This window comes from Cohnella caldifontis (genome assembly GCF_029360585.1).
Classification (GTDB): Bacteria; Bacillota; Bacilli; order Paenibacillales; family Paenibacillaceae; genus Cohnella; species Cohnella caldifontis.
The window spans coordinates 1-57,671 of record NZ_JAQZSJ010000010.1 but is presented as its reverse complement, the minus strand read 5'-3'; the positions used below and the strand labels follow the sequence as shown (position 1 = coordinate 57,671).

The following is a 57,671-nucleotide window of genomic DNA, read 5'->3' as shown; positions in this document are numbered from 1 at the left end:
TCATTTTACAGTTGGAAAGAGCTTTTGAGCGATACGATGCGGTTGAACACGAGCCGGTCCGGCGCCGAATCCTTGGGATCGACGTTGAAGTAGCCGTGGCGGAAAAATTGGAACTTGTCCCCGCCGGCTGCAGCTTTCATGCCGGGTTCGACGAACCCGCGCAAGACCGTAAGCGAATTCGGGTTCAGTTTTTCCAGGAAGGAGGCCTCTTCATTCTCTTCGCCGTCCGAAATGAGCGGCTCGTACAGCCGGAATTCGGCGGGCACCGCATGGGCGGCGTCGACCCAGTGGATCGTGCCTTTGACCTTGCGTCCCGTGAAGCCGGTACCGCTTTTCGTTTCGGGGTCGTAGGTGCAGCGGATCTCGGTGACGTTGCCGTCCGCGTCCTTCACGACTTCTTCGCATTTGACGAAGTAAGCGTTCTTAAGCCTTACCTCGTTGCCCGGGAACAGGCGGAAATATTTGGCCGGCGGATTTTCCATGAAATCGTCGCGTTCGATGTAGATTTCGCGGGAGAACGGGATTTGCCGGCTGCCCATCTCGGGATTCTCGGAGTTGTTCTCCGCTTCCAGCCATTCGGTTTGCCCTTCCGGATAGTTCGTGATGACGACCTTCAGCGGGTCGATCACGGCCATCGTGCGGAGCGCCTTCAGCTTCAGGTCCTCGCGGATGAAATGTTCCAGCATCCGTTCGTCCACGACGCCGTAGCCTTTATTCACGCCAAGCTCCCGGCAGAAGGAGCGGATCGCTTCCGGCGTGTAGCCTTTGCGGCGCAGCCCGGAGATGGTCGGCATGCGGGGGTCGTCCCACCCGTCCACGGCGCCTTCCTCCACCAGCTGTTTCAGCTTCCGCTTGCTCATGACCGTGTTCGTCAGGTTCAGCCGGGCGAACTCGTATTGCCGGGGGACCGAGGGCATCTCGCATTCCCGGACGACCCAATCGTAGAACGGCCGCTGATCCTCGAACTCCAGCGTGCAGATCGAATGGGTCACGCCTTCGATGGCGTCCTCGAGCGGATGGGCGAAGGCGTACATCGGGTAGATGCGCCATTTGTCCCCCGTATTGTGGTGATGGGCATGGAGAATGCGGTAAATGACCGGGTCCCGCATGTTGATGTTGGGAGAGGCCATGTCGATCTTGGCGCGCAGCACCTTCTCGCCGTCCTTGAATTCTCCCGCCTTCATTCTCGCGAACAGATCGAGATTCTCCTCCGCGGAGCGGTTCCGCCAGGGGCTCGGAACGCCCGGTTCCGTCAGCGTGCCGCGGGTTTCGCGGATTCGGTCGGCGTTCTGGTCGTCCACGTAGGCGAGGCCTTTGCGGATGAGCAGAACGGCTCTCTCGTACATTTCGTCGAAATAGTCCGACGCGAAGAAAAGCCCTTCCCACTCGAAACCCAGCCACTGGACGTCCCGTTTGATGGACTCCACGAATTCGACGTCTTCCTTGACGGGGTTCGTATCGTCGAACCGAAGGTGGGTCCGGCCTTTGAATTCGTCGGCGAGCTCGAAGTTCAGGCAGATCGATTTGGCGTGGCCGATATGCAGATAGCCGTTCGGCTCCGGCGGAAACCGGGTGACCACTTCCTTGACGCGGCCGGCGGCGAGATCATCGATCACGATATTTCGAATGTAATTGGACGAAGAGGGCGATTTCGTTTCTTCCATGGCGACCAACCAGCCTTCCGTTACGTTTTTCTTATCTCCTCATCATACACAAAAAAGCCCTTGCTTATAAAGAGGCTTTCTCGCCGGAAGGCGAAATCTGTCGGTCTTTCATTAAAAAAATGATAAAGTCCTCATTTCTTTCGTAACTTTTTTCGGCCGGGTCTCGTTATATTGGATGAAGAAGAAAGCTGGGAGAGTTTGGCTCCGCCAAACTCCCGATTAGAGGAGAGAGTTTGACTCCGTCAAACTCCCGATTAAAGGAGAGAGTTTGACTCCGTCAAACTCCCGATTAGAGGAGGAAAAGCCATGCCCGTTTGGTTGCGGCGCAAGCCGGCGACCGCTTCGGACAACGCCGGTACGGCGCGGGAAACGCCGAATGGCGCCCCGGCCGCGGAGACGGACGGACCGCTGCTGTCGGTTCGCGGCGTGGAACGTTCCTTCGACGTAGGGGGCGCCCGGCTCCGGGTGCTGAAGGGCATCAACCTGGAGTTGTTTCCGAAGCAGCTGGTCATGCTGAAAGGCCGTTCGGGTTCCGGCAAAACGACGCTGATGAACCTGATGGGCGGGCTCGACGTCCCGACGGAGGGAACGATCCATTTTCGCGGCCGCCCGTTTCACGAATGGAATGACGATCGCCGCACCGAGGTGCGCAGAAGGGATATCGGCTTCATTTTCCAGGCTTTCGCGCTTATGCCCTTGCTGTCCGCTTACGAGAACGTCGAATTGTCTCTCCGCATGGCGGGCGTTCCCCGGTCGGAGTGGAAGCCGAGGGTGACGTACTGCCTGGAGATGGTCGGTCTGGGCAAGCGGATGTCGCACCGCCCGTTCGAATTGTCCGGGGGTGAACAGCAGCGGGTGGCCATCGCCAAGGCGATCGCCCATCGGCCCAGCCTGCTGCTCGCGGACGAGCCGACGGCGGAATTGGACAGCCAGATGGCGGCGCAGATCATGAACGTGTTCCGGGAAATCGTGAGAACGGAGAACGTCTCGATCTGCATGACCACACACGATCCAACGATTATGGAGGTAGCGGACCATGTCTATGAAATGGTGGACGGCGTATTCGTCGACAACGGGTGAACCGGAAAGGACCAGGCGGTTCGGACGCCGCGCGGCGGGGGCGCTGGCGCTCGTCCTGCTGTCGGCCGCGGTGGCGGGATGCGGACTATTGCCCAGCGAGCCGGAGGAGGAAGATCTGTCGGCGATCCAACTTCCCCAAATTTCCAAGAAGCCGGAATACGAGGTGACGACGAAGACGCTCGAAACCAAGGTGTCCGGGTCCGGCCGCGTCTTGTCCACCAAGGAAAAGACGATGTATTTCACGCTGGAAGACAAACGGCTGAAGAAGCTGTACATACAATCCGGCGACCAGGTCAAGGCGGGACAGGTTCTCGCCGAGCTGGACGTCGACCAGATGCGTCAGGATTTGCGTTCGAAGCAACTGGCGATCAAGCAGCAGGAACTGACGATCAAGGAACTTTTGCGCAAAAAGGACGAAACGGATCCGATCCAGTTCGAGCAGCAAATGCTCGCGTTCGAGCAGGATCGTCAGAGTCTGGCCGACCTGGAGGAGGACATCGCCAAAGCGACGCTGACGGCGGAATTCGACGGGACGGTCGCTTCGGTTTCCGTCCAGGAAGGGGATCAGATCAAAGCGTACGATCCGGTCTGCATCATCGCCGACCCCAGCAAGAAGATCGTCGGCGCCACGCTCTCGAAGGACGATCTGGAGAAGGTGGCCGTCGGCATGGAGGTGCAGGTCGACATCGGCAACGTCGGGCAATTGACCGGTACCGTCAAGCAGCTGCCCGTGCCGGACGACGGCAATAACGGCAATGGCAACGGCAACGGAAACGGCGGCGGGCAGGCTCCGATGGGGCTGGACGACTATTTGCTGATCGACGTTCCCAAGCTTCCGGCGACCGTTCAGCGCGGCACTCCGCTGTCGGTATCCGTCATTCTCGACCGCAAGAAAGACGCCGTCGTGATTCCGCTGGCCGCGCTGCGCAGCGTCGGCGGACGGACGTACGTCCAAGTCGTCGAGGCGGACGGGACGAAGCGGGAGGTCGACGTGGAAGTCGGGCAGGAAACGTCGACCGAAGCCGAAATCGTGCAAGGCCTGACGCCGGGGCAGAAAGTCGTGGGTCGATAACCCATGAACGCGCTGATCCGATTTCTATTCCGCAAGATGTGGAACACCCGCTGGCTGACGATGAGCACGCTGGCGGGATTGCTGGTGGCCGTCGCCTTCACGACGAGCATCCCGATCTACGCCGACGGCGCGCTGAAGCGGGTGGTCGCGCAGTCGCTCAAGGAGAACAGCCAAGGCTTGCCGGCAGGCGCGATGCTGATCTCGTACCAGGCGGTCGGCGGCAAGACCGATTGGAAAGCTTTCCGCAGCGTCGATCAGTACGTCAAGGAAGACGTGCCGCGCAAAATCGGGTTTCCGGCCGAGGCCGCTCAGATTAGTTCCTCGCTCCGGGGGACCGAAGTGGTGCCCGAGGATCCGACGAAAGTGGATCCGAGCCGGACCCGCAAAATGTCGCTGGTCTCGTTCACGGGACTTCAAGAGGCAGTCGAACAAGTCGCGGGAACGTGGTACCCCGACCATCCGGACGCCGACGGCACGATCAAGGCCGTCATGATGGAGGAGGCGTTGTTCCGCAACGACCTGCACGTCGGGGACGTCCTGCTGTATCCGATGTACGGCGGTTCGAACGATACGCTGCGCGTGCAAATCGTCGGTTCGTTCAAGCCGAAAAATCCGGCGGATCCTTACTGGTATCAGGGATTGGACGCGCTGATGAGCAACCTGTTCATCGCGGAGCCGGCGCTGCTGACGGACCTGGCCGAGAAGCGGGGCTTGCCGCTGCAGTCGGTCAAATGGTATACGGCTTACGATCTCCGCGACATCAAGACGAGCCAATTGTCACCGCTCGCCGCGGAGCTGAACCGCATCGACATCGAAGTCTACAAACGCTCGAACGACACCCGGCTGGAAATCTCGTTCGCCGAGATGCTGTCGGAATTCCGCCGCAGCAGCATCCAGCTCCAGACGCTCTTGTTCACGTTAGCCGCGCCGATGATCGCCATGGTGTTCTACTTCATCACGATGAATTCGCGGCAGGCGCTGGAGAAGCAGCGTTCGGACATCGCGGTGCTGCGCAGCCGCGGGGCCAGCACCCGGCAAATTTTCGTGCTGTTCCTGCTGGAGGGGGCGATCCTGGGGTTGGCCGCCTTGATCGCCGGGCCGTTCCTCGGCTGGTTCATGGCCAAGAGCATCGGTTCGGCGAACGGCTTTCTCGAATTCGTCAACCGGAAAGCCATTCCGGTCGGATTCACGACGGACGGGGTGCTGGCCGGGCTGGCGGCGGTCGTCGTCGCCATTCTCGCCGCCGTCATCCCGGCGCTCGTCTTTACCCGGACGTCCATCGTGGACCACAAACGCAAGATGGCACGGACGGAGAAAGCGCCGTTCTGGCAAAAGTGGTTTCTGGACGTCGTCCTGGTCGGCGTGGCCGCCTACGGCTGGTATTTGTTCAACGAACGGCAGATGGTGAGCTTCAAGACCGGCATGACGACCGACCAGCTGAACGTGCAGCCGTTCTTGTTCTTCGTGCCGGCGCTCAGCATCTTCTCGGCGGGACTGGTGTTCCTCCGCTTGTTCCCGCTCTTGCTGAAGCTGGTCAACGCGCTGGGGCGCAAGCTGCTCCCGGTGCCGCTCTACTTGACCGTCACGCAATTGTCCCGGTCGGCGAACGGCTATTACCCGCTCATGATCCTGCTGATCCTGACGATCGGCCTCGGCGTCTACAACGCGTCCGCCGCCCGGACGATCGGGCTCAACTCGGAAGAGCGGATTCTGTACAAATACGGCTCGGACGTCGTCGTCAAAGCGGTCTGGGAAGGGCAGGCGGAGTTTGCCCCGGTGGATCCCCAGCAGGGCGGGGGCAGCGGAGGCGGCTCGGGCTCCGGCGGCAATAACGGAGGCGGCAACGGCGGCAGCGGCGGCGGCAACGGGGGAGGCAGCGGCGGCCAACAGGACCGGCCCACCCCGACCCGCATCATTTACAACGAACCGCCGTTCGAAGTGTTCCGCACGCTGCCCGGCGTGCAACATGCCGCCCGGGTGCTGCAGGCGAAGGCGAGCATCAGCGTATCGGGCAAAACCGCGGGCCAAGGCGTGGTCATGGGCATCGATAACGTCGACTTCGCGCGGGTCGCTTGGCTGCGGAAAGACATGTACCCGATCAATCCTTATACGTACTTAGCCTGGCTCGGCAAAGTGCCGGAAGGGGCGATCATTTCCTCGAACGTCGCCAAGAGGTTCGATTTGAAGCAGGGCGATACCGTGCAGGCGGTGCTGCAGGATCAGGTGGTCGAATTCGCCATCATCGGCATCGTGCCGTACTGGCCGAGCGAATTCCCGGATCAGGCTCCGTTCCTCGTGGCGAACCTGGATTACATTTACGACCAAGCGCCGCTGATCCCGTACGACGTATGGCTCAAGATGGAGCCGGACGCGAAGACGGCCCCGATCATCCCCGCGCTGCAGAGCAAGGGGGTCGAGCTGGCGCAGGTCGACGACATGCGCAGCGAGCTCGCGACGCAGAGCAAACACCCCGCCCGCGGCGGCGTGTTCGGCATCCTCAGCCTCGGATTCATCGTTACGGTCATCGTTTCGTTGTCCGGTTACGTGCTGTATTGGTTTTTCAATTTGTCTTCCCGGATCGTGCAGATCGGGATCCTGCGGGCGATGGGCTTGTCGCGCAGGCAATTGACCGGAATGCTGCTGCTGGAGCAAATTTTCACGGCGGGTCTGTCGATCGCGCTCGGTGTCGGGATCGGCAAAGCGACCAGCATCCTGTTCCTGCCGTTCCTGCAGACGACCGACAACTCGGCCCGGCAAATTCCGCCGTTCCACGTCGTGTTCTCCCCGGTCGACACGATGCGGCTGTCCGTCGTGATCGGCGCGATGATGCTCATCGGGGCGGGCCTGCTCGTCGGGCATATCCGCAGGCTTCGCGTCCATCAAGCCGTTAAGCTGGGAGAGGAGCGGTAACCGTGATCCATTGCGAAGGGCTCGTCAAAATTTACAAAACCGACGATCTCGAGGTCGTCGCCCTGCAAGGCCTGAACTTGACGGTGCAGGCCGGGGAGATGATGGCGATCATCGGCAACAGCGGCAGCGGCAAGTCGACGCTCCTGAACATTCTCGGCGGGCTGGACCGGCCGTCGGCGGGGCAAGTGACCGTCGGCCCCTGGAACCTGCTGAAAGCCAGCGACGACGATCTCGTCAAATACAAGCGCGAGACCGTCGGGTTCATCTGGCAGAACAACGCCCGCAACCTGCTGCCGTTCCTGACCGCGCTGGAGAACGTGGAGACGCCGATGATGTTTTCCGGCAAGCTGGACCGAGCTTACGCCAAGCAGCTGCTGGAGTGGGTCGGGCTGAAGGACCGGATGCACAACAAGCTGCAGCAGCTGTCCGGGGGCGAGCAGCAGCGGGTCGCCATCGCGATCTCGCTGGCCAACCGGCCGCAGCTGCTGCTGGCCGACGAACCGACCGGCTCCGTCGACACGCGCACGTCCGACATGATCATGGACATTTTCCGGAAATTCAACCGCGAGCTGGGCGTTACGGTCGTGATCGTCACGCACGATCTGGCGCTGGCCGGCAAGGTGGACCGCGTGGTCGCCATCCGCGACGGCTTGACCAGCACCGAGTTCATCAAGCGAAATCCGAATCTTGACTTGTCGGTTCCGGCGGAGGGGGGCCGGTCGCTGGAGGAAGTGCACGAAGCGTTCGTCGTCGTGGACCGGGTCGGCCGCCTGCAGGTGCCGAAGGAATATTTGCAAGCCCTGTCCATCGGCGACAAAGCCAGCATGGAGATCGACGGAGACAAAATCGTCATCCGCGCACCCAAATCCTTGGAGGGAGAAGAAACCGCATGAAAAAGAACGCAAGCCGCGTCCGCAGATGGGCGCTGTCCGGCCTCGCCGTGTCCCTGTTCATCCCGATACTGGCGGCGTGCAGCCAATCGAAGGATCTCGACGATCCCGCCAACCGGCGCACGCTCCGCATCGGCACGATGTACGGAAGCAAGCAGGACGAATCGTATTTCCGCCAGCAGTACACGGACTTGTTCGAGTTTTCCCACAAAGGCATCGACATCGAGATCGTTCCGGCCATCGACTGGAGCCAGCAGCAATTCGAGAACATGGACGAAAACGGCCGCTACATCCAGCCCGATACGCTCGGTAAAGTCAAAGAGATCATGACGGGCTCGAACCCGGTGGACGTGATGATTTTCGACATGTCCATGCTTAGCCCTCTCGTGGAAGAAAACTTGCTGAAACAGCTGGATCCGATGATGAAGGAAGACAAACTCGACACCGCCGCGTTCGTGCCGTCGGTCATCGATGCCATCAAGCAAGCCGGGAACAACAACATTTACGCGCTGACGCCGACCTTCATGCCTTCCGCGCTGTACTACAACAAAAAGCTGTTCCAGGATGCGGGCGTCACGCCCCCCCATGACGGGATGAACTGGGACGAAGTGTTCGCGCTCGCGAAGCAGATGACCAAAGGAACCGGCAAAGACGCCGTATTCGGCTTCACCTTCAGCCAATGGGGCGGATCCGGCGAGAACTGGTACGATATCATGAACTTCGCGGCTCCTCTCGGGCTCAAAATGTACGACAAGAACGCCGAGAAGATGACGATCAACACGCCGCAATGGAAAAGCCTGCTCGATACCGTGTACGGGTTGTATAAAGCCCACGTCGTCCCCCATCAGGAAGACATGAACGTCGACATGCCGACGGACGGCAAGCCGATGAGATACAATCCGTACCAAGGCCGCTTGTTCATGAACGGCCGCGTGGCCATGACGATCGGCGAATACGGCATGATCAACGACATCCAGCAGATGAACGACAATTCCGACAAACTGAAAATTTCCAAGCTGGACTGGGACGTCGTCAGCATCCCGTTCCACGCCGCCGTGCCGGGAGTCGGCGTCAGTACTAACCTCAGCTCGCTGGCAGGCATTAACGCGAAAGCCCAGAACGAGAAGGACGCCTGGGAATTCGTCAAGTTCATGAACAGCGACGAATGGGCGAAGCTCCGTTCCCGCAGCACCTACGAAATGCCGACGCGCGTCGACTACATCAAAACCCGCGAAGGCATGTCCTACAACGTGGAGGCATTCACGAAGATGCAGCCGGCTCCGTATCCGAACAGTTCTCCGGAAGAGCAGAAGCTGCTTCGGGAACGGCCGAACCTGAACCTGATCCAGGACGTGTTCGGCCAAGTGTGGAATTCCGTCTTCCAGGGGCAACGGACCGTGGATGAAGCGCTCAAGTACATGGATACGAAGGGCAACGATTTGCTGCAGAAAATCAAGGCGAATCCGACCGGACAAATCGACGGCGTATTCGACGACGTGTACGGAGGCGGCGGCGGTCCGATGGGCAAAGCCATGGCGGTGCCGGCCGGCTGACCGCGGTCTCATGAAGGCGAGGAAGCGCGTAAGGACTTTCGGGTCCCCGCGCTTTCTTTTTTTATCGGAGCCGACCGTGCGCCCCCGTTTCAAATCGTTGCTGCCGGCGTATTCTACAGAATAGAATGGATGAATCCGGAGGTTGCTAGCGATGAAGTGGGTGTATTGGCTGCGGTTATACGACAGCAAATTCCAGGCGGGCTGCCTCGTCCGGCGGATGGAGAACGACGGGTGGCTGTACGGGATCGACATGCCCAGGGAAATCGAGGTTTACCGCTCGAGGAGCGGAAAGTACGGGGTCCGGTATATCCCCTGAGGATTTGAGGGTCAGGGGAAGCGTTCAGCGCTTCTAACGCCTGTTAGTCGGTCTTGGCGGACGGGGAGGGTTGTGATAAGCTGATTACGGCGCACCCGCCGCCGAAAGGAGCGATGAACATGCCCAGACTGCCGATCTCCGCGGAAACCGCCGTCAAGCTGGCGGCGTTCATGAATGTCCCGCTGGAGCATCTCATGCATATGCCCCAGCACGTCATGCTGCAGAAGCTGGCCGAAATGGCGATGGCCGAAGGCGCCAAGCCCGAAGCGAAGACGGCCGATCCCGCCAAGGAAGCGCCGAAAGAGCAGGAAAGTTCGAAGGACGGGAGCGGGAACGCCTAAGAGGAATCCGAAATCTTCCCAAATCGCTTGACGGATCGCTTGTTCATGGGGTATACTCCTTTTTGTCGCTGCGATTGGAGCGCCATGACGGACGACGCGGGGTGGAGCAGTCCGGTAGCTCGTCGGGCTCATAACCCGAAGGCCGCAGGTTCAAATCCTGCCCCCGCAACCAATACCTTTTCTCGAGACCGAGACGAGGGCCCTTAGCTCAGTTGGTTAGAGCTGTCGGCTCATAACCGATTGGTCGGGGGTTCGAGTCCCTCAGGGCCCACCAACCCGCATAGTCGCGAAACTGCAAATTTCGCTTGCAACGGAAACCGCGGATGGCGGTTTTTTTGTTTTGTCGGAATTCCTTGCGCGAAGCGGTTGCCAAGCCGGGTCTTCGCGTGCTATATTAGTTTTTGTCGTGCCGGGGTGGCGGAATTGGCAGACGCACAGGACTTAAAATCCTGGGGTGGGTGACCACCGTACGGGTTCGACCCCCGTCCTCGGCACCACGCATACATAAGAAACCTTTTTTGCTCCATCCGGACTCGGCGAAGGGTGGAAGCGGAAAAGGTTTTTTGTTATTCGCGGCAAGCGAACTCCGAGGCAGGAGATTGACCCGGTTGACGCGAAACCAAAATAGAAGCCGATAAAAACGCAAAGCAAGGAGCAAAATGCCATGCCCGCCGTATTCCGCAACGATTGGGAGCCTATTATGCAAGAAGAGATGAGCCGTCCCTATTATTTGGAGCTTCGCAGACAGCTGGCCGAGGAATACCGGAGCCAGACGGTGTACCCGCATATGAACCACATTTTCCAGGCGTTGCACCTGACTTCGTACTCCGACACCAAAGTCGTGATTCTGGGTCAGGACCCGTACCACGGCCCCGGGCAGGCGCATGGCCTGAGCTTCTCCGTGATGCCAGGAGTCAGGCAGCCGCCCTCGCTCCAGAATATATTCAAGGAGCTGCGCAGCGACCTTGGCTGCCCGATTCCGAACCACGGCTGCCTGGAGCATTGGGCGAAGCAGGGCGTGCTGCTGTTGAACGCCGTCCTGACGGTCCGGGATGGCCAGCCCAACTCCCACAAGGGCCTTGGGTGGGAGACGCTCACGGACCGCATTATCGCGGCGATAGGCGCCCGGGAGAAGCCGGCGGCGTTCATCCTGTGGGGGCGCCATGCCCAGCAGAAGGCCGGGTTCATCGACCGCTCCCGGCACTGGGTGCTGGCGACCGCCCATCCGAGCCCGTTGTCGGCGCATAACGGATTTTTCGGCAGCCGGCCGTTCTCCAAGTGCAACGAATTCCTGCGTGCGACCGGCCAGCAGGAAATCGACTGGCGCGTTCCGGATCTGTAAGCGCAAAAACGAGCGGGAAGGGGAATGGCGAATGGGCCAATCGAGGTGGCTGACTCCGGCCTCGGGATACGTATCGGGCTACACCCATACGCTTAATCCGTATACGGGTTGTTCCTTCGGCTGCACCTACTGTTACGTGCGCAGATTGCCCGTCGCGATGTTCCGCGGGGAGCCCTGGGGCTCCTGGGCGGAGGCAAAGAAAGGTGATCCCGCCGCCCTCGCGGGGGAGATCGCGAAGGCGAAACGCAAAGGGTCCGTCACCGTGTTTTTCTCCACGGCAACGGACCCTTATCAGCCTCTTGAAGCCAGCGCCAAGCTGACGCGATCTTTATTGGAAGCGATGGCGGAAGAGCCGCCCGATTTCGTATTGCTGCAAACCCGCAGTCCCCTCGTGACGAGGGATATCGACGTGCTGCGGCGCCTGGGAGGACGGGTCCGGGTCAGCATGACGATCGAGAGCGACCGGGACGAGGTCCGCCGCCTCCTGACGCCGTCGGCGCCGCCTTACGCCGCCCGTCTGCGTGCCGTCCGCGAGCTGAGGGAGGCGGGAATCGCGTCGCAAATCGCGGTTTCTCCCTTGCTGCCGCATTCTCCGGCCTTCGCGCAGCTGCTTGCCGAAACGGCGCCCCGGGTCATCGTGGACGACTTTTTCCGCGGGGACGGGAGCGCCGGGCGGCGAAGCCGTTCCCTTCGCATGCCGGAAGCCTACGAAGCAGCGGGATGGAGCGAGTGGTACTCGCCAAGCGCCGCGGACGATTTGTTCCGGCAGCTCCGGAAGCGGATACCGGAGCCGGGAGCCGTCGGCTTCAGCGTGGACGGGTTCGCTCCGTCTCCTCAGCAGCCATAACCTAACTCATTGAACGGTCGACCCTCTGCTAACGCTGCCGGAGGAGCCGTCTTCCATCGGAACGACCTTCGTTCCGTCGCCGGTTTCCCGTTTGCGCGATTCCGCCGGCTGCTGGGCGCCGAGCACCGGCACGTAGGCGGAAGAGACGTACGCCGTCGCTTTGGCTTGCGTGACCATTTGACCGTACATGGCCGCCGGGTCCGGCATGACGAGGCGGTAGTCGACGACCGCCTGATTGCCGTGGAACGAAATGCCGGCCACTTCCAAACCGTATCCCAAATGCGGAACCGTTCCGGTTACCGTCACTTTGAGCACGTCGTCGTTCACTTTCTCCGTGCTGAGTTTGACGTCGGAAAGAATGGACGTTTCCGGATCCACGGGCGGGATCGGCGGCGTGTTTTTCACGAACTCGATCGCCCGGTACAGCATGCCGGCGGCTTCGCTGCGCGTGATCGGCTGCTTCGGACGGAAGCTGCCTTTATCGTCCAGCGCCGCGATTTTGCCGATGAGCAGCTTCTGGATGCCGTTCATGTAATCTTTGTTGATTTGGTCTTCGTCCTTGATCGTCATGTAGAGTTCGATCCAGGCGAAGTCGCCTTTCTTGGCGATGGCGTTATACAGCCAATGCGCGTATTGTTCGCGCGTCGCCTTGCCGTTCGGATTGATGTCCGCCGGGATATCCAGCCCGTTCAGGGACGCCACGATGAACGCCTGCGCGTACCAGGCGTCGTCTTTCACTTTGGTGAAATAGTCGCTGGCTTTCGGTTCCATGATGAACCGGATGTTGTCGATGTTCAGGTCCATGCCTTTGACGATCAACGCGACCGCGTTCGCGACCGTCATCGTTTGCCGGGGAGAGAATTTCCCATTGCCGACGCCGCTCAAGATTCCCTTCTTCTCCAGGCTTTCGATCGCCGCTTTCTCTTTGTCGCCTTGGACGTCGCCGAAAGCGAAGGCCGATCCCGCAAGCGTAAAGCAGAGAGACAGGGCGGCCAGGAGCAACACCATCGTTTTGGTTCGAATCCATTTCATCGTCATCTTCCTCCTCGGGAAATCGTTAGGCGGTTCGTGCCGCTTTTCGTTGTCATGGACGCGGGGTTTTTGGAAAAGGTTGCACGGTATTTTCTTTATTGTTCACGAAAAAACCCTCCGCCTCGTAAGGCGAAGGGTTGCGGCAAGCGATTATGGTGATCTCAGCAGGGTTCGAACCTGCGACCCCCACCCTGTCAAGATGGTGCTCTCCCAACTGAGCTATGAGATCGAAGAAGATGGACGACATCCGGCGCGAAGGTAAGAAAATGGTGATCTCAGCAGGGTTCGAACCTGCGACCCCCACCCTGTCAAGATGGTGCTCTCCCAACTGAGCTATGAGATCGAAGAAGATGGACGACATCCGGCGCGAAGGTAAGAAAATGGTGATCTCAGCAGGGTTCGAACCTGCGACCCCCACCCTGTCAAGATGGTGCTCTCCCAACTGAGCTATGAGATCGAAGAAGATGGACGACATCCGGCGCGAAGGTAAGAAAATGGTGATCTCAGCAGGGTTCGAACCTGCGACCCCCACCCTGTCAAGATGGTGCTCTCCCAACTGAGCTATGAGATCATACCGCGTCAGAGACAATTGATATCATACCAACTGTGAGCGCCCAAGTCAACCCGGAAAAACAAAGAAACGAGGAAATTATTCCTCGTCCCACTTTTTGGAATACGCTTTGTTGGTGACCCATACGCATAACCAAGTGATTAGAATCAAAATGACGCCGGAGACGATCCAGGTGGTCAGCAAGATGCATACGTCCTTTCAGCCAAGATCCCCTCTATCTTACCGCATCGGATCCGCAATCTCTACCTGTCCGTTCTCGATCGCGTAGATTTTGTGCTGTTCGATGAAGCGCATCCGCCCCGTTCGGCCGACGAAAGCCGGTTGGTCGTCGCCGTAGTGCATCAAATAGATGATGCGTTGAAGCTCTTCGGGCAGCGTCAGCAGCATGGCCAGATCGGCATGCACGACGCCCGGGGGATGCAGCTGGCAATCGTGGAAAATGGTATCGACGCCCCGTTCGTTCACGAGACGCTCCAGCAGTTCGCGATCGAACGTCATGTCGGCCGTATAGAAGAAGCGGTCGTTGAACAGAAACGAGAAGCTGGGTTTGTTCGGAATATGGCGGGTCAACACCAGCTCCGCCGAGAGGCCGGGCAGCAGCTCGCATTTACGGCCTGCGCGAAGAGGTCTGACCTCGAAATAATCCTCCAGCGACCGGAACGCTTCCTGTTCCAACCCGCCGCGGAGCGAGTGCTCCCAGAGCGGGGTAACCAAGCTTTCCTCCAGATATAAAATCGGCTTGCGCCGATAAATGAATTTCATCTGGAACGCGAGTTCCTCCAGGCCGCCGATATGGTCGGCGTGGATATGGGAGATCAGCACGGCGTCGATTTCGTCGAACCCGATTCCAAGCTCGAAGAGCGCCCTCGGCGCCGTAATGCCGAAATCGACCAATAAGGTTCGGCCGCCGGATTTCAGCAAAGCGTTGTTGTTGTAGAACGATTTGGCAAAAGCGCTGCCGGTCCCCAACATCTGCAGTCTCAAGCCGCAACCTCCCTTGTCCGCATGCGAAAACGCCTTGAGCGGCATCTCAATCGCAGTGAGAGTTTGACTCCGTCAAACGCCCTCATAAATGTACCATAATTTACCTCGCCGCAAAAGTATAATAAATCCAACAACTGAACGATTTCTAAACCGCGTCATCCGCGGAAAAAATGCAGCACCCTTCCGGCATATGCCGCATATGGTGGCTTGATGAACCGTATGCGCCGGGAGGGGACCCTCATGTCCAAAGCCAAAGCCGCGAAGAAGAAAAGCACCCAAGGAGACGGCCGCGTGGTGCCGCAAATGAAGATCGTGCTGTCCGAGACGTGCGCCGTCTGCAAGACGCCATGCACGAGAGGGCTGAACTATTTGGCCCGCATGAACGAGCCGGGGGCCGTAGGAAACGGAGTGCCCTGCGTGCTCACGCTTCCGGCGGCCAAATAGAACGCCCGGCCAAGCCGCATGGGAACAAGCTCCAAAAAAATCCGCGTTTCCGCGCAACTTTCCGTACCGTGCCCGGTATAACCATGTACAGAGCCATGAGGACCACGGAGGTTGCGGTATGAAAATACGGAAAGTCCTGATTTCGGCCGTTGTGCTGACGCTTCTATTCGGCACGGCCGCGTTCGCGGAGTCCATTACGCAAGACATCAAGGTGATCGTCAATAAGAAGGGGGCGGACGACAACGGGGTTCTGATCGACAACCGGGCTTATTTGGCGGTCGGGACGCTGGCCAAGACCCTTCAGGCGTTCGTCACTTGGGACAACGGCGAGAAGAAAGTCACGATCAATAAGCCGAACGTCCATATGTTTACCATGATCGACAACCAGGCATTCATCGGCGTGCCGAAGGGCAAATACAAGTTCCGCGTGCACGCCCAGGTGGACAGCCTGACGACCGATATCGCCAGCTTGAAGTTCACGATCTCCGATCCTTACGGGGAGGAAACATTGATCGAAGCGCGGTACGCCGGCGACGAGAACTTCCCGACCGAGAAGGAAGACTTCATCCTGAACACGAAGGACATTTCCTATAACTTCAGCTCGGCCGGCCGTTACACCGTCCGCTTCTGGATGAAGCCGACCGGAGACGCGCCCATCCAAGTCGTGTCGGAGAAGAGCATCATCATCAAATAAGACGAAGTACGCGGCCAACGCCTTTCCGGTACCGGGAAGGCGTTTGGTTTGACCCTGCAGGGGGGACATGTTACGATAACTGGGGGAAATCCCCATTCACCGATGGAACGGAGGTTCGCCATGAGCGATCATGTCCATGACGAGAATTGCAATCACGACCACGACGACGACGCCGTGCTGGTCGTCACCGACGAAGACGGCAACGAACACGAAATGGTGCTCGTTTCCACGTTTGAAACCGGAGATCGCGCTTACGCCGTTCTGATCGACCGCAACGATCCGGAGGACGAAGGCGTTATTTTACGCATCGAGGAAGACGGGGAAGAGGAAGTGCTCGTCAATATCGAAGACGACGAAGAATGGGACCGCGTCATGCAGGCCTATGAGGCGTTGTCGGCCATGGAAGACGAGTAAGCCTGGACCGGGCGTCCGGAAGACGAGAAAAGGCTGCGAGCCCGCGAGGGCGGCAGCCTTTTTTTGTTTTCGTCGTTATTTGCGCGGATTGAAGTAAATCGTGCGGCCGTTGAACATTCGGACTTCCGCCTGAAGCCGTTTGCCGATCCACTTGCAGAGTTCGTTGCCTTTGGCCTTGTCCCCGTGCGTGCTTCCGTCCGGAAGCACGACTTGGATGGAGGGAACCGGCGTTCCGTCTTTCTCCCGCTGGGCGACGCCGATCACGATATTCCGGTAAAGCGGATTTTTGCCCTTGAGATAGAACCAGCTGTTCTCGGCCTCCGGTTTCTGCTGGATTTCGTAAGGAAACGCGGCGTCGGCGTAATCCCAGCCCAGCTGGCGTCCGGTGAGCTCCATCTGTTCCCGGTACTCCCGAAGCTGCTCCTTGACGCCGTCGAGGGTAATCTCGCTGACTGCGGATCCTGCTACAAGCGAAATGAAAGCGCTTTGGCTCATCGAAGGCCACCTCCACGCCCATGATAGCATGTTGCCCAAACTCTGGCAATGACGGGATCGGCCCGCTACTCGATAGCCGTTTCCTCGACGATGACTTTCACGTTCGTGATCGTGCGGTCTTCCGGTCCTTTGACCGGCAGGCCGACTTCGACGTGGTTGATGATATAATCGATGTTTTCCTGTGAAATGACTTCCCCGGGCAGCAAAATCGGAATGCCGGGCGGGTACACGTAAATGAACTCGGCGATGATGCGGCCCGCGGACTCGCGGAAAGGCACCCATTCGGTTTCGCCGTAGAAAGCGTCCCTCGGCGTGAGGGAGAGGTGGGGGATATCCGGAATTTCCACGGCGATCTCCCGGATCTCCGAAGCATCCTGATGCTCCGCCGACAATTGGCGCAGGGCCTCGACCAGAAGGTCCAGCGCTTCGCCGTCGTCTCCCGGAGTGACCAGGCACAAAATATTGTACATGTCGCTGAGCTCGACCTCGATCCGGTACCGGTCGCGCAGCCAGTTCTCGGCGTCGTAGCCGGTGATGCCGAGATGCCGGACATGGATCGTGAGCTTCGTCGGGTCGTAATCGTAAGTGGCTTCGTCGCCGAGAATTTCCTCTCCGAAGCAATAGAGGCGCGGGATTTCGTTAATCCGCGCGCGCGTCCGCTGCGCCAGTCGGACCGTCCGTTCGGCCAGTTCCTTGCCGCGCAGCGCGAGCTGCCTGCGGGCCGCGTCGAGCGAAGCCAGCAGCGGGTAGGACGTCGAGGTGGTCGTGAGCAGGCTGAGGATCGTCTGTACCCGTTGGATATTGATCAGGCCGGCTTTCACGTTCAGGACGGAGCTCTGGGTCATGGAACCGCCCAGCTTGTGCACGCTGGTCGCCGCCATGTCCGCCCCGGCCTGCATGGCCGAAATCGGAAGCTGGTCCGAGAAATGGATCAACGCCCCGTGCGCTTCGTCCACGAGCACGGGGATGTCGTATTCGTGAACCAAGTCGACGATTTCCTTCAAATTGGCGCAGATGCCGTAATAGGTCGGGTTGATGACGAGCACCGCGGCGGCGTCCGGATGGCGTTCGAGCGCCCGGCGCACCGAGCGGGTCGTGATCCCGTGGTCGATGCCGAGGTTATGGTCGCGCACCGGAGACAGGAACACCGGGCGGGCCCCCGCGAAAATGATGGCGGAAAGCACGGATTTATGGACGTTGCGGGGCACGATAATTTTATCGCCGGTTCCGCATACGGATAAAATCATGGCCATGATCGCGCTGCTGGTGCCCTGAACGGAGAAAAACGTGGCGTCGGCCCCGAACGCGTCGGCTGCCAGTTTCTGCGCTTCGAGAATGACGCCGACCGGCTGGTGCAGGTCGTCCAGCGGCGCGATGTTGATCAGGTCGATGGAGAGCGCGTTTTCGCCGATGAAATCGCGAAATTCCGGATCCATGCCGGCCCCGCCTTTATGGCCGGGAATATGGAACTGGACGGGCTTACGCTCCGCATGGCGGCGAAGCGCGTCGAATAAAGGGGTGCGGGAATGGTCCAAAGCGGCTCCCTGCCTTTCCGTTAAGGCTTATATCGTTGTCGAACAAGGTAGAGTATAGCAAAAACAGGGGGGAAATCAACCGAGATCGGGTTTGTCACGAAACCGTCACCCGTTCCCGTTTGGTACTCGCGCGGCGGGTGTGCTACCATTTGGTTGTTCGGTCTGCAGGTCGATTCTGGCAGAGGAGAGGTCCCGCTCGTGAAAAGCAAGTTGATCATCGTCGGATTGATGCTGTTCACCGTATTCGTCGGCTTCGGCATCATTATACCCGTACTTCCGCAGCTCGTTGCGGACGTCAGCCCGGAAGCCGCCAATTGGCATACGGGTCTGATGCTGACGTTATACTCGCTCGCTTCGTTCTTGATGTCCCCCGTGTGGGGAAGTTTGTCGGAACGGCTAGGCCGGAGGCCGGTCATCATGACGGGCGTGCTCGGCTTCTGCCTCAGCTTTCTTCTGTTCGGGTTTTCCGGAGACCATCTTTGGCTGATGTACGCGTCGCGCATCCTGGGCGGCATCTTCTCCGGAGCCGTGACGGCGAGCATCGTGGCCTACGTGGCCGACGTAACGACGAACGAGGAAAGAACGAAAGGCATGGCCGTCGTCGGGATGAGCATCGGCATGGGCTTCACCTTCGGCCCTTTGTTCGGCGGCCTGCTCAGCAAGATTACCCACCACACGCCTTTTTTGGCCGCGGCCGCGCTGTCGCTCGTGACGTTCTTCGCGGCTTGGCTGAAGCTGAAGGAATCGCTCACGCCGGAGAAACGGGCGGAAGCGCGGCTCAGACCCCGCGTATCGCGCTGGACGGCGTTTCGGGGCCCGCTGAAGTTCCTGTATTCGCTGGCGTTTTTCGTCACGTTTTCCCTGGCGATTCTCGAAGCGACGCTTCAATTGTACGGCATGGAAAAATTCGACGTGACGCCGCTCAAGGTGGGCTATATGTTCTTCTTCTGCGGATTGGTCGGCGCGCTGGTGCAGGGAGGCGTCGTCCGGCGGCACGTGAAAAAGGGGCAGGAAGGCCGTTACATCGCGATCGGACTCGTGTTCTCCGCGGCGGGATTCTTCTTGCTGTTGACCGCGACGAGCTGGGTGCTGGCGTCCGTCTATCTCTGCGTTTTCGGGATCGGCAACGCGCTCCTTCGCCCGTGCGTCACTTCCTTGATCACGCAGAAGACGACCGTGGACCAGGGCACCGCCTCCGGACTGAGCTCCTCGATGGACAGCTTGGGCCGGATCGTCGGACCGCTGCTCGGATCGTCGCTGCTCGGCGTCACTTCTTGGCTGCCTTTCGTCGTATCGGGCGTTTTGTCGCTCGGCGCCCTCGGACTGCTGGCGGGGTTCCGCAGCATGGACCGCGCGCAAGCGGCCGAGGCGGCTTGATACGCCTGGCAAAACTTGGCGTTTGACAGGCCGATTGCCGCGTGATATGATATTTTTCGTTGCCGCTCCGTAAGGGCGGGGGCGAAATTGCGGTCGTGGCGGAATTGGCAGACGCGCTAGATTCAGGTTCTAGTGGTGTAACAGCCGTGGAGGTTCGAGTCCTCTCGACCGCACCATACTTATCCATTTCAGGGGTTTCAGCTCATCCGGCTGGAACCCTTTTTCGTTTTTTAACTCGGTTAACAAGTCGATGGGGATAAGGGGTAAAGATATTACATACTTTTACATTTTCCGACATTAATCTACTCGTTCAGTATTTGTTCAGGGGGGTCAAATAGGATGAAAGGCAGGGAAGTGGAGTGACAACTAGGCCTTACGGCGCATAAACGAGGGATGAGAAGATGAAACGGAACTTGGCTCTTTGGACAGCGATCACACTCTTGCTTTCCATGTTTTACGGCTTTTGCGGCACCGCGAGCGCATCGACGGATTTCAGCGTGGTACCCGCCAGCGCGGCGGGCGACACGGAAGCTAACGCCTTGGTTCAAGAATTGGTCGGAAACGGGTTGGTTTACTCGGACGCCAAGATGACCGGCGCCGCGGCGGCATTCGGCGTCATGAACGGCGGCGCCTCGACGATCGGTTTCAACGACGGCATCGTGTTAAGCACGGGCACGGCTGCCGGCATCGTCGGGCCTAACGTTCATAAAGGGACCGATCCGAATAATCCCGATTTCATGAGCAAGGAATATAACACCAGCGGCGTATCGGAATTGGATACATTGGCGGGTGCGACCACGAAAGACGGAGCGGTGCTTGAGTTTACGTTTGTTCCGGAGAGCGATCATCTGTATTTTGAATTCGTGTTTTCTTCGGATGAATACAATGAATATATTGATTCCGAATACAACGATGCGTTCGGTTTTTTCGTGAACGGCGAGAACGTCGCCAATATCGGAACGGATCCGATCACGATTAACACGGTGAACGGATCGAAAAACTCCGGCTATTTTATCGACAATACCGATGCCCACCTGGACACGGAGATGGACGGGTTAACGACCGTCATCCGCATCGATGCCAGCGTCATTCCGAACGTGCCCAATACGATGAAAATCGCGATCGCGGACGGAGGAGACGCGGCTGCCGATTCGAATGTCATCATCAAGTCGGGCAGCATGTCCGATCAAGCGCCGCCGGCCAATCATGCCCCGACGGTATCCATCGATCATCCATCCGTCGATCAGGCGGTGAACGGAAGCGGATCGGTTTCGATTTCGGGAACCGCAAGCGATACCGACAATGATGACGTTACCGTATCGGCGGCGGTCTACGGCGTGACGAAGACGGCGTCGGCGACGGGCGGCACCTGGACGCTGACGTGGGATGTCGCCGCGGATAGCGTCGGCGAGGGAAGCTACGCGAATATCGAAGTTTCGGCTAGCGACGGCAACGGCGGAACGGCTGCCGCCACGTATACCGGTACGATTACGGTCGATATGACGGCGCCGACGGTGACGTCGGCAGGCGTATACCGCGCGAATCCGAATAAGCTGGTTGTCCGCTTCAGCGAACCGGTGAGCTTGACGAATGCAGCAGGCTTTACGGTGAACGTCGGCGGACAGACGGTCGCCATCGACGCGGTGAGCGGCGGCGGCACGAACGAGCTGACGTTCACGCTGCACGGTCCGGTGTCGGACGGGCAGACGGTTACGCTCAGCTACGCTTCGGCCGGCGGCAACGCGGCGGATACGGCAGGCAATCAGCTGGCGGATGTCGTCTCGCAAGCGGTGACGAACAACTTGCGCAACGTTGCGCCGGTCGTAAGCGCGATAACGAAAACCGGTCAAGCGGATCGTGCGATTTCGTTTACGGCGGCTGATTTCACGGGCGCCTATCAGGACGCCGATTCCAACGCCCTTCATTACATTAAAATCGTATCTTTACCCGATCATGGCGTCCTTTGGGCAGGCACCGCCGAAGTCGAAGCCGACGATGAAGTCGCTTTTTCGGAATTGGCATCCTTGAAATTCGTGCCGACGGCCGGATGGTCCGGTACGACAAGCTTCCAATGGAAAGCAAGCGACGGAACCGACTTGTCGCTCCTTCCTGCAACCGTTACGCTGCAGGTAACGGCGATTCCGACTCCCGCACCGTCAACGTCGACACCGGAAGCACCCGCTGCATCACCGGCGCAAGTCGAAGAGACAGGCGTCGAAATTATCGTAAACGGCAAAATCGAGGAGAAGTCCGCGACGGCCACCGTGTCCCATAACGACGGGAAGTCGACCGTCACGGTCGCGATCGATCCGACGAAGCTGGACGAGAAACTGCGGCGCGAAGGTACGGGCGCCGTCGTCGTGATTCCCGTGAAACGCGATTATGACGCGGTCGTCGGCGAATTGAACGGCCAGATGGTGAAGAACATGGAGAATCATGCGGCAGTACTTGAAATTCAGACCCTTGAAGCTGCCTATACGCTGCCCGCAAATGAAATCAATATCGACGCGATTTCCGGCAAGTTGGGGACCGCGGACCGACTCCAGGATATCAAGATTCGCATCGAAATCGCCGCGAGCTCGGACGCCAAGGCTCGGTTGATGAAGGATTCGGCAGCGGCGGGGGGCTTCGCCGTCGTCGCGTCTCCGCTGGACTTCACCGTAACGGCCACTTACGGGGGCCGCCAGGTAGAAGTCAGCCGGTTCAACGCCTATGTCGAACGCAGAATGCGGATACCCGACGGCGTCGACCCGGCGAAAATCACGACGGGCATCGTATTGGAACCGAACGGAAACATTCGCCACGTACCGACGAAAGTCGTCCAAGAAGACGGAAACTACTACGCGATCATCAACAGTCTAACCAACAGCACCTATAGCGTCATTTGGCATCCGAAAACGTTCGAGGACGTAGAGAAGCATTGGTCCCGGGCCTATGCGAACGAGATGGGTTCCCGTCTCGTCGTCGAAGGGATGGACGACAGTCGCTTCGCGCCGGACAAGGCCATTTCAAGGGCGGAATTCGCCGCCATCCTCGTGCGCGCGCTCGGGTTGAAGGAAGAGAGCGGCCAAGCCAATGGATTCAAGGACGTGAAAACGGGCGATTGGTTCGCCGATTCGGTCAACACCGCGTTCGCTTACGGCTTGATGACCGGATACCCGGGCAACGATTTCCTCCCCGGGAGAACCATTACGCGAGAAGAAGCGATGGTCGCCATCGTAAAGGCATTGAAGTTGGCTGGGCACCCAGCGGCCACGAAAGCGCCAGGCGCATCGAATGCGGCTCTTGCGAAGTTTATCGACGCGGAGCAATTCTCCGCATGGGCGCAATCGTCCGCGGAAATATGCGTTGCCAGCGGCATCGTACAAGGCGACGCGAAAGGCATGGCGCGGCCGAAGGCGGTCGTTACCCGGGCCGAAACGGCGAAGATGGTCATGGACATGCTCCAAACGGCAAGATTAATTTGATCTTTCCTCCGACATGAAGGCTCGCCCTTCATGTCTTTTTATTTTTATTTCAGATCTTGCCGCTATCATGGACAGGGAAACAACGGCACCATTTCCGGACGAATTGTGTTATTTTGGTAGAAACAAGTCGGTTGGCGGAGGGGCAAACCCGATGAGGAACACCGTTCTCGTGGCGGACGACAGCCGCGAAATCGTCCGAATGATCGCGGATGAGCTGGAACGCGAAAATTTCGGCGTATTGTGCGCCTATGACGGAAAGCAGGCTCTGCAGGCGATGATGGACAAGCACGTCGACTCTCTCATCCTCGACATCATGATGCCCGGGATGGACGGCCTCGAAGTGTGCCGGCGGCTGGGCAACGAGAGAAATATCCCGATTCTTCTCTTAAGCGCCCGCGACCGCGAGATGGACCGGATCATCGGGCTCGAAGTCGGTCAACGTGCCGGTTTGTCGTAAGCCGGATGGGATTCGATCGATACTTCTTCGGGAAGCTCTTTGTTCATGCTCGGCACGCTCCGCGGCTTATACGCGATCACGTCCGAGGAGTAGATCGCGACGCGCATCGCGCCTCCGCCCGCATAAGCCCGGATCAGGACCGGCTGATTGTAAAGGTTGCGGAACGCGAAATCCGGACCGCCCCAGCTCACCGTCGCGTCGCGCCCGGGCGGCACGTACGGGACGTGCCGGCTGTGGGAGTACCGGGAGACGATCGAAAGCCCGGCGCGGTCGGCGGCGTTGAACAGCGTCGAGGATACCTGGCAGATGCCTCCCCCGATATCTTCCGCCAGTTCCCCCCGCACGATGACGGGAGCGCGCTTATACCCTCGCGCGACCGTGCGGATGCCAACCGTTTCGTTAAACGAGAACGATTCGCCGGGAAATACGACCCGGCTGTCGATCGCTTGCGCGGCCAAGGCGATATTATGGGCGCGGCTGCGATTGCGGACGTTGTAATAGGTGACGTAAAAGCCGATTTGCTTCTCGCGCAACCCGGCCAGCAGCTCGCTGTCGACTGCCGCGTATGTTTTCCGCACCGGAACGGGAAACGCGGACGGGCCGCCGCCGTAAAACCCGGCGAAAAACCGCTCGGCGAACGCGGAGGTATCGAGCCGGAAGCCGTTCCGTTCGGGCACGATCGCGCCGGAAGAACCGATCCGGGCATTCACGGGGGCTTGGTACAACCGGCGTTCCAGATCGCTCTGCAATCGGCCGAACTTGTACGGATCGATGAAGGACGTCCCGGGAAGCGAGTAAGTTTCGCGGTCCGCGTGCACGATGACGGGGGCGCGTTCGGGCGCGGGCGGCCGATCGGCCGGCGTTGGCTGCCCCTGTTGCGGCAACAGAAGCAACGCCGCGCCGATCCAAGGGAGGAAAGGTAAACTACCGTTCATCTTCGCTCACGACACTCCAACTCTTTTTGGGGATAACCGCATTTCCTTAGTATGGACCGGGCCGTCCCCATTCTTTCGGGCTTTTTCTCAATCCCCAACCTCTTCCATCCACTCGAACGGATCGGGCAACCGCCCCGTCTGGATTCCCGTTAGCGTATCGTAAAGCTTGGCGGATAAAGCGCCCGCCGTCCCGTCGCCGACGGTCAATTTCTCGCCCTGCCAATGCAGTTCTCCCACGGGTGATATCACGGCGGCCGTACCCGTGCCGAATATTTCCTTGAGGGAGCCTGCGCGATGTGCCCGAACGACCTCATCGATGGAGATCGGCCGCTCTTGGACGGCGATATTCCAATGGTCAAGGATTCGGATCACGGAGTCGCGGATTACGCCCTCCAAGAAGCTTCCGGTGAGCGCCGGCGTCACCACGGTGTCCTCGATTCGAAAGAACACGTTCATGCTGCCGACTTCCTCCACGTATTTTCGGTACGTGCCGTCCAGCCAAAGCACCTGAGCGCACCCGCGCCTGGAGGCTTCTTCCTGCGACTTTAAACTTGCGGCATAGTTGCCTCCGGTTTTGGCGTTGCCTACACCGCCCGCAACCGCGCGAACATAGCGGGATTCCACGTGGATCGAAATGGGATGAACTCCTTCCGAGTAGTACGCGCCGACGGGCGAGAGGATGATTATGAACCGATAGTGGCGAGAAGGCGCGACTCCAAGAGCGGGCTCTGTGGCGATCACGAAAGGGCGAATGTAGAGGGAGGTTCCGGGTTCGAAGGGGATCCAGTCCCGGTCGATCCGCAGAAGTTGCATGAGGGCTTCGAGCACCGTCTTCTCATGCAGCGGAGGAATGCATAAACGCTCGTTCGAGAGATTCAACCTCCGAATATTCATCCGGGGGCGGAAGATTTGGATTTTTTGCTCCGCCGTTCGATACGCTTTTAGTCCTTCGAATACCGTTTGCCCATAATGGAACGTTTTGGCGGACGGGTCCAACGAGATGGGTTGGTAAGGAACGATGCGCGGTCGGTGCCAACCGGGGTCGGGCTCGTATTCCATGATGAACATATGGTCGGTAAAATATTTTCCGAACCCCAACTCATTCGCCTGCGGCTTCGGTTTGGGCGTTGTCGTCCGTTCGACGGAAATCGATTGAAGCAAGGCAGTCATCTCCTTCCAGATGGTTAGTTGAATCATACGCTTGCCGGAAATATATTGGAAATATTCTTTTTATCGATAAAATATACCTATAAAGTATGGGATAGGAGCGGGGTTCAAATGGACATCCGGCAGCTTCGCTATTTTTTGGCCGTAGCTGAAGAAGGCCAAGTCACCGGCGCGGCCAAACGATTGAATATGGAGCAGCCTCCTTTAAGCCGTCAGATGAAGCTGCTCGAACAGGAAATGAACGTCACGCTGTTCGATCGAAGCGGAAAGCGGTTGACGCTTACGCATGCCGGGGAGCTTTTGCGCCAAAGAGCCGAGCTGCTGCTTCAACAGTTCCAAGAGACGGTGAAAGAAGTGCAGGAATTGGACGAAGGCATCAGAGGCGTACTCTCCGTCGGATCCGTCGTCTCCTGCGTGTCGCTCCTGCCGCCGAGAATCGAACGGTTTCGGGGAAAATATCCGGAGGTGACCTTCAAAATCCGGGAAGGAGACCACTTCCTGCTTGGGGAACAGCTGGAAAAACGAAATATCGAGCTCGTGATCGCCCGGCTCCCTTTCGAAGCGGCTGGGGTTCCGGAACATTACGACGTCCTTCCGCTGCCTCCCGATCCGTACGTGGCCATTCTCCCCGGATCGTGGCGTCCGCCGTCGCCCGAGCCCGGCTTAGACTTACGCGAGCTGGCGAAGTATCCTTTCATTACGTTAAAAAGCGACCAGACGACCGGCATGCATGCGGCGGTCGTGAAGGAATTCCATCGATTCGGCTTAACGCCGCGCATTCTTTGCGAATGTTCCAGCGTCTCCATCATTATCGCGCTTGTCACCGCGGGTATCGGCGCCACGATTTTGCCGAAGTCGGTTACGGCTTCATTCCCTCTCGCCAGCATCGCCGCGTACGAACTCACGGATTCCGACTTTCGCTCCGAAGTCGGCATCGTGTGGTTGAAGGATCGTTTTCTTTCCAAACGCGCGCGGAGGTTCATCGATATGTTCGTTGACTGAAACGATAAAAAACCGCTTTTCCCGGCTCTTGCGAAGCCGTCGGAAAAGCGGTTTTTCCCGTTCGCGCGCTCCTTATCCCTTCACCGCGCCGGCCGTCAAGCCGCCGATGATGAACCTTTGCGCGAAGAGATAAAGGATAACCACGGGCAGCGAGGTCAGCACGAGATCGGCGAAGATCAGGTTCCAGTCCAACAAGGAGAGAAGCCCCGGCCACTGACGCGTTCTTGTGAGCAAGGCACAAAAATTCCCGGTCATCACGATGAACGATGGACAATGACGGCTCTTCACTCGCGTTATATAATGTAACAAGATTGCGAATTAACGTTACATGAAAATAACGTGAGGGAGGATGGGACTATGTACATCCAGGCACAACCATATCCTTTCCCCTATAACGGGGATTTCAGGGCCGATAACACGGCGTTGGTCATTATCGACATGCAAACCGACTTCTGTGGAAAAGGAGGCTACGTGGACCGGATGGGCTACGACCTTTCGCTCACGCGAAGGGCGATCGAGCCGATTTCCCGGCTGCTGGAAGCCGCCCGGGCCATTCCCGGGTTCACCGTCATCCATACCCGCGAAGGTCACCGAAGCGATCTGTCGGATCTTCCGGCGAACAAGCGCTGGCGCAGCGAACGGATCGGCGCGGGCATCGGGTCGATGGGGCCGGCGGGCAAGATTTTGATCCGGGGCGAGCCGGGCTGGCAAATCATCGAGGAGCTTGCCCCGCGGCCTGGCGAGATCGTCATCGACAAGCCGGGCAAGGGGAGCTTCTACGCGACGGATCTGGATCTGATTTTGCGGACGCGGGGCATCGCCAATTTGCTGCTCGCCGGAATCACGACGGACGTGTGCGTGCACACGACGATGCGGGAAGCGAACGACCGCGGGTACGAGTGCCTGATTCTGGAGGATTGCACCGGGGCGACGGATTTCGGCAACCATCAGGCGGCTCTCCATATGGTCACCATGCAGGGCGGCGTGTTCGGCGCCGTATCCGGATCGGCTGAAGTGCTGCCGGCGCTGCGCCATCTGGCCGGCGATCAGGCGTAAGGGGGCGGCGACGGTGCCGAAAGAACTTCCTTCTATCCTTACGATCGACTGGCTGAGGACGGCTTATGCCCGGCGGGAATGGACGCCCGACGAGGTCGTGCGCGCCATCGTGCGGCGGGCGGAAAAAGACGGCGATTTCCGCGTCTGGATTACGCCGCCCCATTACGATGCGATCCGGCCGTATCTCGATCGCTTGTCCGCCATGGACCCGGCGGCATGCCCGCTATGGGGGGTGCCGTTCGCCGTCAAGGACAACATCGATTGGTCGGGGATCACTACCACCGCCGGTTGTCCGGACTTTGCCTATGTCCCGGAAGCGAACGCCGCGGCGGTTGAACGGCTCCTCGCGGCGGGCGCCATCCCTCTCGGCAAGACGAACCTGGACCAGTTCGCGACGGGGCTCGTCGGCACGAGAAGCCCGTACGGGGAGGCGCGCAACGCGCTCCGCCCCGAATTGATCAGCGGCGGCTCCAGCTCCGGCTCCGCCGTCGCCGTGGCGCGCGGACATGCGGCCTTCGCGCTCGGTACCGATACGGCCGGATCCGGGCGCGTGCCTGCCGCGCTGAACGGGATCGTCGGCTGGAAGCCGAGCCTGGGCGCCTGGCCCGTCCGCGGAATCGTTCCCGCCTGCGCAAGCCTGGATTGCGTGACCGTTTTCGCTTGCCGCCTCGGCGACGCCTTGGCGGTGGACCGGGCGGTTCGGGGGCCGGATCCGCTTGATCCTTGGTCGAAAGCCGCGCCGCCGCTCTCTCCTCGGCCGCCGATGAGAATCCTCGTGCCGGATATCCGGCTTGCGTTCTTCGGTCCCTTCGCGGAGCCTTATGAGGAGGCTTGGAACCGGTCGTTGGATAGACTCGCTGCCCGAGGCTTCGAACTGGTCCCGACGAATATCCAGCCTCTGCTCGAGGCGGCCGAGATGCTGTATGAAGGGCCGTTCGTCGAAGAGCGGTGGGCGGGACTGGGCGATTTCGTCGAATCTCATCCCGGCAGCCTTCTTCCGGTGACGGAGAAGGTGCTGCGCTCCGGCGCGACGCGCGGATTCGGCGCCGCTTCGGCATTCCGGGCGATGCATCTGCTGCAGGCCCGCAAGCTGGAGGTCGGCCGGATGCTGCGGGATGCGGCGCTGGCGCTGCCGACCGTCGGCGGCACCTGGACGAGGGAAGACGTCCGCGCGGATCCGATCGGAACGAACAGCCGGCTGGGCATGTACACGAATCACTGCAACCTGCTGAATCTGTGCGCGGCTGCCGTACCGGCAGGCGAGGCGCTGGAAGGGTTGCCGTTCGGGCTTTCGTTCTTCTCCGTTTCCGGCCGGGAGGATTTGGCGTTCGGCGCGGCGGCGGCGTTTCTGGGCGAAGACCTGGGAGCGGAGCCGGTTCCGGTCTCTTCGGGCACGACTCTGGTCGCGGTATGCGGCTTGCATATGCGGGGGTTCCCGCTCGAGCGGCAAATGGAAGCGTGCGGGGCGCGATTCGTCAAAGAAGCGCGCACCTCGAGTCAATACCGGATGTATGAATTGCCGACGACTCCGGCCAAGCCGGGACTGGTCAAGCGGCCCGGAGAAGGCTCCCCGCTCCGTCTGGAAGTGTGGGAGATGCCGCTGGCGTCATTCGGCCCGTTCGTCGCGGCGATCCCTTCCCCGCTGGGCATAGGCAAAGTGGAGCTGGAGGACGGAACGGAAGTACCCGGCTTCCTGTGCGAGAGTTACGCGGCCGCAGGGGCTTCGGACATCACGGCGCGCGGAGGCTGGAAGCCGGAACGGCAGGCCAAACGATGCGATTAGGATTGCGATTGCGGAGGAACCTTCAAGCCCCCGTTGAAACCGGGTGCTTGAAGGTTTCTTTTTGATTTGGTGTAAATATCGTGTCAGGTTTATAAGCGAATTACAATTTAACGCTCAAAATTATATTTTTCTAACATAAAGAATCGCATCATGAAATGTAATATAATCGTTTATGTAAACAAATCGTCTTATGAATGTAATGTAAAATGACATTAATGGTGGTGGGGCTCATGGAACCAACTGACCTATCGTCCTCGAACCCTTATCTCCTGGAAGCGATCGGTCTGACGAAACGGTTCGGTTCCTTGACGGCGAATCTGGGCGTCAACCTTAAAGTCCGCCGCGGCTCGATCCATGCGGTGCTGGGAGAAAACGGGGCCGGCAAAAGCACGCTCATGAAAATGCTGTACGGCGTTTACGCGCCGGATGACGGGCTCATTCGCATGGACGACGAACGGGTGGTCCTTCATCCGCCGATGAAAGCCCGGGGGAAAGGGATCGGGATGGTCTTCCAGGATTTCCGGCTCATCCCGGCCATGACCGTGCTCGATAACGTCGCGCTCGCGGTATCCCGGGAAGGATGGCGCTTCCGCCGCAAGGAGCTGCGCGAGCGGATCCTCGAGGTGTCCGCGAAATACGGTTTGGCGGTCGATCCCGCCGCGGAGGTGTGGCAGCTGGATCTTGGCCAGCGGCAGCGGCTCGAAATCGTCAAAACGCTCTTGGTCCCCCATACGCGGCTGATCATCTTCGACGAACCGACCAGCGTGCTCGTGCCGCAGGAAGTCGACGCGTTCCTGAACATGCTCGGGATGCTGAAGCGGGACGGATACGGGATCTTGCTGATCACGCACAAAATCAACGAGGTGATGGCGTGCGCCGATGAGGTGACGGTGCTGAGGGGCGGGCAGGTGGCGTATTCGGCCCGCCGGGAGGAAATCCCGGACGGGGATTCCTTGATCGCCGCCATGATGGGCGGCAAGGAGCTCATGCCGATTTCCAAGCCGCGGGCGGAATCGGAGGCGCCGAAGCCCGAAGCTCTGACGTTGGAACGGATCGTGATCAAGGGGGATCACGGAGAAACGGTGCTGCAAGAGGCGGAGATGTCGCTGAGGGCGGGCGAAATCCTGGGCGTAGCCGGTATTTCAGGCAACGGCCAGCGGGAGCTTGCCGAGACGCTCTTCGGACTGCGGCGGCCGTCGCAAGGCGTACTGCGGATCGGAGACCGGGAACTGCAAGGCCGCGGAGTCCAAGCGTTCATGGAAGCGGGGGTCAGCTTCGTCTCGGAGGATCCGCTGAAGGAGTCCGTCGTGCCCGGTCTCAGCATTCTCGAGCATATGGTGCTGGACGGGTATCCGCTGGCGCCAAAGCGGCTCGGCGTCGACTGGGCGCGGATCCGGAGCCGGCTGAGCGCGAGCCCGGAAGCCAAGGCGTTGGCGCTCGCCGACCCGGACCGGAAAGCCGACCGCCTGTCCGGGGGCAACGTGCAGCGGATGGTGCTGACCCGCGCGCTCGTCCGCGGACCTCGGATTCTCCTCGTGAGCTATCCGAGCCGCGGCCTTGACATCGGCACGACCCGGACGATCCAGCAGCGCCTGATCGCGCTGGCGGAACAAGGAACGGCCGTGCTTCTGTTCTCGGAGGACCTGGACGAATTGTTCAAGCTTTCCGACCGGCTGGTCGTCTTGGCGGGCAAACGGCTGCATGGGCCGTTTCGTCCCGCGGAGACCGATGCCGCGGCAATCGGAAGGCTGATGCTGGAAGGAGGAGAGTCCGCATGAAAACGGACACGACCGGCGCCGTCCTCGTGCCCGCGGACACGGCGCTGCGTCTGCGCGAGAGAATCAAGCCGGCGGCATGGACGGCGGTTATCGTCCTGGCCCCGTTCGTTCTTTACGGCTTGTTCTTGTCCGCTTACGGGATCAATCCGATTCAGCTGTATGTGACCATGGTCAAATCCGCGTTCGGCGACCTGTACGGTTTCGGGGAAGTGCTGATCAAGGCGACGCCGATCCTATTGACCGGGCTAGCGGCCGCGCTGCCGGCGAAAGCCGGGCTCGTCAACGTCGGAGGGGAAGGGCAGCTGGCCATCGGCGCCCTGTTCTCCACTTGGTTCGCGGTTTTCTATCTGAACCAGGCTCCGGCTTGGATCGGGATCCCGGCGATGCTGCTGGCCGGCGCGCTCGGCGGCGGGGTATGGGCGGCGATCACGGCTTTTCTCAAGGTGAAAGGCCGGCTCAATGAGACGATTACGAGCTTGCTGCTCAACTACGTCGCCACATTCACGGTAGGTTTCTTCGTGCACGGCCTGCTCAAAGACCCCGGGTCGTTCAACTGGCCCTTCTCGCCGGAAATCTCCCCCGCGCTCCGGCTGCCGGTTTTGAACGGAACCCGGCTGCACGTCGGCTTCGCGATCGCCGCCGCTCTTGCCGCGGTCGTCTGGTTCGTGCTCGCGAAAACCCGATTCGGCTTCCGCATCCGCGTGTTGGGCGGCAACCGGCTTGCGGCGGAACGGGCGGGATTCCGGCTGAACGCGATGTACTTCTGGGTGCTTGTGGCGGCCGGCATGCTGGCGGGGATCGCGGGCATGATCGAAATCGCCGGGATCGAAGGCCGGCTGCGTCCCGCCACCGGAGCCAATTACGGTTATCTGGGTTTTCTGGCGGCTTGGATGGCTTGGAACCACCCGCTTCGGCTGATGTTGACGGCGTTCCTGATCGGCATGATCGGGGTGGCGGGCAATTCGCTTGAGATCGGTTCGGGTCTGCCTTCCTCCTCCGTGCACATCCTGATGGCCCTGGTTCTGTTCTTCCTGCTCGGCGCCGGAAGGAGGGGGAAGCGATGATCCTCTCGGATATTCTCGCGGGGGCGCTGCGGTCCGGCACGTCGGTCATGCTGGCCTCCCAAGGGGAACTATTGTCGGAGCGGGCCGGGGTGATCAATCTCGGCACCGAAGGCTCGATGCTCGGCGGCGCGATGGGCGGCTTCGCCGTTACCGTCTGGACCGGGAACCCTTGGCTCGGAACCTTGGCCGGCGGCCTGTGCGGCCTGCTCGTCGCCGCGATTCACGCCTACCTCGTCATCGTCCGCAAAGCCAACCAATTGGCGACCGGACTGACCCTGATGTTCTTCGGAATGGGGATCACCGCGTTTTTCGGACGCAGCTTCGTCAGCGAACGGATCGTCGGGTTCAATCCCGTTCCGATTCCTTGGCTGTCGGATATCCCGTTTCTCGGCGATGTTTTGTTCCGGCACGACCCGCTGACCTACTTGTCCATTCTGCTCGTCCCCTGCCTTTGGTTCCTGCTGTTCCGAACCCGGCTCGGCATCATGCTGCGCGCGGCGGGCGAGCGGGAAGAAGTGCTGTTCGCCAGCGGAATCAACCCGAAGCTTGTCCGAGGCGCGGCGGTGCTGGCCGGCGGCTTCCTGGCGGGAATCGGCGGCGTCCAGCTGTCGGTCGCCTACACGCACAGCTGGGTGGAGAACATGACCCAAGGCCGGGGAGTCGTCGCCGTGGCGCTGGTGATCTTCGCGTCATGGAAACCGGCCCGGGCCATGCTCGGCGCCTACTTGTTCGGGGCGGCGCAAGCGCTCCAATTGACCGTCCAGCAGCAGGGCTTGCCGATTTCGCCGTTTTTCCTGTTCATGCTGCCTTATCTGCTGACGATCGCGGCGCTTCTTCTCGTGGAACGCAGAAGGCAAAGTTCGACGCCCGAAGGCTTGGGCCGCGTGTTTAGCGGCGAAGCGGGCGGGTAACCGGAGCTTCACGCCATTGTCTATATACATGGAGGGAAACCAATGAAAACGAAGAGTTCGAGGAAGTTCGCCGGCATTTTCCTGATGTGCGTCCTGCTGTTCGCAGCCGTTCTAAGCGGCTGCAGCCAACCCGGCTCCGGCCAAGAGCGCCCGGAAGCGTCCGGGTCGGCCCCGGCTTCCGCCCCGGCGGCATCCGCCGCTCCGGGTACGGGCGGCACCGCGGTCGGGTTCATTTTCGTCGGCACGAAGGACGATTACGGCTATAACCAGGCGGCATACCTCGGCAGCGAGGCGGTGGAGAAGGCGTTTCCCGATCTGAAGGTGCTGCGCGCGGAGAACGTACCGGAGACGGCGGAAGCCGAACGCGTCATGGAGCAGATGATCAAGGACGGAGCCAAAATCATTTTCCCGACTTCCTACGGACATCTCGATCCGGCGCTCAACGTCGCGAAACGCCATCCGGACGTCGTCTTTTTCCACCAGGGCGGCTTGAAAACGGCGGACAATCTCGGCACTTATTTCGGCACGATCTGGCAGCCCGTATATTTAGCCGGCGTCGCGGCGGGCAAAATGTCCAAATCCGGCAAGCTCGGGTACATCGTATCGGTGCCGATTCCGCAGGTGCTGCTGAACGTCAACGCGTTCGAGCTCGGGGCGAAGTCGGTAAACCCGAACGCCTCGACGTCGGTCGTCTTCACCGGCAGTTGGTGCGATCCCGGCCAGCAGGCTAACGCGGCGAACTCGCTGATCGACGGCGGCGTAGACGTGCTGACGCAGCATCAAGACTGCACGAAGACGGTCATCGAAACCGCCGAGCGCGCGGGAATCAAGACCGTGGGCTACCATGCGGACGCGTCGCCCCTGGCGCCGAACGGCTGGATTACCGGCTCCGTCTGGAACTGGTCGGACCTGTTCGTCGATATGGTCAAGACGGCGGTGGAGGGCAAGTTCAAAGGGAGCAAGTACGACGGTAAATACCGCGGCACGATCGCGGACGACGTCGTGCGGTTGACGGATTTCGGCGCGGGCGTTCCGGACGACGCGAAGCAGTTGGTCGAGGAGAAGAAAAAGGGACTGCTGGACGGTACGCTGAATCCGTTTAAGGGGCCGATCGAGGATCAATCGGGCGCCGTCAAAATCAAGGACGGGGAGACGCTGACGGTGGAGCAGCTGGAATCGATGGATTATTTGGTCAAGGGCGTCGTCGGCAACATCCCGAAGTGACGCAAGACGCGTTCCTCGCGGGCGCGGGGTTGGAAAAGTTCCGTGGAAGGAGGGAACGGGGCATGGCCTTGGCCCGTCAGACTGTCGTAAAATCCGCTTCGGAGATGCCTTGGTCGCGGATGCCGGATCACGTACACCTGTACCACCGGGAGATCGTATCCGCCGCGGAGGCGGATGCCCTCGGCGTCCGCGCCAGTTCGGTCCTGTGGGAGAAGATCGGGGTGGGAGGAGCGGTGCTCCCCCACTACCACGACGTGGCCGAGATCATCCATATTACGGTCGGAAAAGTCCGGCTGCTCTGCAATGGGGAATGGAAATCGTATCAGGCCGGGGACACGTTCCATGTGCCGGCCGGCGTCATCCACTCGGTCGTGAACGACGACACGCTGCCTACGGAGCAGATCAGCATCTTTATGCCCGTGGAGGAGAACGTGCCCGACAACCGGTTTTTCGGGACGACGAAGGTGCCCGTCCCGACGGAAAAACCGCTGGAACGGGCAGGGGGGTAGAAGGAGATGGCAGGCGAACGGAGCAGAGCGGTGTTGGAACGGGCACTCCCCTATCCGTATGAGTTCGAACCCGGCGCGGCGGCGCTTGTCGTCATCGACATGCAGAACGACTTCTGCTCCCCCGGCGGCTTCGGCGAACGGCTGGGGAACAACATTAAGCCCGCCAGGCGCATCGTGCCCGTCATCGAGCGCGTGTTGGCCGCCGCCCGGGCCGCGGGGCTGCAGGTCGTTCATACGCGGGAGGGGCATTTGCCGGATTTGTCCGATTGTCCTCCCGCGAAGCTGGAGAGAAGCCGGCGGCAAGGCGCGGGCATCGGAGATCCGGGGCCGATGGGGCGCATTCTGATTCGGGGGGAACCGGGGCATGCGATCCTGGACGAGCTGGCTCCGATCCCGGGCGAGACGGTCGTCGATAAACCGGGCAAAGGGGCGTTTTACCGGACAAGACTCGAATCCCTCCTGACGGAACGGGGCATCGGGTCGCTGATCCTGTGCGGAGTGACGACGCATGTCTGCGTGCATACCACCTTGCGGGAGGCCAACGACCGGGGATTCCGCTGCCTGGTGCTCGAGGATGCCTGCGCCGCATTCGATCCGGCCGACCATGAAGCCGCGATCCGCATGGTGCGGCAGCAGGGCGGCATCTTCGGGTGGACGGCCCGTTCGGAAGAATGGATCCGGTCGCTCGGCGAGCTCCGGGGGAAGGAGGCACGGCATGGAAACCTCGGATTATGAAGGATTTAGGGTGCGCGACCTGTTCGACATCCCCCATTTCAAAGATGCGGTCATGCTCGGAGGAGATGCCGGCCTGGAGAGAGCCATCACCCGAATCAACGTCATGGAAGTGCCGGATGTCGTCGACTGGGTTCGACCGGGCGAATTCCTGATGACGACCGGCTACCCGTTCAAACACGATCCGGAGGTGCTCGTGACCTTGATCGCCGAGCTGGCGCAGAGAGGGGTCGTGGCGCTTGGCGTCAAAACGAAGCGGTTTTTCGACGCGGTTCCGCCTGCCGCGGTGGAGGCCGCGAACCGGTATGGGATGCCCTTGATCGAGCTGCCGCCCGGCACCACGTTCTCCGACGTCGTAAGGGAAGTCATGGAGCGGGTATTGGTTTCGGAATCGAAGGATCTGTCCGTCCTCCAAGGCAGGGTGCAACGCCTGTCCCGCGTACTGCTGCGCGGGGACGGGCTTCCCGCTTTTCTGGAACACTTGGAACGGCTGATCGGCCATCCCGTCGCGCTGCTGGATCCGGGCGACCGTTGGACGGCGTCTCCCGCTGCGGAGGCGCTCTGCGCCGGGATCGAGGAAGCCGGCTGGGCGGAGCTGCGGGCCGACCGCGACCGGGAAACCTGCTTTCTGCCGATCCGGGGACGCAGCATGCGCGTACGGATCGCCAAAGCGACGGACGATATCGCCAGCGGCCATCTATTGATCTTGATGGAACATGAGCAGGAATGCGGAGTCGCGGATATGCTGACGCTGATTTGGGCCGGCCGTCTGATCGGCTTCGAAATCAGCAATCTGCAAGCCAGGCAAATCATCGAGGCCAAATACGTGGACCAGTTTCTCCAGGACTGGATGGCCGGCCGAATGGTCTCGGCCGTGGATTTGCGCTTGCGCGCCGAGGCATGCGGCTGCCCGCTGCAAGCGAACGCTTCCTATCTCGTCGGGGTGGTGTCCTTCCGGGACCGTCAGCCGGACGTGCGGGAGCTGCAGGGGTTGGCCAAACGCTTCCATTCGAACGGCGGGAATCGGCCGCTGGAGGCTAGGTGGACGGTGATGGAGGGCGAGCTTGCGGTTTTGATCGCCTTTCCGCCCTCCATGGGGGAAACGTTCGTTCCGGAACGAACGGAATCGATCGATGCGCTGTGGCAAAGCATGCAGAGCGTGCTGCAGGGAAAACAAGCGACGCTCTGCCTCGGAAGAACCGCCGAAAACCAGGATGCGGTGCCGGACAGCTACCGGGACGCGAAAAGAGCCGCGGAGGTCCGGGGGATCTGCGGGCTGCAGGATTCCGTCGTGCGATATGGGGAGCTAGGCGTGTATTTCTTGCTGTACCGGCTGCTCGAAACCGAAGAGCTGGCGGAATTCAGAAGGCTGTATCTTCAGCCGCTGCAGGAGCTCGACGTTCGGAACCAAGGCTCGCTGATGCAAACCTTGCGTACCTATTTCCAATGCGGCTGCAATGCCAAAGAGACGGCGGAGCGGATGTTCGTTCATTATAATACGGTCAATTACCGGCTGGAGAGGATCAAGGACGAGCTGGGGCAACGCCTGGACGATCCCGAGACGAAGCTGCTGCTGCAACTGGCGCTTAAGGTCGGGGAAATCTCGGAGACGTCCTCGTCCGCGGCAGCCGCGGAGATCGCGCATCGCAACGGGCAAGGGTCCGCCGCGAAGCGGAAGGCAGCGGACAGGCCGTATCCGGTTCGAAGGGGGATTCGGGCGCCTTGACCGCCGGGTTCCTAGGTGAGAAAGACCCCGTCGGCGATTGCCGCGGGGTCTTGTACGTCTTTTAAACGCCTTATCGATCGAAACTTTCTCTCGTTTGTTAGCCTAATTTCATGCTACAATCACGATACAAACATCGAGGGGAGTTAGGCGGCATGACTTCCTGGTTTCGCGGATGGATGAGAATATTGGCTTGGCCGGCCGAACGGATGGAGCGCCGGCTGCTCGCGGTATTCCTGTTCCTGATCGTGCTGCCGATCGGCGGGCTCGGCTACGTGTCGGCCGAACGTTATACGGAATCGATCGAACGGAATACGGTTGCGTATATGTCGCAAGTGTCGGACCGAATGATCGGCAAGCTGGACGATTATATGGAAGACATGAAGAAAATATCGATCATCCCCTCCTACGTGACCCAGATCCAGGACGGCCTCAAGCTTTCGAACCGCTTCTACGAAAACCGGCCGGCGCCGGATTCCGCAAGCGCTGACAACGGAGGGGAAAGCGTCTTGTCTGACGAGTACCGGGTGCTGCTGCAAATCCGGTCGCAGGTCGAGAACAGCATTTATTTCATGAACAACATCAAAGAAGGCACCAACACCGTCTATCTGTTCGACAGGTAGGGCATTCCTACTACGTGCTGAAAAACGAAAGCGTACGCAGCGATTTGAACTCCGTTTACGAGACTTGGCGGCAAGCCGCGCTAAAGGGCGGCGGCTCTCCGGTGCTGCTCAGCACCCAGGAGGTGGCGGGCGTCGCTTCCTCGAAGCGGTACGTGTTCACCGTCGTGCGGGAAATCGTCGGGACTTCTTATGATACGTTAGGCTTGATCGCGGTAGACGCCAATATCGGGGTGATCGAGAGCATCGTCAAGGACCTCGACCGGGTGACGCACGGGACGACGCTGATCGTGGACGACGAAGGCCGGGTCGTATTCGACAGCGAGAAGAAATATTTGGGGCAGAACATCGGACGCAGCGAGCTGCTGCAGGGCGCGACGGGCAAGGAAGGCAGCTTCCATGCCGACGTGGACGGCCGTTCCGTGCTGACGATCTATCGGCAATCGGAAAACACGGGATGGAAAATCCTCGTCACGATCCCCCGGAGCGCCCTGATGGAGGAGCCTCGCCGGATCCGGGACTTTACGCTGCTGACCGCCGGAGCGATCATCGGATTCGCGCTGCTCATTTCCATCGCGCTGACGTTCATGCTCACGCGGCCGCTCCGCTCGCTCGTCCGGGTGATGAAAGAAGTCCAATCGGGCAATCTGGACGTGGCGTTCCCGGTCAAACGCCGGGACGAGGTGGGACTCGCGGGCAGCGCGTTCAACCGGATGGTGTCCCGGATCAAATCGTTGATCGAAGACGTCTACTTGGCGGGCCAGCGGAAGCGTGAGGCCGAGCTTGCCGCGCTGCAGAGCCAGATCAACCCGCATTTCATCTACAATACGCTGGAAGCCATCCGGATGACGGCGGTCATCCGCGACGACGCGGAGGTCAGTTCCATGGCCCAATTGCTCGGCAAATTGCTGCGCTATGGAATCGGAGCGGGCTCGGAGACGGTCCCGCTCGCCAAAGAATTCGAGCATTTGGGCATGTACGTGACGCTGCTGAATTACCGGTACGGCAACAGGTTTTTCCTCACGCTGCCCGACGAGCCGGCGAACCGGGATTTGCCGGTCATGAAGCTGCTGTTTCAGCCGATCGTCGAAAACGCGGTTTACCACGGCTTGGACGAAGCGAAGCCGCGCATGCGGATCGGCATCGCTTACCGGCTGGAGGGCGCCGATCATGTGTTTACCGTCCGGGACGACGGGATCGGCATGGACGAAGCCGAGCTGGCCCGGCTGCGCCGCAGGCTGGAGGATCCTGCCGCGGCGTCCCGAGAGAACCGGGGGATCGGCCTTCGCAACGTGAACGAGCGGCTGAAGCTTCTCTTCGGAGAGACATATGGGCTGCGCATCGAAAGCCGGCCGGGAGAAGGCACCGAGGTGACCGTCCGGTTGCCGGCGGCAAGACGGGAGAAGGGAGGCGGAGGCGGTGAAAGTCGCATTGGTGGATGACGAGGAACGCATTCGCTTCGGTCTGGCCAAGCTGATCGCTCAAGCCGGCTGCGATTGCGAAGTGACGGGCGTGTACGCGGGCGGCCAGGAGCTGCTCTCGGACATTGACCGGCTGGACGCCGACCTGCTGATCACCGACATGAAAATGCCGAACATGAGCGGGCTCGAATTGATCGGGAAGCTGCGGACCCTCCGGCCGCATCTGAGATTCGCCGTGCTCAGCGGGTTCGACGACTTCCATTTCGCCCGCGAGGCGCTGCGACTGGGCGCCTTGGATTATTTGCTGAAGCCGGTGGATACGGGCGAGCTCGCGGCTTTGCTGGAGAAGGCGAAGAGACGGCTGGAGGAGGAGGTACGGGACAACCGGCCGATCCGGCCGGAGGACGGCTTGCGCCTGCTGTCGTTCGGCGATGCCGAGACGGTGCCGGCTCCTCTCCGGGAGGAAGCGTCCCGCTGGTTGGAAGAGACGGGGACGTTCCGGGACCATTATGCGGTGTTCGTCGCGCATGGCGGGGGAGCGGGAGGATCCCGGGACGTCCTCGCCGCGGCGGAAGCCTGGCACAGGGAATGGCTGGCGGAGTTGCGGGACGACGGACGGGCGGTGTTCGCCGTCGCCATCCGGGAAGGCGACCACGCCGACACCGTGAGCGAGCTGGGGCAGACGCTGCTTCGCCGCCTGCCGCCGGGATTCCGGGGCCGGATCGGCGCCAGCGACGTGTACCGGGGCGCGATCCGGCTGCGCGAGGCGTATGCCGAGGCTCTGGAGGCGGTCCGGCACGCTTGGTACGGCGACGGCGCGGCCGCGTTCGAATGCCATGCCCGACTGCCCAGGCGGAGCGAAACGGCGCTGCCGGCTCATCCGGTCGTGCTGCTCGACCGGGATTTCCGCGAAGCCGTCTCCTTGTCCGACACCGACCGGGCGCTGGCGATCTTGCGGGATTGGCTGGCAGACGCGTTCCGCGGACAGCCCGCCTGGGCGGAATTGAAATCCGCCTGCGAGACGGTCCTCGCGTTCGCCGGCGGCTCTCCCGCGGAGCAAGCTGCCGCGGCCGATCCCGAGCGGTTTCCGGATCGGGAATCGTTCATGTCCGCCTACTTGAGAGCCGTGGAGGAGAGCTTCCGCCGGCAGCGCGGCGATAAGCCGGAGAACCGCGTGATCGAGACGGTCAAAGCTTACATCCAGCGCCATTACGCCGAGGAGCTCGAGCTCAGCCGGCTGGCCGAAACGGTCTATTTGACGCCCAGCTATCTCAGCAAGCTGTTCAAGACGGAGACCGGGGAGACGATTACGGACTACCTCATATCGGTGCGCATCGAGCATGCCAAGGCACTGCTAAGGGGCCGGAACGGACTGAAAACCTACGAGGTGGGAGAACGGATCGGTTACGCCGACCCCGCGTATTTCAATAAAATTTTCAAAAAAGTCGCGGGCTGCACGCCCAAGGAGTTCCGCGACCGAGTTAGGCGATAATGATCCAAATTGAAGACAAGGAAAACAAACAGAGTCCCTTAAACCGCATAACGGATCGGAGTATAATCGCTCTTGGAAGCGTTTGCTCTTTTGAGGGAGGAGCGGCGCGGAGGTGAGGAAAGGAAAGGGGCATAGGGGATGTTCAACCTCAGCTACAACAAGCAGAAATACGTCATCCTGGCTTGTTTTTTGACGGTTCCGCTGATCCTGTTGTTGATGTTCTCCGTCTATCCGGCGCTCGCGCTGTTTTATTTCAGCTTGACGGACTGGGACGGGCTCGGCTTCGACATGCATTGGATCGGTTTCGCCAATTATAAGGATATTTTCACGCGGGCGGACATTTTCGCCGTGTTCCGGACGAACCTGTATTACTTCGTCGGCGGCCTCGTCCAGACGGCGCTCGCGCTCTGGTTCGCCGTCATTTTGAGCGATCGGCTGCGGGGACGCTACTTTTTTCAGGTCATGCTGTTCCTGCCCTACGTGCTGCACAGCGTCGCGACCGTCATCATGTTCAAAAACGTGTACCACGCGGAATACGGATCGCTGAACACGCTGCTCGGCGCGCTCGGGCTGACGGCCTGGAAGCAGATGTGGCTGGGCAACCCGCACCTCGTCAATTTTTCGCTCGCCTTCATTTCGATGTGGAAATACTTCGGGCTCAGCATGGTGATTTTCATCGGCGCGCTGCAGTCGATCCCGAAAGACTTGTACGAAGCCGCCCGGATCGACGGCGCCTCCGGATGGCAAAGCTTCCGGTTCATCACCGTGCCGAGCGTCCGCCGCGTGATCGAGCTCATGCTGATCCTGACGCTGACCGGGGCGCTGGAGGCGTTCGACATCCCCTATGTCATGATGCTTGGCGCAAACGGCACGACGACGTTCGTCATCCAGACCGTGGACATGGCGTTCAAATTCGAGAACTACGGGCTGGCTTCGGCCATGGCGGTCGTCCTGCTGCTGATCGTACTGCTCGTCATCGGGCTTCAGCGGAAACTGCTGTTCAGGGAGGGAAGATAGCCGTGGAGAGACTGGAACCTTGGTGGCTGAAGGCGCTGAAGTACGCTTCGCTGCTCCTCGCGCTGTTCGTCGTGCTGTTCCCGCTCTATTCCGTCGTGATCGGCGCGTTCAAAACCCAGGTCGAATACTACAATTCCGGTTTGCGGCTTCCGGAGAACTTCCTGAACTTCGACAACTTCAGGAAAGTATTCAAGGTCGGACGGCTCGCCTTGGCTTACAAGAACATTCTGATCATTCTCGCCGTTTCGCTGGCGGGCAACGTACTGATCGGCACGATGGTCGCCTACGCGCTGGGACGATTCGAGTTCAAGCTGAGAAAGCCGATCATGGGACTGTACCTGATCGTGCAGGTGATCCCGCTCGTCACGACGCAGGTGGCCACCGTCAGCGTGATCAAGGCGCTGGACGCCTACAATACGATTTACGCCCCGATGCTGCTGTACATGGGCGCGGACGTGCTGCAAATCATCATTTACCTGCAATTCATCCAGAATATCCCGAAGGATTTGGACGAGAGCGCGATGATCGAAGGCGCGTCCCTGTTCCGGATCTACCGCTCGGTGATCTTCCCGCTGCTCGGGCCGGCGACGGCGACGCTGGTCATCCTGAAGACGATCAGCATCTATAACGATTTTTACGTGCCGTACCTGTACATGCCGGATCGCAAGCTGGCGGTCGTTTCCGCGGCGATCTACAATTTCGTCGGCCCGAACGCCGCCCAGCTCAACGTGATCTCGGCCGGAATCTTGATCATTTTCATTCCCACGGTCATCGTGTTCCTGCTGCTGCAGCGGTTCATTTTCTCCGGGGTGACGAGCGGCGCGGTCAAATAACGATGCGTACTTCGATAGCGCTATGTTATGATAACAAGTGAATTTGTTATTTCATCGTTCGGACGGAGTGGAGCAACGGGAATGTCGAAGAAGATCACGATGCAGCAAATCGCGGATCACGTGGGCGTCTCCAAGTTCGCGGTATCCAAGGCGCTGTCGGGCAAGTCGGGCGTCAGCCCCGACACCCGGGAGAAAATCATCCAGGCCGCGACCCAGCTCGGCTATTTCGCCCAGAAGCGGAACAAACCGGCCGCGGGGCGCGGGTCCGCGGGCAAGTCCGCGCCGGGCGCGCGCCAGACGATCGTCGTGCTGATCCCCAACGTCCGTTTTCAGACGAGGCAGTCCGCCTATTGGGGCCGCATCATCGACGGGATCGCGGGGGCGCTGGAGGAGCACCGCCTGGGCATGATGATCGTGACGGAGCAGGCGACGGACCAGCTGGCGCAGCTGATCAACCCGGAAGCGGTGCTGGGCCTCATCGGGGTCGGGCTCATTTCGGGCCAGCAGCTGCTGGAAATCCGCGGGCTCGGCATTCCGTTCGTGCTCGTGGACCATGAGGATCCGCTGATCCCGTCCGATACGCTGTTCATGAACAATTACGAATGCGAGCGGCGCGTCACGAACTATTTGATCGGTCAAGGCCACCGCCGCTTCCAATTCGTCGGGAATATCCGGTTCTCCCGCAGCTTCCACGACCGCTGGCTCGGCTTCCGTTCCATGCTGGAGGAGCAGGGCATCCCGCTCGATCAACATCCGAAGCTGCTGGAGTTCGAAGCCATGAACGGTTCGGAAATGACGGATACCCTCGAGCCGGTTCTTCGCGGGCTTGCGGAGCGGGACGAGCTTCCGACCGCCTTCTTGTGCGCGAACGACGCGATCGCGATCTGCGTCATGTCGGCGCTTGCGAACATGGGGATCGACGTGCCGGGGCGGGTATCCGTCGCCGGCTTCGACAACATCGACGACGCCGCGCTGCAGGCGCCGACGCTCAGCACGGTGCATGTGAACAAAGAAGCGCTGGGCCGCCGGGCGGTCGGCACGCTGCTGTGGCGGATCGACAATCCGGACGATCCGAAGGAGAAAATTTTGCTGGCCGGAGATCTCGTCCTCCGGCAATCGACCGCGCCCGCGCATTGAGCAGGGCGGGGGCTGACCATTCGATTCGGTCGTACAAAGTGCGCGCTTGCCATGGATTCGCGGATCTGCCGAAATCCATCGTGCTTGCGTGTTTGTTTTTTGCACGGGGTGGAGTGGCAGCGTCCGCATGGGCCCCTGCATCGTCCCCCGACCCGAAAAAATGTCCGCAGCACCCGCTTCGTCTGCCGACACGATTGATGGCTGCCGTCCCGTATCGCTCGCCGACACGAAAAAAGACCGCCGTTCCCGCCTCGCTCGCCGACACGATAGATGACCGCCGTCCCGCCTCGCTCGCCGACACGATAGATAGCTGCCGTACCCACATCGCTCCCCGATACGAACCGCCGTCCCCTAGGCCGCATTCGCTAGCGGATCCGCTTGAACACGTTGATCATCGACTCTCCCTAGCAGTACCGCCTGCCGAACCTTTTGAGTACGTTTACCATCAACCTCTTACGGCAGTACTGCCTTCCACGCGCTCACCACCGCCCCTGGGATTGCATCTTCCGTCGAACCGTTCGAGTGCGTCGACCATCGTCCTCACTGGGCAGCGCCCCTCCCATTGCCATTGAGCCCAAAAATCGCCGCCAACCCGGATTGAAATGGTGAGATACCCCCGTTGACAACGACGAACCTGATGTTACAATTCAGGCTATAGAGTCGTTTTGTTAGCTAACATAATATTATTCAAGCTAACAAAATGAAATATCAGGGTGACGGGAGACGGGGATATGGGAAAAATTTGGGCGGAGACTGTGAACGGCATGACCTGGGGATGGACCGGCGTCCGCGGGACTTGGGCGGGGCCGGAGGCGGAATTTTCCATGCGGGAAATGGCGAAGCTGGGCGTGAATTGGACGGCGCTTGCGCTGGCGGCCGAGCAGGAGACGGGCCAGTCTACCGAAATTCCGTTCCGCGAGCCGCCTGCCGTAACGGATGAAGAGGTTCGCCAAGCGATCCGGTTCGCCAAATCGCTCGGCTTGAAGGTGTGCCTGAAACCGGTCGTCAATTGCGCGAACGGAACATGGCGCGCGCACATCTGCTTCTTCGAGGAGGACGTGCCGGGCGAACCGACGTGGGGCGAATGGTTCCGGGCTTACGGCGAATTCATTCTCCATTACGCGGCGATCGCGGAGCAGGAAGGCTGCGAAATGTTCTGCGTCGGCTGCGAAATGGTGCAGGCGGACCGCAGAGAGGCTGAATGGCGCCGCTTGATCGCGGACGTGCGCGACGTGTATTCGGGGCCGATCACCTATAACTGCGACAAATACCAAGAGGACCGCGTGTCCTGGTGGGACGCCGTGGACGTCATCTCCTCCAGCGGCTATTATCCGAGCGGGCAATGGGAAGCGCAGCTGGACCGAATCGAGCGGGCGGTATTGCGTTGGAACAAGCCGTTTTTCTTCATGGAAAAGGGCTGCCCGAGCCGGACGGGCTCGAGCGGGAGGCCGAACGATTGGTCGCTGGACGGCGGTCCGGACGAAGAGGAGCAGGCCCGCTGGTACGCGGAAATGTTCGAGGCCTGTTCGAAGCGGGAGTGGATGCGCGGGTATATGCTGTGGGATTGGCCCGCGAAGTTGCATGCGCGTGAAGGAGCCTCCTCCAACCGGGACTACTGCCTGTACGGCAAGAAAGCCGAGGCGACCGTGCGGGCGTTCTACCTTTCCCGCGGTGCCCGGAAAGCGGGTGACGCCCGATGATCGACCGCAAGGAAGCGGCGGCGCGTTGGCGTGCGGAGTTGGACGCGGAGCTGAAGCGCATTTTGGATTTCTGGATTCAACAAACGCCGGATGAAGAATACGGCGGTTTCGTCGGCGAAATCCGCGGCGACGGGACCCGGACGGCGGGGGCGGAGAAGGGAGTCGTGCTGAACGCCCGGATCTTATGGACGTTCTCAAGCGCCTATCGGATCCGCGGAGAAAACGTGTACTTAGCCATGGCCGAGCGGGCATATCAAGCGCTGGATGAGCGGTTCCGGGACCGGGTGCACGGCGGCCTGTTCTGGACGGTCGACGAAGCGGGCCGCCCGGTGCGGGACAAGAAACAAGTGTACGGGCAAGCGTTCGCGATTTACGCGTTGTCCGAATACGTCCGGGCGTCGGCTCCGCGCGCCGGCGAGGCGCTGGAATGGGCGAAACAGTTGTACTTGCTGCTCGAAAAACACGCTTACGACCCGGTACATCTCGGCTACGTGGAAGCGCTGGCGAGAGATTGGACCGAGACGGAGGATTTCTCGCTCAGCGGCAAAGACTTGAACGAACGGAAATCGATGAACACGCACCTGCATGTGTTAGAAGCCTATACGAACCTCTATCGGGTCTGGAAGCCGGCCGGACTGCGCGCCCGGCTGACCGAGCTGATCGACGTCCATTTGGACCGTATCCTGGATCCCGCCGCGTTTCGCTTCCGCTTGTTTTTCGACGGGGAATGGAACGCCAAATCCGGCCCCATCTCCTACGGGCACGATATCGAAGGCAGCTGGCTGCTTTGCGAAGCCGCGGAGACGCTGGGAGACGAGGCAAGGATCGAGCGGGTGGACCGGGCAGCGGTTGCCATGGCCGAGGCGGCCTTGGCGGAAGGCGTGGATCCCGACGGCGGCATGCGCAACGAGTCCGGCGTCGACGGGCATGGGGACGACGCGAAAGATTGGTGGCCGCAAGCCGAAGCGATGGTCGGGTTCCTGAACGCCTTCCGGTTGTCCGGGGACGGCCGGTTTTGGGATGCCGCGCTCGCCAGCTGGCGTTTCATCGAACGGTACGTCGTCGATCGGGAGAACGGCGAATGGTTTTGGCAAGTTTCCCGCGAGGGAATCCCGAATCGGGCTTTGCCCAAGGCCGGCCTATGGAAATGCCCGTATCACAACAGCCGGGCCTGCATGGAAGCAATGGAACGGTTATCCCGATATTCATAACCTATGAGATCCGCAAGATCGGGCCCATTGCCCAAAGCCATGCAGGCGATGGGCCCGCCTTATCCAAAGAGCAACGCTTCCGAACCGTGAACCAGGCAAACCTCGACGGACAACGCCACCAGCGCGATGCACGGCAGAATCAAGCCGAAAGAACTTCTCACCCGCAGATGGGCCGCGATCGCGCACAACATCATGATGCCGAACCAAATGCCAGACCAGAACGCCCAGGTTCCGTTCCACAATCCGATCGCCACGCCGGCAACCCCGATCAATTGCGTCCACCCGGTCACGATCCGGAACCATTGGGGGAGTTTAAGCATTTCGTAATTGTCGATTTGCCACTTCATGCCGAAAATTTTGGACAATCCCGCAAACAGAAAAACCGCAGCGATCATGAATTCGATGACCGTGGAAACCATTTTCATTCCCAACTCCTCAGATCCGTTTATTAGGGTGACGGTTCAAATCCGAACGGCGTGACAAAAAAGGAAACCCCGAAGGGCTCCCTTAGCTAGGACATCCGATTGCGAAATCGAGGGACGATTGAAGACGTACGCGATTAATCCAGTATGAAATCCGAAAGGTATGCTCGATTTTGTAACCTAAAATTATTTATTTGTTATCATAATGAGCGACAAGAAAAACAAATTCAAAACATTTTCTTCCTTGGTGGAGCCTCTATAATAGAAAATGTAAGCGATGCCAAACGGAGAAAACGGCCGAATGGCGCGCCATCACCAATTTGGGGGTAGAGAACGGATGAAGAAAATTTCGTTAGTCTCTCTCATTCTCGCGCTCGTCGTCGCGATTTTGGCCGCGTGCGGGAAAGGGGACGGCAAGGACGCCTCGGAATCGCCCTCCGCATCCTCCGCGCAGCCGTCGGCTTCCGCATCCGACAGCGCGGGAGAAAGCGCCGGTCCTTCCGCCGAAGTCGGCGGGAAAATCAAAGTGCTGACCCATCGGACCGATTTCGTGAACGACGGGACGATGGACCGCTACGTGGCCAAATTCAAAGAGAAATACCCGAACGCCGAAATCGAATTCGAAGCGCTCACGAACTACGCGGCGGACATCAAAGTCCGGCTGACGACGGGCGAAGCGGGCGACGTCAGCATGATCGACGCCAGCCTCAGCGACGCCGACTTGCCGCAATATTACGAGCCGTTGCCGGACGACTGGTTCGACAACGTCTATTTCGCCGACTTGAAAACGTACGAAGGCAAGCATTACGGCATCACGACCGGCGTCAATACGCAAGGCATCGTTTACAACAAGCAAGCGTTCGCCAAAGCCGGCATCGACAAAGTGCCGACGACGCTGGACGAACTGTATGCGGCCGCCCAGAAGCTTAAGGACGCGGGCATCGTTCCGCTGTACATGAACTACGGCGCGCAATGGCCGGTCGGCAACTGGGCCGAAGGCTCCGTGAAATACGTGGCCGGCGACATGAAGCTGTTCGACAAATACGTGACCGACGATGCGCCTTTCACGGTGGACGGTCCTTGGGGCAAGCTCATGACGATCGCCCGCACGTTCGTTCAGAAAGGCTGGGTCGAAAAGGACCTGGCGACGAACAACTGGGAGATGTCCAAAGGCGAAGTCGCGTCCGGCAAAGCCGCCATGTACTTCCTGGGCAACTGGGTCATCCCGCAGGTCATCGGCGCGGGCGCCAAATCGGAAGACATCGGGTTTTTCCCGCTGCCGTACGACAACGGCGGCAAATATAACGCTCCGCTCGGCGGCGACTATTTCATCGGCGTGAGCAAAACGAGCAAGAACAAGGAATTGGCGTTGGCCTGGGCGAAGTTCTTCGTCAAGGAATCGGGCTACGACACGGATTCCGGCTTCATGCCGGTCGACAAATCGGTGCAGCCGCAAGTGCCGCAGCTGGCGGAATTCAAAAGCTTCGGTCCGACGTTCCTGGAGGAGCAATCCACCGATCCGCGGTTCAACGACATCGCGAACAAAGCGGAAATCGATTTGTACGTCGGCAAAACGACGCAGTCGCTGATCGTCGCGAAGGATTTGCAAGCGGAATACGACAAGCTCAACCAGAAATGGGCGGCGGCCCGCAAGGCGCTCGGACTGTAACGGGTCCGGCAGCCGTCCGCGCCCCCGATCTCCCGGCCTTTCGCCGGGAGATTTTTAGTTTCCGCTCGGGCAGGAAACCATAGGGAGGACCGCCGAGGCGGCAATCCGCATCACCGATAAGGAGTGTCCTTCCAATGCGCAAATGGGGTTTGCTCGTCCTAGCCGTCTGGATCGGAACAGGTTGGACGGCAGCCGGCGGAACGGCAACGTCCGCGTCCGCGGCGGCAACCAATGATCCGGCTCCGTCACCGGCCGCTTCCCGCCATATCGCCGTCGTGATCGACGATTTCGGCAACGGGATGAAAGGCACCGAAGAAATGCTGAAGCTCCCGGTCAAATTCACCGCCGCGATCATGCCTTTCTTGCCGACAACGCGTCAGGACGCGGAGGCGGCCCACGCGATGGGCCACGACGTCATCGTGCATCTGACCATGGAGCCGATCCGGGGCAAAGCGAGCTGGCTCGGACCCGGCGCCATCCTGACGAGTCTGCCGGACGGGGAAATCCGCCGCCGGGTGGAAGCGGCCATCGCGGACGTCCCTTACGCGATCGGCATGAACAACCATATGGGTTCCCGCGCGACGGCCGACGAACGGGTCATGCGGATCGTGCTTCAAGTATGCAAAGAGAAGGGGCTGTTCTTCCTGGACAGCCGGACCTCGTGGAAGACGGTCGTGCCGAAAGTCGCGCAGGAGCTTGGAGTTCCGCTGCTGCAGAACGACGTTTTCCTGGACGACGTTTATTCGCACCGGCACGTCTCGAAGCAAATCGCTTTACTTCGCCAGCATATCCGGAAACGCGGCACGATCGTCGCGATCGGCCACGTCGGGCCTCCCGGCTTGATTACCTCCGGCGAGCTGAAGAACGCGATCCCGACGCTGCAAACGGAAGCGACGTTCGTGCGCCTCTCCGAGCTGGTGGCTTCCTCCAGCCGCGCTCAAGGGGACAAAGTACGATAGGCCAGAATACCTTGGGCGATCGCTTCCGCGATTTTCGTTTGGCCTTGCCGGGAGGTCAGCATCTCCCGGTCGCCCGGGTGGCTGAGGAAGCCGGTTTCGACGATGACGGCGGGCACTTTGGCCGTGTTCAGCAGGTAAAAGCTGCCGACCGCCTTCGGATGATACCGCGTCGATTGCTGCCGATTCAGAGCGTCTTGCAGGAACGACGCCAACGACGCGCTGGGTCCGTCGCCTTTGCGGTAGAGGACGAGCGGGCCCCGCTTGCGGCCGCCGGGACCCCAATTGACATGGACGCTGACCATCAGGCCGGCTTCGATCTCTTCGGATAACCCCCGGCGCTGGGACAAGTCCCGCCGATGGCGGGATCGCGACGGGTGCCAGCGGTTGTCGTCGCTGAGCGCGTAATCGCCCGTCCGGTTCAGCACGGCGCGGACGCCCCGGCTGCGGAGCAACAGGTACAGCTTGCGGCTGATCGCCAGGTTGATGTCGCTTTCCTTAATCTCGCCGAAGTGCGTTCCTCCGTCGATTCCGCCGTGTCCGGCGTCGATGAGCACGTCGGCGTTGGGAATCGCCCGGCGGATGTTCGGCGGAACCGCGGTATCCGTGTCCCCGGCGGGAGCGGGAGCCCAGCCCGTCAGGGCGAACGCGGATACGCAGGCCAGCAGCAAGGCGAGCGGCTTTCGGCGCATGCGCGTCTCCTTCTTTCCATGGAGTCTTTCCCGTAGCGTGGCTCCAAACCGGTCCCGGCATACGGGTTTGGAATCGGTCCCGGCGGGGAACACTAGGGCCAAGGAGAAAGGAGGCGAGCACGATGAGCGATGGCGCCGATTTTCTGAAGTACGTGACGGAGCGCGTGGTGACGTATTGGGAAACGCCGAAAGCTCCCGAAGAACGCCGGGAGCGCCGGATGAGACGGGAGCCGTGGGTGACGCGCTGGTTCGGTCAGCTGCTGCCCGTGGGGATCGGGATTTGGTTGAACAGCCGCAAAGGGGAGCGGGAAGAGGCCGCGGAAAGCCCGGGCATTTCCCAGAGCCCGGCGGATTACGCGTAAAATCGGCCTAAACGTGCCAGTTCCCGAAAGGGAACGAAGCGGAGACCGGCCATGTCAAGGGCCAAATCGAGCCGTCCGTTCTTTCCTTGGCGGAAGCCGATGACCGGAAGCGCGTAGAGCACGTCCTGGCCATACGGTTCGCTCACATAACGAAGGTGCAGGCCGCCGCGAAGACGGGTTTGCGCCTTTTCGCCGTTGCCGGCGTCGAAGGTCGGCTCGCCGGTCATCCAAGGCAGCTTGTCATAAGGGTCGAAAGTTTTGCCGACATGCAGGGAGACGGATTCGGAGAACGGTTCCGGCTCTTCCTTCGATACGGAGAGCAGCGCCCGGCTCTTCTCCCAGCCGCTCCGGTCGAACGGGAGCAGCTCGGCCGTTTTGGCGTCGAGCCAGTACAGGTCGGAACCGATGCGAACTTCCCACACCGCGGCGAATGGGTGAAAGTATAGCTTGTCGGCTGTATAAGGCGTGCCCTTGGTTCCGAGAAGCCCGTTTTCCTCCAACGATTTTTTCAAGGAAGCCGGATCGAACAAGGCGTTCGGTCCGACCCCGTATTCGCCTAAGCGATATCCGCCTTCCTCCGCCGCATGGATCACCATGTACCCGACCGTACGTCCATCCGTTTTGAGGACGGCCATCCAGCCGTGGGTGCCGGGGCCGAGCGCCTGAATGTCCGCGTCCGCCTGAGCCCAGTCCTTGAACGCGTCTTGGGCGGCGAGCATCCGCTGCCATGCTTGGACTTGAAGTTCCAGCCCGGAAGGAGCCTGCGCGGCCGACGCCTGGCCTCCTGCCGGAAAGAGGGCGGACGTCACGGAAACCCAAAATACCAAAATGGACAGCAAAATCCGAGGGGGCAGACGATGAACGCCAGAGCGGCTTATCGATTGGCGACGGATACGGTTTCGGATCAAGCGCATACACCCGCTTTTCGGTAGGGATATTGGTTCGGTCACGTTCATTGTAGGGGACAAGCTCCGCCGATGCTGTTGGTTGCTGTCAGACCGCCCGGGGCGCCGGCGGTTCTGTTTTTGCCAAAACGGCGCGAACGCCCTCGGATGGGCAAGATTCAACGCCGAAATACGGCGAACGATAACCTTTATTGCAGTCCCGGCAGGTGGAAAATGCCGCAATTCACCACGGATACGCCGACCCGCGGGCGGTACTGCCAGTCGATCTCCTCCAGCCGTTGCCTCATGCGGGCTTGCAGGGCCGCGCTCTGGTCGGGGTCGTCGCTAGCCCGTTCCAACTGCGGCCCGTAGTAGCCTTTGATCCGTTTCCGTTCCTCTCGGCGCCGTTCTTCCGCTTCTTCCGCCCAAGCGAAATCGGAGGTTTTCAGCTTCCTCTCCAGCGCGTGCTCCAATTGGGACATCGCTTTGCGGAGCGAGATCCCGTTCTTGAGCAAATGGATATTCGGCGGCAGGCGGGGGCTTAGCTTCGCCTGGTCCAGCCGTTCGAAAAACTTCTCGTCGATGATGCCGGTAGCGAGGGAGATGCCCCAGCCGTACAGTTCCTCGCGCTTCATGTCGCATTCGTAGCCGACTTTGAAGTTCACTCCGAGCCAGGCCGTATAAGGCGCCGACCTCAGCGGATCGCGGACGCCGCGCGGCGGCTCCTCGAACAGCGTCACGCAGCGGCCCGTTTGCCGGACGGCATCGAAAAACTGGTTCAGCCTGCGGGAACCGAAGTAGATTTCTTCCCGGCTCACCCGCCCCGACGGCGTCAGGAGCGAGGTCAGCGGCGTGGCGGGCACGCCGGCCTGCGGCGGCGGGGACTTCCCGAACATCCACGAGTAGGTCATCGTCTCCGGCACCGTGCCCGTGTTGTCGATGAAGCTCCAATAGAACGGCCGCCCCGTGAGCGCCCGGTCCGCCTCCGGGGACAGCTTGACGGTAATGTGGTTCGGGCTTTTCTCGATCAATTGGCTCCCCGTCGCTTCCAAATAAGCCAGCACGAATTTCTGCACCTGCCTGACGTTCAAGTTCGGCCAGCCTCCTCCCGGCTGCGGCCGCGGGCCTGCAGCACGGTGTTCCCGAGACTGTCCATCCGCCGCCGCAGATCTTCGTCGCCTTCGGATTCCAGCACCATTTTCGCCATCCTCCGCTCCCAAGACTCCTCCCGTTCCAGCCGTTCCACGATGTCATCCAGTTCGCCGATGACGGATTCGAATAGGTTGATTTTTTCATGGAGCAGGTGTACGATGTGTTCCTCGATCGTTCCGAGCGTGCACAAATTGAAAATTTTCACGTCTTCGGTCTGCCCCAGGCGATGCACCCGGCCGATCCGCTGCTCGACCCGCATCGGGTTCCAGGGCAGGTCGAAATTGACGATGTGGTGGCAAAATTGCAGGTTGATGCCTTCGCCCCCGGCTTCGGTGGCGATCATGACTTGGGCGCGGCGGCGGAACAGGTCCATCATCCAGTCTTTCTTGCCGCGGTTCATGCCGCCCCGGTAGGGAACGGCCTGCAGGCCGTGCTCGCGGAAGAAACGAAGCAAATATTCCTGCGTCGCGCGGTATTCGGTGAACACGATCGCTTTGTCGCCGATGCCCTGGATCAGCTCCATCGTTTTCTCGGCCTTCGTGTTCGCCTGGATTTGCCGGATGAGTTCGACCAGCTCCCAAATCCGCGCCCGCAGGGGAGAGTCCTCGGCCGTTTTCTTGAACAGGTTGACGAGCGTGAGGAATACGGCGTCGCGGCTGGAGCACACTTCCCGCTGCAAGGTGACGAGCGAGAGCATGCTGGCCAAGTCTCCGTTCTCGGCATAAGCATGCTGTTTGATATAATTCGTGACGCCTTCGTACAGCGCCATTTCTTCGGGGGACAAGACGAGCGGGACGTTGGTGACGAACCGCCGGGTGAACTGCACGCCGCCGTCGCTGCGCCGATTGCGGATCATGAGCTGGCCGAGGTTCTCCTGGAGCTTGTCCTCGTTTTTGGCCTCGCGCCGTCCTTTGACGAAGTTGGAATTGAACTCTCCTTCTTCGCCGAGCTGTCCGGGCTTGAGCAGCGTGATGAGGTTATAAAGCTCCCCCATGTCGTTCTGGATCGGCGTGGCGGTCAGCAGGAGACAATATTTCTTGCGCAGCTGGCTCACGAACTGGTAATTGGTCGTTCTCTTGTTTTTGAGCTTATGGGCTTCGTCTACGATTAACATGTCATACTCGTTGTCCAGCAGGATCTGGCGGTTCGGCTCCCGCTTGGCCGTGTCCATCGAAGCGACGACGATGTCGTTCTGCCAGGAATGAAGCCGCTTCTGCGGCACGGCGGGCAAGTCGAACTTCTGGCCGAGCTCGCGGACCCATTGCAGGACGAGGGACGCCGGGACCAGGATGAGCGCCTTCTTCACGAGTCCGCGGACCCAATATTCTTTGAGGATGAGGCCGGCTTCGATCGTCTTGCCGAGTCCGACTTCGTCGGCGAGAATGGCGCGGCCCCGCATCTCGTGCAGCACGCGGCGCGCGGTGTCGACCTGGTGGGCCATCGGCTCGAATGCGGGCAGCGCGCGCAGGCACTGCAGCTCATGGAAGTCGGTGACGAGCGCGGCTTCCTCGGCTTCCCGGGCCAGACGGAACATCGTCCAGTCGTCCCAAGGGCCGTTGCGCTGGACCCGGCGCTCCAAATCTTCGAAAGCGCTGCGGTCGAAGCGGAGTTCCACCAGCGGATGGATGAACCGGGCGGGCGCCTCGGCCGGCGGGGGCGCGGAAACGTCCGCGATCGCGGCGGCGCCCGTCGTTTCGGGTGCGGGATACATGCCCGAAGGCAACGGATCAAGCGTGTTCACGAACATGTCCTCCTCGCTTTCGAAAGTTCCTTTTCTTAGTATGAGCATCGGGGAGTTATTCAAAACGGCCGCGAAAAAGAGAGCGTTTGGGAGAAAATAGGAGATCGTTCGAGGTTAGCCGACACCGTTCGATGATTTATGAGTTTCGTCCTATAGCCTCACAATATGTGGTATAGTATAATGGCTTTCGTACACAATATATTGTACAATTTACATACGGGTAACAAATGGACATGAAACCTTGAAACCGCATTTATATCAAGCTTTCGGGAGAGTGATCCGGGTTGAAGACCGAACAAAAGAATCGATTGGATGGCCTAAGCGAGAAAATTTTTCTGGACCGTTACGCGCTGAAAAACGCGGACCCGAGCGGAACGAAAGTGGGGGACGTGGTGCTCGTCCTGACGAAGGACGATCCGAAATTTCCCGCCAAGGAAGTCGGGGAAGTCGTCGAGCGCAACGGCAATAAAGTCACGGTGAAGACGCGGAGCGGCAATCTCGTCGAGTCCCCCGTGGAGAAGCTGACCCTCACGATCGAGAAAACGCCGGAGCAGCTCTGGGACCGTCTCGCGGCCGCGATGGCTTCCGTCGAAACCTCTCCCGAGAAGCAGAAAGAGTGGAAGGACAAGTTCCGCTGGCTGCTCGACGAATGGAAGCTCGTGCCGGGCGGCCGCATCGCGGCGGGCGCGGGCGCCAGCGACGAGCTGACGCTGTTCAACTGCTACGTCATTCCGTCTCCGCATGACAGCCGCGGCGGCATCATGGAGACGCTGTCCGAGATGACGGAAATCATGGCCCGCGGCGGCGGCGTCGGCATCAACCTGTCTTCGCTGCGTCCGCGCCGTTCCGTCGTGAAAGGCGTGAACGGCTCTTCCTCCGGCGCGGTGTCCTGGGGCGGCCTGTTCAGCTACACGACCGGCCTGATCGAGCAAGGCGGCAGCCGCCGCGGCGCGCTGATGCTCATGATGCACGACTGGCATCCGGACGTGATGGATTTCATCACCGTGAAGCAAACGATGGGCCAAGTGACGAACGCGAACCTGTCCGTATGCGTGAGCAATGCGTTCATGAAGGCCGTCAAGGAAGACCTGGATTGGGATCTCGTATTCCCGGACAAGTCCGACCCCGAATACAACGAGCTTTGGGACGGCGACCTGGACAAGTGGAAGAAGCTCGGCAAGAAGGTCGAAGTCTACAAGACGATCCGCGCCCGCGACATGTGGCACACGATCATCGAATCCGCTTGGAAATCCGCGGAGCCGGGCGTCGTCTTCATGGAATATTACAACCAAATGTCCAACAGCTGGTACTTCAATCCGATCATCTGCACGAACCCGTGCGGCGAGCAAGGGCTGCCGGCCTGGGGCGTCTGCAACCTGTCGGCGATCAACCTGTCCCGGTTCTACGACGAAGAGAAGCATGACGTGGCTTGGGAGGAGCTCGGCAAAGTCGTCCGTTACTCCACGCGTTTCTTGGACAACGTCATCGACAAGACGCCGTACCATTTCCCGGAGAACGAGCGCAACCAGAAGAACGAGCGCCGCGTCGGCCTGGGCACGATGGGCCTGGCCGAGCTGATGATCCGCCTGGAAATCCGTTATGGCAGCGACGAATCCATGGAGTTCCTGGATAAGCTCTATGGTTTCATGGCCCGCGAAGCGTATCTGGCTTCGACCGAGATCGCGGCGGAGAAAGGCTCTTTCCCGGCGTTCGACGCCGATCTATACCTGCAAAGCGGCTTCATGAAGAACATGACCGAGGTATATCCGGAAGTCGGGGAAGCGGTCCGCAAACGCGGCATGCGCAACGTCACCGTGCTGACCCAGGCGCCGACCGGTTCGACGGGCACGATGGTGGGCACGTCCACCGGCATCGAACCTTATTTCGCCTTCGAATATTTCCGTCAAAGCCGCCTCGGCTTCGACAAGCAATACGTACCGATCGCGCAAGAGTGGAAGGACGCGCATCCGGGCGAAGAGCTGCCGGAATGGTTCGTCACCTCCATGGACCTGTCCGCGATGGACCACATCCGCGCGCAAGCGGCGATCCAGCGCTGGGTCGACAGCTCGATCTCCAAGACGGCGAACGCCCCGAACGACTTCACGGTCGAAGAGACGAAAGAGCTGTACGAAAAAGCGTTCGAGCTGGGCTGCAAAGGCGTCACGATCTACCGCGACGGCAGTCGCGACGTGCAAGTGCTGAGCACGGCGAAGGACGAGAAGAAAGAAGAGCCGAAGGCGGAAGCCGCCGCTCCGGCCCCCGCGGCAGCACCGGCTGCCGATGCTGATGCGGTTGGCGCGCTCAACGCGACGCTGAACGCGGGCGTAACGCCGACCCAGGCCCAAGTGTTCGACCGTCAATACAAGTCCCGCCCCAAAGTGCTTCGCGGCGCGACCTACAAATACAACACGCCGTTCGGCATGGCGTACATCACCGTTAACGACATCGACGGCACGCCGGGCGAAATTTTCCTGAACGTCGGCAAAGCCGGCTCGGACGTATTCGCCATGGCGGAAGCTTTGGGACGCGTCTGCTCGCTGTTCCTCCGGTACGGTGACCACGGCAACAAGGTGCAGCTGCTCGTGAAGCACCTGAAGGGCATCGGCGGCTCCGGCGCCGTCGGCTTCGGCCCGAACCGCGTCGAATCGATCGCGGACGCCGTCGCCAAAGCGCTCGAGACGCACGCCGGCATCGCCGACACCGAGCATTACGCGGTGAACGACACGCCGATCGCGGCGACCGTCGAAACCTCGGCCAGCCCGGTACTTGCCGGTCACGACCACAAGCCGTATCAATCCAAGGACCTCTGCCCGTCCTGCGGCTCGGCCTCGCTGCTGAATGTAGAGGGTTGCAAGACGTGCAGCAACTGCGGGTATAGCAAGTGCTCGTAAGAGCGGAAAGACCCCGGCGACGGGGTCGTTTTTCGTATTATCAGGTCAGCCAGAGATCTATTTTTATAGGCGTTCTATGATGGCGGTAGCCGGGAGAACGAG

The 57,671-nt window shown here is 60.3% G+C and carries 49 protein-coding genes, 8 tRNA genes and 1 pseudogene; 41 read left to right on the top strand and 17 right to left on the bottom strand.

Annotated elements, in window-relative coordinates; all coding sequences use genetic code 11:
* Positions 1-5: 5 nt before the first annotated feature.
* On the bottom strand, positions 6-1,664 hold the full coding sequence (locus PTZ19_RS15045; protein ID WP_276355891.1) for a glutamine--tRNA ligase/YqeY domain fusion protein: 1,659 nt from the start codon (positions 1,662-1,664) through the stop codon (positions 6-8).
* A gap of 306 nt (positions 1,665-1,970) precedes the next feature.
* Between PTZ19_RS15045 and PTZ19_RS15040 the strand changes: the two genes are divergently transcribed.
* The 12 genes from PTZ19_RS15040 to PTZ19_RS14985 all read left to right on the top strand — a co-directional run bounded on the left by PTZ19_RS15040 (position 1,971) and on the right by PTZ19_RS14985 (position 12,015).
* Complete coding sequence (locus tag PTZ19_RS15040; protein ID WP_276355890.1) at positions 1,971-2,744, top strand: ABC transporter ATP-binding protein; 774 nt, start codon at positions 1,971-1,973, stop codon at positions 2,742-2,744.
* On the top strand, positions 2,701-3,816 hold the full coding sequence (locus PTZ19_RS15035) for an efflux RND transporter periplasmic adaptor subunit (protein ID WP_339329332.1): 1,116 nt from the start codon (positions 2,701-2,703) through the stop codon (positions 3,814-3,816). Before PTZ19_RS15040 ends, PTZ19_RS15035 begins: the two co-directional genes overlap by 44 nt.
* A 3-nt stretch (positions 3,817-3,819) precedes the next feature.
* Positions 3,820-6,726: an ABC transporter permease gene (locus PTZ19_RS15030; protein WP_276355889.1), complete on the top strand. Its 2,907-nt coding sequence runs from the start codon at positions 3,820-3,822 to the stop codon at positions 6,724-6,726.
* A gap of 2 nt (positions 6,727-6,728) precedes the next feature.
* Positions 6,729-7,619, top strand: a complete 891-nt coding sequence (locus tag PTZ19_RS15025) for an ATP-binding cassette domain-containing protein (RefSeq protein WP_276355888.1) — start codon at positions 6,729-6,731, stop codon at positions 7,617-7,619.
* The gene (locus PTZ19_RS15020) at positions 7,616-9,169 is read left to right on the top strand and encodes an ABC transporter substrate-binding protein (protein WP_276355887.1); all 1,554 of its coding nucleotides are present in this window, start codon (positions 7,616-7,618) and stop codon (positions 9,167-9,169) included. The genes PTZ19_RS15025 and PTZ19_RS15020 overlap by 4 nt, the downstream gene beginning before the upstream one ends.
* Positions 9,170-9,320: 151 nt before the next feature.
* Positions 9,321-9,485 (top strand): hypothetical protein, encoded by a 165-nt coding sequence (locus tag PTZ19_RS15015; protein ID WP_276355886.1) that lies wholly within the window; start codon positions 9,321-9,323, stop codon positions 9,483-9,485.
* Positions 9,486-9,604: 119 nt separating this feature from the next.
* The gene (locus PTZ19_RS15010) at positions 9,605-9,826 is read left to right on the top strand and encodes a YycC family protein (RefSeq protein WP_276355885.1); all 222 of its coding nucleotides are present in this window, start codon (positions 9,605-9,607) and stop codon (positions 9,824-9,826) included.
* Between the two features lie 95 nt (positions 9,827-9,921).
* Positions 9,922-9,998: transfer RNA gene (locus tag PTZ19_RS15005), tRNA-Met, on the top strand.
* A gap of 25 nt (positions 9,999-10,023) precedes the next feature.
* A tRNA-Ile gene (locus PTZ19_RS15000) sits at positions 10,024-10,100 on the top strand.
* A gap of 134 nt (positions 10,101-10,234) precedes the next feature.
* Positions 10,235-10,323 (top strand) — tRNA-Leu (locus tag PTZ19_RS14995).
* A 167-nt stretch (positions 10,324-10,490) separates the two neighbouring features.
* Positions 10,491-11,168 (top strand): uracil-DNA glycosylase, encoded by a 678-nt coding sequence (locus tag PTZ19_RS14990; RefSeq protein ID WP_276355884.1) that lies wholly within the window; start codon positions 10,491-10,493, stop codon positions 11,166-11,168.
* Between the two features lie 31 nt (positions 11,169-11,199).
* A complete protein-coding gene (locus PTZ19_RS14985) occupies positions 11,200-12,015 on the top strand; it encodes an SPL family radical SAM protein (RefSeq protein ID WP_276355883.1) in 816 nt (271 codons plus the stop codon).
* 6 nt (positions 12,016-12,021) lie between these two features.
* On the opposite strand, the gene PTZ19_RS14980 is transcribed toward PTZ19_RS14985, so the two are convergent.
* The 6 genes from PTZ19_RS14980 to PTZ19_RS14955 form a co-directional block, all read right to left on the bottom strand.
* Positions 12,022-13,047: an S-layer homology domain-containing protein gene (locus PTZ19_RS14980; protein WP_276355882.1), complete on the bottom strand. Its 1,026-nt coding sequence runs from the start codon at positions 13,045-13,047 to the stop codon at positions 12,022-12,024.
* Between the two features lie 153 nt (positions 13,048-13,200).
* Positions 13,201-13,276 (bottom strand) — tRNA-Val (locus PTZ19_RS14975).
* Between the two features lie 38 nt (positions 13,277-13,314).
* A tRNA-Val gene (locus PTZ19_RS14970) sits at positions 13,315-13,390 on the bottom strand.
* 38 nt (positions 13,391-13,428) lie between these two features.
* Positions 13,429-13,504, bottom strand: a tRNA-Val gene (locus tag PTZ19_RS14965).
* A gap of 38 nt (positions 13,505-13,542) precedes the next feature.
* Positions 13,543-13,618: transfer RNA gene (locus PTZ19_RS14960), tRNA-Val, on the bottom strand.
* A 219-nt stretch (positions 13,619-13,837) separates the two neighbouring features.
* A complete protein-coding gene (locus tag PTZ19_RS14955) occupies positions 13,838-14,647 on the bottom strand; it encodes an MBL fold metallo-hydrolase (RefSeq protein ID WP_422615004.1) in 810 nt (269 codons plus the stop codon).
* Between the two features lie 195 nt (positions 14,648-14,842).
* Between PTZ19_RS14955 and PTZ19_RS14950 the strand changes: the two genes are divergently transcribed.
* The 3 genes from PTZ19_RS14950 to PTZ19_RS14940 all read left to right on the top strand — a co-directional run bounded on the left by PTZ19_RS14950 (position 14,843) and on the right by PTZ19_RS14940 (position 16,154).
* The gene (locus PTZ19_RS14950; RefSeq protein WP_276355880.1) at positions 14,843-15,046 is read left to right on the top strand and encodes a hypothetical protein; all 204 of its coding nucleotides are present in this window, start codon (positions 14,843-14,845) and stop codon (positions 15,044-15,046) included.
* Positions 15,047-15,164: 118 nt separating this feature from the next.
* Complete coding sequence (locus PTZ19_RS14945) at positions 15,165-15,740, top strand: stalk domain-containing protein (protein ID WP_276355879.1); 576 nt, start codon at positions 15,165-15,167, stop codon at positions 15,738-15,740.
* Between the two features lie 120 nt (positions 15,741-15,860).
* Entirely contained in the window at positions 15,861-16,154 is a 294-nt protein-coding gene (locus PTZ19_RS14940) for a DUF1292 domain-containing protein (protein WP_276355878.1), read from the top strand.
* 75 nt (positions 16,155-16,229) lie between these two features.
* On the opposite strand, the gene PTZ19_RS14935 is transcribed toward PTZ19_RS14940, so the two are convergent.
* Positions 16,230-16,649 carry a DUF1885 family protein gene (locus PTZ19_RS14935; protein ID WP_276355877.1) on the bottom strand — a complete coding sequence of 140 codons (420 nt, stop codon included), beginning with the start codon at positions 16,647-16,649 and terminating at the stop codon, positions 16,230-16,232.
* 65 nt (positions 16,650-16,714) lie between these two features.
* Positions 16,715-18,184 (bottom strand): aminotransferase class I/II-fold pyridoxal phosphate-dependent enzyme, encoded by a 1,470-nt coding sequence (locus PTZ19_RS14930; RefSeq protein WP_276355876.1) that lies wholly within the window; start codon positions 18,182-18,184, stop codon positions 16,715-16,717.
* Positions 18,185-18,382: 198 nt separating this feature from the next.
* On the opposite strand from PTZ19_RS14930, the gene PTZ19_RS14925 reads away from it, so the two are divergent.
* The 4 genes from PTZ19_RS14925 to PTZ19_RS14910 all read left to right on the top strand — a co-directional run bounded on the left by PTZ19_RS14925 (position 18,383) and on the right by PTZ19_RS14910 (position 23,485).
* Positions 18,383-19,561, top strand: a complete 1,179-nt coding sequence (locus PTZ19_RS14925; RefSeq protein ID WP_276355875.1) for an MFS transporter — start codon at positions 18,383-18,385, stop codon at positions 19,559-19,561.
* Between the two features lie 89 nt (positions 19,562-19,650).
* Positions 19,651-19,737, top strand: a tRNA-Leu gene (locus tag PTZ19_RS14920).
* Between the two features lie 225 nt (positions 19,738-19,962).
* A complete protein-coding gene (locus PTZ19_RS14915; RefSeq protein WP_276355874.1) occupies positions 19,963-23,028 on the top strand; it encodes a choice-of-anchor L domain-containing protein in 3,066 nt (1,021 codons plus the stop codon).
* A gap of 151 nt (positions 23,029-23,179) precedes the next feature.
* Positions 23,180-23,485 (top strand): response regulator, encoded by a 306-nt coding sequence (locus tag PTZ19_RS14910; protein ID WP_276355873.1) that lies wholly within the window; start codon positions 23,180-23,182, stop codon positions 23,483-23,485.
* Here the strand turns inward: PTZ19_RS14910 and PTZ19_RS14905 are convergent.
* Both PTZ19_RS14905 and PTZ19_RS14900 read right to left on the bottom strand, forming a co-directional pair.
* A complete protein-coding gene (locus tag PTZ19_RS14905; RefSeq protein WP_276355872.1) occupies positions 23,464-24,420 on the bottom strand; it encodes a VanW family protein in 957 nt (318 codons plus the stop codon). The genes PTZ19_RS14910 and PTZ19_RS14905 overlap by 22 nt on opposite strands.
* 87 nt (positions 24,421-24,507) lie before the next feature.
* Positions 24,508-25,581, bottom strand: coding sequence for a branched-chain amino acid aminotransferase (locus PTZ19_RS14900; protein WP_276355871.1), 1,074 nt, complete (start codon positions 25,579-25,581; stop codon positions 24,508-24,510).
* A gap of 117 nt (positions 25,582-25,698) precedes the next feature.
* On the opposite strand from PTZ19_RS14900, the gene PTZ19_RS14895 reads away from it, so the two are divergent.
* On the top strand, positions 25,699-26,589 hold the full coding sequence (locus tag PTZ19_RS14895; protein ID WP_276355870.1) for a LysR family transcriptional regulator: 891 nt from the start codon (positions 25,699-25,701) through the stop codon (positions 26,587-26,589).
* 72 nt (positions 26,590-26,661) lie between these two features.
* On the opposite strand, the pseudogene PTZ19_RS14890 reads toward PTZ19_RS14895, so the two are convergent.
* Positions 26,662-26,778 (bottom strand): annotated as a pseudogene (locus tag PTZ19_RS14890) (carbohydrate ABC transporter permease); the annotation flags it as partial.
* Positions 26,779-26,946: 168 nt separating this feature from the next.
* On the opposite strand from PTZ19_RS14890, the gene biuH reads away from it, so the two are divergent.
* The 17 genes from biuH to PTZ19_RS14805 all read left to right on the top strand — a co-directional run bounded on the left by biuH (position 26,947) and on the right by PTZ19_RS14805 (position 46,800).
* On the top strand, positions 26,947-27,645 hold the full coding sequence (gene biuH / locus PTZ19_RS14885) for a biuret amidohydrolase (protein ID WP_276355869.1): 699 nt from the start codon (positions 26,947-26,949) through the stop codon (positions 27,643-27,645).
* Positions 27,646-27,658: 13 nt separating this feature from the next.
* Positions 27,659-29,428 carry an allophanate hydrolase gene (gene atzF / locus PTZ19_RS14880; RefSeq protein WP_276355868.1) on the top strand — a complete coding sequence of 590 codons (1,770 nt, stop codon included), beginning with the start codon at positions 27,659-27,661 and terminating at the stop codon, positions 29,426-29,428.
* Positions 29,429-29,658: 230 nt separating this feature from the next.
* Positions 29,659-31,206, top strand: coding sequence for an ABC transporter ATP-binding protein (locus PTZ19_RS14875; protein ID WP_276355867.1), 1,548 nt, complete (start codon positions 29,659-29,661; stop codon positions 31,204-31,206).
* Complete coding sequence (locus PTZ19_RS14870; RefSeq protein ID WP_276355866.1) at positions 31,203-32,270, top strand: ABC transporter permease; 1,068 nt, start codon at positions 31,203-31,205, stop codon at positions 32,268-32,270. The genes PTZ19_RS14875 and PTZ19_RS14870 overlap by 4 nt, the downstream gene beginning before the upstream one ends.
* The gene (locus PTZ19_RS14865; RefSeq protein ID WP_276355865.1) at positions 32,267-33,181 is read left to right on the top strand and encodes an ABC transporter permease; all 915 of its coding nucleotides are present in this window, start codon (positions 32,267-32,269) and stop codon (positions 33,179-33,181) included. The genes PTZ19_RS14870 and PTZ19_RS14865 overlap by 4 nt, the downstream gene beginning before the upstream one ends.
* Positions 33,182-33,223: 42 nt before the next feature.
* The gene (locus PTZ19_RS14860; RefSeq protein ID WP_276355864.1) at positions 33,224-34,405 is read left to right on the top strand and encodes a BMP family ABC transporter substrate-binding protein; all 1,182 of its coding nucleotides are present in this window, start codon (positions 33,224-33,226) and stop codon (positions 34,403-34,405) included.
* A 62-nt stretch (positions 34,406-34,467) separates the two neighbouring features.
* Complete coding sequence (locus PTZ19_RS14855; protein WP_276355863.1) at positions 34,468-34,914, top strand: cupin domain-containing protein; 447 nt, start codon at positions 34,468-34,470, stop codon at positions 34,912-34,914.
* 6 nt (positions 34,915-34,920) lie between these two features.
* Positions 34,921-35,649: a cysteine hydrolase family protein gene (locus tag PTZ19_RS14850; RefSeq protein WP_276355862.1), complete on the top strand. Its 729-nt coding sequence runs from the start codon at positions 34,921-34,923 to the stop codon at positions 35,647-35,649.
* Positions 35,630-37,372 (top strand): PucR family transcriptional regulator, encoded by a 1,743-nt coding sequence (locus PTZ19_RS14845; protein ID WP_276355861.1) that lies wholly within the window; start codon positions 35,630-35,632, stop codon positions 37,370-37,372. The genes PTZ19_RS14850 and PTZ19_RS14845 overlap by 20 nt, the downstream gene beginning before the upstream one ends.
* A 152-nt stretch (positions 37,373-37,524) precedes the next feature.
* On the top strand, positions 37,525-37,992 hold the full coding sequence (locus PTZ19_RS14840; protein ID WP_276355860.1) for a hypothetical protein: 468 nt from the start codon (positions 37,525-37,527) through the stop codon (positions 37,990-37,992).
* A 14-nt stretch (positions 37,993-38,006) separates the two neighbouring features.
* Positions 38,007-39,431, top strand: coding sequence for a sensor histidine kinase (locus PTZ19_RS14835; RefSeq protein ID WP_276355859.1), 1,425 nt, complete (start codon positions 38,007-38,009; stop codon positions 39,429-39,431).
* A complete protein-coding gene (locus PTZ19_RS14830; protein ID WP_276355858.1) occupies positions 39,409-40,902 on the top strand; it encodes a response regulator in 1,494 nt (497 codons plus the stop codon). The genes PTZ19_RS14835 and PTZ19_RS14830 overlap by 23 nt, the downstream gene beginning before the upstream one ends.
* A 138-nt stretch (positions 40,903-41,040) precedes the next feature.
* Positions 41,041-41,919 (top strand): carbohydrate ABC transporter permease, encoded by an 879-nt coding sequence (locus tag PTZ19_RS14825; protein ID WP_276355857.1) that lies wholly within the window; start codon positions 41,041-41,043, stop codon positions 41,917-41,919.
* A gap of 2 nt (positions 41,920-41,921) precedes the next feature.
* The gene (locus tag PTZ19_RS14820) at positions 41,922-42,752 is read left to right on the top strand and encodes a carbohydrate ABC transporter permease (protein ID WP_276355856.1); all 831 of its coding nucleotides are present in this window, start codon (positions 41,922-41,924) and stop codon (positions 42,750-42,752) included.
* Between the two features lie 81 nt (positions 42,753-42,833).
* Positions 42,834-43,889, top strand: a complete 1,056-nt coding sequence (locus PTZ19_RS14815) for a substrate-binding domain-containing protein (protein WP_276355855.1) — start codon at positions 42,834-42,836, stop codon at positions 43,887-43,889.
* A gap of 731 nt (positions 43,890-44,620) precedes the next feature.
* Positions 44,621-45,589, top strand: coding sequence for a glycoside hydrolase family 113 (locus PTZ19_RS14810; RefSeq protein WP_276355854.1), 969 nt, complete (start codon positions 44,621-44,623; stop codon positions 45,587-45,589).
* A complete protein-coding gene (locus PTZ19_RS14805) occupies positions 45,586-46,800 on the top strand; it encodes an AGE family epimerase/isomerase (RefSeq protein WP_276355853.1) in 1,215 nt (404 codons plus the stop codon). The genes PTZ19_RS14810 and PTZ19_RS14805 overlap by 4 nt, the downstream gene beginning before the upstream one ends.
* A 59-nt stretch (positions 46,801-46,859) precedes the next feature.
* Here PTZ19_RS14805 and PTZ19_RS14800 read toward each other — a convergent pair whose 3' ends face one another.
* Positions 46,860-47,225 carry a DoxX family protein gene (locus PTZ19_RS14800; RefSeq protein WP_276355852.1) on the bottom strand — a complete coding sequence of 122 codons (366 nt, stop codon included), beginning with the start codon at positions 47,223-47,225 and terminating at the stop codon, positions 46,860-46,862.
* 334 nt (positions 47,226-47,559) lie between these two features.
* On the opposite strand from PTZ19_RS14800, the gene PTZ19_RS14795 reads away from it, so the two are divergent.
* The gene (locus tag PTZ19_RS14795; protein WP_276355851.1) at positions 47,560-48,891 is read left to right on the top strand and encodes an ABC transporter substrate-binding protein; all 1,332 of its coding nucleotides are present in this window, start codon (positions 47,560-47,562) and stop codon (positions 48,889-48,891) included.
* A 134-nt stretch (positions 48,892-49,025) separates the two neighbouring features.
* Complete coding sequence (locus PTZ19_RS14790; RefSeq protein WP_276355850.1) at positions 49,026-49,850, top strand: divergent polysaccharide deacetylase family protein; 825 nt, start codon at positions 49,026-49,028, stop codon at positions 49,848-49,850.
* Here PTZ19_RS14790 and PTZ19_RS14785 read toward each other — a convergent pair.
* Complete coding sequence (locus PTZ19_RS14785) at positions 49,829-50,539, bottom strand: N-acetylmuramoyl-L-alanine amidase (RefSeq protein ID WP_276355849.1); 711 nt, start codon at positions 50,537-50,539, stop codon at positions 49,829-49,831. The genes PTZ19_RS14790 and PTZ19_RS14785 overlap by 22 nt on opposite strands.
* A gap of 122 nt (positions 50,540-50,661) precedes the next feature.
* On the opposite strand from PTZ19_RS14785, the gene PTZ19_RS14780 reads away from it, so the two are divergent.
* Positions 50,662-50,901 (top strand): YqzE family protein, encoded by a 240-nt coding sequence (locus PTZ19_RS14780; RefSeq protein ID WP_276355848.1) that lies wholly within the window; start codon positions 50,662-50,664, stop codon positions 50,899-50,901.
* Here the strand turns inward: PTZ19_RS14780 and PTZ19_RS14775 are convergent.
* The 3 genes from PTZ19_RS14775 to PTZ19_RS14765 form a co-directional block, all read right to left on the bottom strand.
* Positions 50,892-51,710 (bottom strand): hypothetical protein, encoded by an 819-nt coding sequence (locus PTZ19_RS14775; protein WP_276355847.1) that lies wholly within the window; start codon positions 51,708-51,710, stop codon positions 50,892-50,894. The genes PTZ19_RS14780 and PTZ19_RS14775 overlap by 10 nt on opposite strands.
* A gap of 284 nt (positions 51,711-51,994) precedes the next feature.
* Positions 51,995-52,876 (bottom strand): YqhG family protein, encoded by an 882-nt coding sequence (locus tag PTZ19_RS14770; RefSeq protein WP_276355846.1) that lies wholly within the window; start codon positions 52,874-52,876, stop codon positions 51,995-51,997.
* Complete coding sequence (locus tag PTZ19_RS14765) at positions 52,873-54,648, bottom strand: DEAD/DEAH box helicase (protein WP_422615006.1); 1,776 nt, start codon at positions 54,646-54,648, stop codon at positions 52,873-52,875. Before PTZ19_RS14765 ends, PTZ19_RS14770 begins: the two co-directional genes overlap by 4 nt.
* Before the next feature lie 314 nt (positions 54,649-54,962).
* Between PTZ19_RS14765 and PTZ19_RS14760 the strand changes: the two genes are divergently transcribed.
* Complete coding sequence (locus tag PTZ19_RS14760; RefSeq protein WP_276355842.1) at positions 54,963-57,569, top strand: adenosylcobalamin-dependent ribonucleoside-diphosphate reductase; 2,607 nt, start codon at positions 54,963-54,965, stop codon at positions 57,567-57,569.
* Positions 57,570-57,671: the final 102 nt, after the last annotated feature.

Excerpts from the sequence above, each read along its gene's own strand:
- PTZ19_RS15045 (WP_276355891.1), bottom strand. The coding sequence starts at position 1,664 with ATGGAAGAAACGAAATCGCCCTCTTCGTCCAATTACATTCGAAATATC.
- PTZ19_RS15040 (WP_276355890.1), top strand. The coding sequence starts at position 1,971 with ATGCCCGTTTGGTTGCGGCGCAAGCCGGCGACCGCTTCGGACAACGCC.
- PTZ19_RS15035 (WP_339329332.1), top strand. The coding sequence starts at position 2,701 with ATGTCTATGAAATGGTGGACGGCGTATTCGTCGACAACGGGTGAACCG.
- PTZ19_RS15030 (WP_276355889.1), top strand. The coding sequence starts at position 3,820 with ATGAACGCGCTGATCCGATTTCTATTCCGCAAGATGTGGAACACCCGC.
- PTZ19_RS15020 (WP_276355887.1), top strand. The coding sequence starts at position 7,616 with ATGAAAAAGAACGCAAGCCGCGTCCGCAGATGGGCGCTGTCCGGCCTC.
- PTZ19_RS15015 (WP_276355886.1), top strand. The coding sequence starts at position 9,321 with ATGAAGTGGGTGTATTGGCTGCGGTTATACGACAGCAAATTCCAGGCG.
- PTZ19_RS15010 (WP_276355885.1), top strand. The coding sequence starts at position 9,605 with ATGCCCAGACTGCCGATCTCCGCGGAAACCGCCGTCAAGCTGGCGGCG.
- PTZ19_RS14990 (WP_276355884.1), top strand. The coding sequence starts at position 10,491 with ATGCCCGCCGTATTCCGCAACGATTGGGAGCCTATTATGCAAGAAGAG.
- PTZ19_RS14985 (WP_276355883.1), top strand. The coding sequence starts at position 11,200 with ATGGGCCAATCGAGGTGGCTGACTCCGGCCTCGGGATACGTATCGGGC.
- PTZ19_RS14980 (WP_276355882.1), bottom strand. The coding sequence starts at position 13,047 with ATGAAATGGATTCGAACCAAAACGATGGTGTTGCTCCTGGCCGCCCTG.
- PTZ19_RS14955 (WP_422615004.1), bottom strand. The coding sequence starts at position 14,647 with ATGCCGCTCAAGGCGTTTTCGCATGCGGACAAGGGAGGTTGCGGCTTG.
- PTZ19_RS14950 (WP_276355880.1), top strand. The coding sequence starts at position 14,843 with ATGTCCAAAGCCAAAGCCGCGAAGAAGAAAAGCACCCAAGGAGACGGC.
- PTZ19_RS14945 (WP_276355879.1), top strand. The coding sequence starts at position 15,165 with ATGAAAATACGGAAAGTCCTGATTTCGGCCGTTGTGCTGACGCTTCTA.
- PTZ19_RS14940 (WP_276355878.1), top strand. The coding sequence starts at position 15,861 with ATGAGCGATCATGTCCATGACGAGAATTGCAATCACGACCACGACGAC.
- PTZ19_RS14935 (WP_276355877.1), bottom strand. The coding sequence starts at position 16,649 with ATGAGCCAAAGCGCTTTCATTTCGCTTGTAGCAGGATCCGCAGTCAGC.
- PTZ19_RS14915 (WP_276355874.1), top strand. The coding sequence starts at position 19,963 with ATGAAACGGAACTTGGCTCTTTGGACAGCGATCACACTCTTGCTTTCC.
- PTZ19_RS14910 (WP_276355873.1), top strand. The coding sequence starts at position 23,180 with ATGAGGAACACCGTTCTCGTGGCGGACGACAGCCGCGAAATCGTCCGA.
- PTZ19_RS14905 (WP_276355872.1), bottom strand. The coding sequence starts at position 24,420 with ATGAACGGTAGTTTACCTTTCCTCCCTTGGATCGGCGCGGCGTTGCTT.
- PTZ19_RS14895 (WP_276355870.1), top strand. The coding sequence starts at position 25,699 with ATGGACATCCGGCAGCTTCGCTATTTTTTGGCCGTAGCTGAAGAAGGC.
- biuH (WP_276355869.1), top strand. The coding sequence starts at position 26,947 with ATGTACATCCAGGCACAACCATATCCTTTCCCCTATAACGGGGATTTC.
- PTZ19_RS14875 (WP_276355867.1), top strand. The coding sequence starts at position 29,659 with ATGGAACCAACTGACCTATCGTCCTCGAACCCTTATCTCCTGGAAGCG.
- PTZ19_RS14870 (WP_276355866.1), top strand. The coding sequence starts at position 31,203 with ATGAAAACGGACACGACCGGCGCCGTCCTCGTGCCCGCGGACACGGCG.
- PTZ19_RS14865 (WP_276355865.1), top strand. The coding sequence starts at position 32,267 with ATGATCCTCTCGGATATTCTCGCGGGGGCGCTGCGGTCCGGCACGTCG.
- PTZ19_RS14860 (WP_276355864.1), top strand. The coding sequence starts at position 33,224 with ATGAAAACGAAGAGTTCGAGGAAGTTCGCCGGCATTTTCCTGATGTGC.
- PTZ19_RS14855 (WP_276355863.1), top strand. The coding sequence starts at position 34,468 with ATGGCCTTGGCCCGTCAGACTGTCGTAAAATCCGCTTCGGAGATGCCT.
- PTZ19_RS14850 (WP_276355862.1), top strand. The coding sequence starts at position 34,921 with ATGGCAGGCGAACGGAGCAGAGCGGTGTTGGAACGGGCACTCCCCTAT.
- PTZ19_RS14845 (WP_276355861.1), top strand. The coding sequence starts at position 35,630 with ATGGAAACCTCGGATTATGAAGGATTTAGGGTGCGCGACCTGTTCGAC.
- PTZ19_RS14840 (WP_276355860.1), top strand. The coding sequence starts at position 37,525 with ATGACTTCCTGGTTTCGCGGATGGATGAGAATATTGGCTTGGCCGGCC.
- PTZ19_RS14825 (WP_276355857.1), top strand. The coding sequence starts at position 41,041 with ATGTTCAACCTCAGCTACAACAAGCAGAAATACGTCATCCTGGCTTGT.
- PTZ19_RS14815 (WP_276355855.1), top strand. The coding sequence starts at position 42,834 with ATGTCGAAGAAGATCACGATGCAGCAAATCGCGGATCACGTGGGCGTC.
- PTZ19_RS14810 (WP_276355854.1), top strand. The coding sequence starts at position 44,621 with ATGGGAAAAATTTGGGCGGAGACTGTGAACGGCATGACCTGGGGATGG.
- PTZ19_RS14805 (WP_276355853.1), top strand. The coding sequence starts at position 45,586 with ATGATCGACCGCAAGGAAGCGGCGGCGCGTTGGCGTGCGGAGTTGGAC.
- PTZ19_RS14800 (WP_276355852.1), bottom strand. The coding sequence starts at position 47,225 with ATGAAAATGGTTTCCACGGTCATCGAATTCATGATCGCTGCGGTTTTT.
- PTZ19_RS14795 (WP_276355851.1), top strand. The coding sequence starts at position 47,560 with ATGAAGAAAATTTCGTTAGTCTCTCTCATTCTCGCGCTCGTCGTCGCG.
- PTZ19_RS14790 (WP_276355850.1), top strand. The coding sequence starts at position 49,026 with ATGCGCAAATGGGGTTTGCTCGTCCTAGCCGTCTGGATCGGAACAGGT.
- PTZ19_RS14785 (WP_276355849.1), bottom strand. The coding sequence starts at position 50,539 with ATGCGCCGAAAGCCGCTCGCCTTGCTGCTGGCCTGCGTATCCGCGTTC.
- PTZ19_RS14780 (WP_276355848.1), top strand. The coding sequence starts at position 50,662 with ATGAGCGATGGCGCCGATTTTCTGAAGTACGTGACGGAGCGCGTGGTG.
- PTZ19_RS14765 (WP_422615006.1), bottom strand. The coding sequence starts at position 54,648 with ATGTATCCCGCACCCGAAACGACGGGCGCCGCCGCGATCGCGGACGTT.